This window comes from Sinorhizobium medicae, from assembly GCF_007827695.1.
GTDB classification, from domain to species: domain Bacteria; phylum Pseudomonadota; class Alphaproteobacteria; order Rhizobiales; family Rhizobiaceae; genus Sinorhizobium; species Sinorhizobium medicae.
Genome location: NZ_VITA01000010.1, coordinates 167,639 through 215,533, shown reverse-complemented (window position 1 = coordinate 215,533; position 47,895 = coordinate 167,639). Strand labels below are relative to the sequence as shown.

Genomic DNA, 47,895 nt, shown 5'->3' with positions numbered 1-47,895 from the left:
ACCAGAGCCAGCACACGGTCTTTAAAGACCAGGATTCCGACGGCCTTCCGCCCGCACCCATATAAGCACAGTTTCGACACACAGGATTCCTGTGCACAGGATTGAAGGCGTTCGGACTGCGGGAATTTGAAATGTCATCCCGACGCGTCGCGTTTTTCAAGGAGGTCCCATGCCCGACTATCAGCGGCTCCCGGTAAGACCAGTGCCAGGGGCGATGGTCGTCAAACTCTATCGCTCCGGCGACGCAGTCCGGGGCTATGTGCGAAAGGTCAGCGATCCCTCCGAGGATGACGTCATCTTCCCGGGAGAGGAGATGGAGCCGGATTCCGCCTTCCGCCTGGCAGCAAGCCATAGGGAAGGATCGCTGCCAATCTATGTAGAGCTTGTCGAGGACGTCCAATGGGACCCGTCCTGGGGAACATTGGACGGTTGAAATCCACGGAGTACCCGCGGTTCAACCCGTCGTTCCGGCATGCAGCTCGCGGAACGTGACCGAATAGCGCAGGCCGTCCAGCGGCGGAATGGAATGCTCCCACTCGGACCGCGCGGCACCGGAGAGGAGATATGCGGAGCCGGGCTCCAGAGCGACCGATGCCCGCTCCCATTTGCCGGCGCGCCTTCGGCGAAGCCTGAAGGTGCAGGGAGCGAGGAGCGAAACACCGACGACCCTGCCGAACACCGCCTTGTCCCTGTGCCACCCGATCGGTGCTCCTACGTCGTATTCGGTAATCAGAGCCTGCTCGAGTTTCTCCGCCGGCAGCCCGGCGAAATCGGCCGCCAATTGCCGTAGCGGCAAAAGAAAAGAGGGAATGTCGTCGATCTTGCGGACCGATTCGGTATCGAAGTCGTACTTCCAGCCAAACGAGACCACCCGTCGCTTACCCTCGTAGCCGTGAAAGTCGAAAGGCCTGAAGGAAAGTCCTGGCAATACCCCCAGGAGCGCTTCCTGAAGCTTCTGCGGAACGACCTCCGCTTGGTAACGAAAGCCTTCCGGCATTGTGGGGGTGTACCCGAAAAGATCTTCCTGCATCAAAATACCTCACAGCGGACGCACGCCCGAGGCGCCCTCGTCGGAGAACATCGTATAAACAAAAAAGGGGCTCGCACGTTCCCGTGCCAGTGCAATCCTCGGCTTCAACGCGAGGCTTGCGGGAGAATCTCAGCCAGGCAGACCGGCCGCAGGTTTCGGGCGTCCACGCCCACATCGAACTGACGCGGGACCGGCTTCAATCTGCCATGGGAGTGCCCGTGCAGGTTGACCGACCTCTTGCCCATCTGGTTCCAGGTCCGGAATGGATAGTGGCAGAGGACGAGCAGCCGGCCATCGACCGTCAGCTCCGCATAATGCTGGACGCTGTGCCAGCCGCTCGCTGCGGTCGTATCGATCGGATCGTTGTTGCCGATGATCAGATGTTTGCGGCCGTTCAGCCGTGACAGCATATCCTGTGCAAGACCGGCTCTCTTTGCTGCGAAGTCGCCGAGGTGCCAGACCTCATCCTGCGGAGATACGGTTTCGTTCCAATTGACGGTGAGGGCAGCATCATGCTCGGCCATGCTGGAAAATGGGCGGCGGTCGATGCGAAGTACGCGCGGGTCGCCGAAATGGGTATCACCCGTGAAATAAATCATCTCGCCGGCCGCAAACGAATAATCGAAGACGCCGCGGAACATTCATCCAATTGCCGAGACTTGGCAACCCCGCTGCCCGATCTCTGTCGAACCGGACAATGCGGCGGCGGACGTCAAGCGCCCTTTCCGTCGGCGAATTTCTCGATCGATTGCGCCAGTTCGGGGTGCTCCTTAGCATAATCCGAGAGCGGTATCCCGGCGACTGCCGCCTCCCATGCCTGACGCACGGCTCGCACGCCGGCACCGGCTCCGCCCGGGTGGCTTACGACTCCGCCACCGCAGAGATAGAGCAGATCGGTCGTACGTCCGGTGCGTACAAAGGTCTCGGGCGCCTGTCCTCCCCATTGGCCGGAGCACACGACCGGCAGCGGGCAATCCTCCCTGGAAAACAGCGGCGTGCTTACCGCCTTGAAGGACTTCACGAAACTGTCGTCCGGCTCCCAGTATTTGACGCGGATGCCGTTGATCTGGAACTGATCCACTCCGAGGAGGCGCCAGAACTGCTGCCACACCGAAAACTCCATCCCCAGGCCGCCATGGCGCGTGAGAATGTCCCAGCCGTTACGGTGGGCGTGGAGCACGAGGTTCGAGCGCTTGCGCAGGAAGGCGACACCGCCCATGCCGATCGAATTGATATTGACGACCGCCGCATTGCCACCAGCGGCGACCACGAGATCGTGGTTCCGCATCATCTCATCGGGATCGGTATGGGATATGCCGAAGGCATACATGACTTTCTTGCCGGTCTTCTGCTCATGGTCGCGTATCTTCGGCATGATGGCGGCGATGCGCGCACTCAGCGGCGAATAGGCCGGGCTCATCAGCTTCTCGTCGTCCTTGATGAAGTCGACGCCGGAAGAAAGCAGGTCGCCTACGAGCGCTGCCGTTTCGTCCGGCAGCAGGCCGAGCGCCGGCTTGACGATCGTGCCGATAATGGGGCGGCCTTCGACACCGGTCAGGCGGCGACTGCCGGCGACCCCGAATTGCGGACCCGGATGCGCCGCCGCGAACTCCGGCGGGAGTTTCATGTCGACAACACGGATTCCGGTCATGCCTTTGATGGCATAGACGCCGCCGATTGCAATGGTCATCAGGGCGGACAGGTCCGTTCCCACCGCTTCAAGAGGATATGCGATCTCCGCATCGGCCCGGTTGAAACGCGTTGCGTCTCCAGCCTCGTCCGGCAACGACGCCCGGTCGGCCGGTGGGAGGTGGCGAATGGCCACGACGCGTGCAGCTGCCCGCCGCTTCAGCTCCTCCGTTTCCCCCGGCACAGCAACGAACGTCCCCGTTGATTGGTCGCTTGCGATTTTTCTCGCCAGCGCCTCGACGTCTCCTGGTGTCTCTATCCGGTAGGTTATGTGGATCACTGCCGACGCTCTTCCTATTGATCAGGTAGCTTCTTCGCCTTAACTGGTATAATGAGTACCTAAGTTGAAGCAAGAGAAATCTCGCCTGCCGTAAAAAACCTGCCTATAGAGAATGAGCCGCAATCCGGGAGTTCACATGGCTATCCAATCCGACCCTATTGTCCGCAGGAAACTGTCCGACGAGGTTTTTGCGCGCCTGAAGGGATCGATCGAGAGCGGCGAACTGCAACCCGGAGACGAAATGCCTTCCGAGCGCATGCTGATGGAGCGCTTCCAGGTCGGTCGGCCGGCCATTCGCGAGGCGATGCAGGCACTTGCCAATATGGGTCTGATCGAGATTTCACATGGCGAGAGGGCAAAGGTGCTGCAGCCGACGGCGCGGTCTCTCCTCCGGCAGGTGGATGCCGCCGCAAAGATCATGCTTGCGGCCTCCTCGGATTCGCTCGAACATCTGAAGAGTGCGCGCATCTTTTTCGAGCGCGGCATGGCGAGGGAGGCAGCAAGCCGGGCCGACGCCCAGGACATCGCGGCACTTGAGGAGACCTTGAAGCGCCAGCGGTCGGCACTCGAAGATTCCGATGCCTTCATCGCGGCCGACATGGCGTTTCACACCCGCATTGCCCAGATTTCCGGCAATCCGATATACACCGCCGTCAGCGAGGCGATGCTCGGCTGGCTCAAGGAGTATCATACGGAGATGCTGATCTGGACCGGACGAGAGAACGTCACGCTCGGCGAACATGAGGAGATTATCGACTGTATCCGGCGCGGTGATCCAGACGAGGCCGAACAGGCGATGATACGACACCTGGAGCGCTCCCGCACACTCTATGCCCGGAAGGGCCGCTAGATCGAAATGGTTCAGAGCGGAAAAAGTGCGGTCCGTCTTCCGCATCCGCGCCTCAACTCTTTGCAGTCGATCAAGCGGTTCGCGTCCGACCGAATGCGCGCAGCAGCAAGTTCACGGAGACGGCGATCTTGTCGATATCGGGAACATCGCGGGAATAGCGGCCGGTGTAGAGCTTTACGATCATCTTGTCGCGCTCAGCTCCACGCAGGTCGTAGTGAAGATGAAGGTAGTAGCGCTGTTTGTCACCGGTGCGCGTGATATCTCCGCGCCGCTGGGTAACCTGCTTCAGATCCGCCTCAAGAGGCGCGAAGCCTTCTATATTCAGGCCGACCTTGGTCGATTTGAACCGCGTTTCCGTCGAAACGGCCACAACTGCCTTGTCCAGGGAAAGACTGACGAGACGCCCTTCGACACCGTCCACTTTCACCGCTTCGTCGAGCTTGAACGCCTGGAGCAGGCGCCGCGGTTTCTCGAAGCAGATGAGGGACGCGATGATCAGCACCACGATGTTGATGCCGGACCAAAGCGCCGCGATCGCCGAGAATGAACCCTCTATCCGCGCCGTCTCCGGAACGATGTTGATCAGAAGGCCAAGCGCGGTGACCACGATGAAGCCAGCGATCCAGGTGAAAGTATAGGCGTCGAAGCTATTTTCCTCGTTGCTGCTGCCCTTGGGTGTCACTTTGAAGGGTTTGCCGAAAGGCCTGACCAAGCTCGAAAGGACGGTCGGCAGCATGCGAAAGGTCGAGAAAGTGCCGACCGCGGTGGAGACCAGCGGAAGGTAGCGCGTCGGCGTGAGCCAGAACATCAGGAGGAAATAGGCCGCAAGCAGGGGCACCTGGTTCGAGACGTAGTCGGCGACATCGGTGAAATAGAGCGGCAGAGCGCCGAACCAAAGATAGACTATCGGAATAAGGAGGACGATGAAGCGAACGAGATACTGCACAAGCCACGACATGGGCAGGAACATGACGCGCTGAAACAGCGAGAGCCCAGGCCCGCGCAGGGGGCCGTTATGGAGGTAAAGCGTCTGGATGCCACCCTGACACCAGCGCTCGCGCTGCACGAAGTAGCCGGTGAGGTTCTCGGCCGCCAAGCCCATTGAAAGCCGCTCGTTGAGATAGCGAGTCTTGAAACCCCTGTTCAGCATCGACAGCGTCGTCAGCAGATCTTCGGTGATCGACTCGGTTGGAAACCCGCCAATGGCGTCGACCGCTTTGCGCCGGGCGATCGAACAGGAGCCGCAGCAGAAGCTGACGTCCCAGCCGTCGCGGCTCGGCGCGATTTCGTCGAAGAACAGGCGCTGCTCGTCAGGCCACAGATTCTCCAAACCGAGATTGGACTGTATCGGATCGACATTGAAGAAGTGCTGAGGCGTCTGCACGATGCCGATCGTCTCGTCGAGGAAGAAGGGCAAAGTCCGTCGTAGGAAGCTGCGATAGGGAACGAAGTCGGCATCGAAGACGGCAATGAAATCGCCTGAACTGGCGCGTAAACCGTTGTTCATGTTGCCCGCTTTGGCATGCGCGTTGTCGCTGCGCGTGACGTGGATCGCGCCTCGTCCCTCGCAGAAGGTCTTGAGCCAGTCGCGCCGGCCGTCGTCGAGCACATAAACCTTGAGCTTGTCTTTGGGATGATCGAGCGCAAGGGCTCCGACGATCGTCCGTTCGAGAACGTCGAGCGGTTCGTTATAGGTCGGTATGAAAACGTCGACCGCAGGAAGTTCCCTTTCATTCCCGGCGAAGAACTTCCGCTCTAGGTCGTCTGCCTCGGAACTGCGATCCACATAGCGGCTCATCAGGATGAGGAAGAGCACCACCTCGGAAAAAGCGAGGAACTCCGCGATGAAGACGAACCATACCCAATAGAAATTGGCGCCATCGGTCGGATAGGGCAAAACGGTTTCGGTAAAGCGCCAGATGAGGTAACGCAGCGCAATGGCAGCCACGAAAACGCATGTCACCGCACGCGCCCAGCTTTTATGGCGCGACCAGTTGAACGGGCCGAGCAGAAAAAAGGCAAGGACGAGCAATGTCGGCGCAAGCGCTAGAAGAGATTGAACCACAAGCTTTGAATCCACTGCGCCACATGAAGGCTGCGTTTTGAGAACCGTACCTGCGCCGTCCGACCGACCTGGCAGAAGTTCGCGAAATCGGCGTTGAGTGCCGAGGGCGCGAGGGTGACGCGGATGCGCGCATTCCGCTCATCCGCCTCCGGCTCGTTGGCCGCCAGAGAGTCTTTCTCGACGACGGCGGACGAGCCCTTGACTGCCTGGACCCGGCCCTTGAAGACATCGCCCCGACCGAAGAGCCGAACCTCGGCGTCGCGGCCGGGATAGATTTCGTCATAGTCGACTTCAGGAACGAGGATATCCACGAACAGATCGCGGCAATCGAGGATGCGCATCACTTCGCTGTTCAGAACGACATTTGAGCCGCTGACCACATTTCTGGTCCACACGACACCGTCCAGGGGTGACGGGATCGTTGCCGATTCGAGATTGAGGACCCGCCTTTCCTCCTCGGCAATCTGTTGGTCTGTCTGTTTTGCCCGAGTCTCGTTCTCCGCGATCCGCGTATTGAGATCGTGGATGCGGACGATGACCTCGTCCTGGCGCTGCCGGGAATAGGGCACGTCGTTCTGGCCGTCGCCGACGATGAATATGCCCTTTCGCACGGCCGAGAGGCGTTCCTGCAACAATTCAACCGTCAGGTTGCTGATCTCGAGCTCGCCGCCCGCGGCCGCACCGGCGGCTTCCGCTGATTCCACCATCTTGCGGGTAAAAATGCCCTTGGACTCGAGGTCCTGCCGCCGGTCCAGATCGACCCTTGCCACCACCTCCTGCGCGCGCGACACCTCGACCCTTTTCTGCAGAATCTGGAGCTCACGCTCCAGACTGGCGATGGTCGCGTTCCGGAAAATGTCCAGCCGCCCCGCAAGATCGTCCCGCAGCCGTACGAGTTCGTCCCGCTCCCGCCGCAACGCCGCAACGCGCTCGAGGGCGGTTCGATGATCCGTGCGCAGCGACGCCAGCACCGCCCTGTTGACCCGCTCGTTGCTGATTGTCGCGAGCGTTTCACCCTCTTTCACCGGAGTCCCGATCCGAGGCGGCGCCTTGTCGATCTCACCGTCGACGGGTGCGTTTATGACGGCAAAACGGGCGTTCACCGTACCGTCAAGGCTGCTGTATCCGGTCAATCCGGGCAGCAGGACGGCGATTGCAAGCGCCAGCAGCAGGATGCCGACGGTAATACGTGTGAGCCGATGATTGAGGATCATGTCCAATTACTCACTCAGGACGGCCGGATCGGCTGATACACTGCCATGGCCATTTGCAAGAGGCTGTCGCCGGGACCGCGCCCCGCTTCGTCTCTTTTCGTCACGATTGAATGGTATCTCGTAGCGAACAACCCTCAAATCTGCTTGCTTTGACCGTGAACCGCGTAAAACTTCAGCGAGCGAAGGGAGAACCCGCTTTACTCTAAGGTTTAAGGATAGCGCGTTGACAATGTTTTGCGATAGGTCGTGAGGCTGCATCCTCTCCCCCTCCTGGGAGGAGCGACTCCCGTCGTAGAAGAAAGACGGGGCGTCTGAGCCGCCCCCTTTCGGTGATTAACGGAGATTTCGATGGGTCAAGCCCTACGCATCCTGACGAACGAGCGCCAAAGGCTGCTCGCAGTCCGCTCGCTGAATTCCGTTGAAAGCGCTCCGACACCCGAACTCGCGACCCTCGCCGAGCTTGCTAAAGGCGTATTCGGCGTCTCCTACGCCGCCATCAACATCATCGACGAGGATTGGCAGAGGATCGCCGGTCAGGCGGGCTTGAGGATCGGCGAATGCTCGCGCGAGATGTCCATATGCACGCGGGTCGTCTTCGAAGACGAATTGCTTGTTATTCCCGATCTGACGGAAGACCAGGACCTGAGATCGAGGCCGTACGTCGTCGGAAGCCCGCATTTCCGCTTCTACGCCGGCGCGCCCGTCTATCTGGACAACCTGCCCGTCGGGAGCTTCTGTATTCTCGATGGCCGGCCCGGAAATCTCTCCGACGGACAGGCCCTGAACCTGCGCCGCTTCGCTGAAGTCGCCAGCGCTCTGTTGAGCCTCCAGAAAGCCAATCTGGTTATGGGGCTTGCCCACAACCAGCTACAGAATGCGGCAATCACCGATCCGCTCACGGGTCTCTTCAATCGCTCCGCCCTGTCCTCGATCGTCGATGGGGCACTCGACAATGCGATGACCGCGGGTCAGACTTTCGGGGCCCTTTATCTCGACATGGATGGTTTCAAGGCGATCAACGACAAGCTGGGCCATCAGGTCGGCGACGCGGTTCTGTACGAGGCCGCCAATCGAATTCGCTCGGTCATCAGAGCGGGCGACATTCCGGTTCGCATGGGCGGCGACGAATTCGCCGTTTTTGTTCCAAATCCGCCCAATGCACCGGCCCTGGCAGCGGTTTCGCAGCGACTGGTCTCGGTTTTTCGCGAGCCCGTAGAGGTCGATGGCGAGGCCATCCAGGCGCGTATCAGCATCGGCGGCGCCCTCGCCCCGGATAACGGGCGCCGGCGGGCGGATCTGCTGAACAGCTGCGACAAGGCTCTCTACGCGGCAAAGCGGGGCGGTCGCGACCGGTTCGTCGTCGTCGGCGCCTGATCTCAATCTTGAAAGGTCGTGAAATGAGAGCTGCATGGTATGAGAAGAATGGCGCCGCCCGCGAGGTTCTTAAGGTCGGCAGCCTTCCCGAGCCTCTCCCCGGCCCCGGAGAGGTCCGCGTTCGCATACATGCGTCCGGCGTTAATCCGTCCGATGTGAAAGCACGGGCGGGAAGGCCGGTCATCGCCCCGCAAATGATCCCGCATAGTGACGGCGCAGGCATTATCGACGCCGTAGGAGCCGAGGTGGCAGGGGAACGCATCGGCGAACGGGTATGGACGTGGAATGCCGCTTGGCGACGTTCGAACGGCACGGCTGCCGAGTATGTCGTTCTCCCGCAGGATCAGGCGGTCCACCTGCCCGATAACGTATCTTTCGAGGAAGGCGCCTGCCTCGGCATTCCAGCGCTGACGGCGCTGCGCGCGGTGACCATGGACGGATCCGTATTTGGAAGAACCGTTCTGGTGGCCGGAGGCGCGGGCTCGGTCGGCGCTTACGCCATTCAGTTTGCCAGGCTCTACGGTGCGGCGCGCATCGTCACGACCGTCAGTTCGGCGCAAAAAGCTGAGATCTGCTTGAGGCTGGGAGCCGACGACACGATCAACTACAAAACGGAAGATGTCGTCGACCGGATAAAGGACATCACCAACGGGCGCGGCGTCGATCGAGTCATCGAGGTGGACGCCGCCACCAATGCCAAGATGCTGCCTGAAATCATCGCGCAGGACGGGCTTTTGGTGATTTACGGCTCCAGCAAGCCTGATATCTCATTCGAGTTCTTGCCGATGATACTCGCCGGCATCGCCGCGCGGTTCTTCATCGTGTATGAGATGTCGCCGGAAGTGCGTGCCGAGACCGTCAGCGCGCTTCATTCTCAGCTCAGGTCCGGACTTCTGAGACACCACATTGCCGAGATCTATGCGCTGGACGACATCGCTGCCGCTCATGAGGCGGTCGAAAGCGGCAAGACGGTCGGCAATGTCGTCGTTTCACTAAGCCCCACCCCCTCGTAGAGCGTTCCCGTTTTTCTCTGAAACGCGGAACTGCGGTAGATCCGGCGCCCGGCAGCCCCTTCGGCAGCCAGGGCATCCGGGCTCGTCCTGAGCATTGCGGGCATTGCGCGCCTTGGTGCTTCTAACCGCTGAAAGCCTCTCGGTAACCCCGCAATGAACGTGCGCCGGTTCGGTGCGCGGCAAATTTCGACGTCGTCGCCTAGAACGAAGTTGACACGAAACAGATTTTTGTCCAACATACATATACCACGTCTTCTATGAGAAGACAACAGTTTTCGGAACTTCTGTAATGTCGGTTCGCCCTTTATCCTCGGTGCTCAAGACCCTCGCTACGTTCGAGTGCATCGGCGCTGCAGCGGAGCCGTTGCGACTTGCCGATGTTGCGCGCCAGCTCGGCGAAGCCCGGGGCGCCGTCCATCAGCGTCTCGTCACGCTGGTGGAAGCCGGCTGGATCGAGCAGACAACCGATGGCCGTTATCGCTTGACGCTTCGCATCGTCGGGCACGCGGCAATGGCTCTCGAACAATCCAACCTTGGCGCGCGCTTCGCCGGCGTCCTGGAAGAGATGGTCACCCAGAGCGGTGAGACCGCCTCGCTCGCGATTCTCGACGGAAAGTCCGCCGTCATCGTTCGCCGGGTGGAGTCACGCGGCATCCTGCGCGCGGACCTTCGGATAGGAACGCAGCTCCGTCTTGACCGCACTGCCTTCGGCCGGGTTCTCGTGTCGTTTGCGCGTTCGGAAATAGTCGACCGTCTGAGGGCGGAGGGCGTCGAACTGCCGGGTGACGAGATCATCGCCGAAGTGCGCAAGTGCGGCTACGCCATTTCCGAGGTCGAGGGGCCGCGAACCGTATCGGCCGTTGCCGCCCCGATTATCGATGCGCAGGGCGAATGCATCGGCGCACTCGCGCTTTCCGGCCCGTTCACAGGTTTCGATACTGACAAGTGCGCCCGGATCGTCGTCGCAGCCGCGGCGGCAAGCGCCGCGCGCCTGCGAGGAGAGCAATGAAATGAGCGCCCTGACGAAAACGGTGCCTGAGTCGGCGGCCCACCGCATCGCGCGGCTGATGCGTTCGCCGGCCGATATCATGAAGCCCGAAAGGCTCGCCGCCATCCAGCCGTCCCGCGTCAGCGCCTCGCGCGCACTGATGAGCCGCGCGGTCCGGCAGCGCTGGCAGATCCTGTGCAAGCGGTTCGACATCGACGCCAAGGGCAACGGCGTCGCCGAATACCGCATCGACATCGGCGGCTGGCGCTTCAGCTTTCCCGTCTATTCGTTCGAGCCCTCCCCGCACGGCCGTACGGGCCGCATCATCGGTCGGGCCTGGGATATGATGGGAGCCTTGGTCGAAGGCGATATGAGCAGGCGGGATTTCGAAACGACACGAACCGAGCTTCCGAAGCTCTACGAGGGCCGCGCCACACCCGGAACGCTGATCTGGTGCCGCTCCAACCGCAGCGGCCGCTTTTTCGAAGGCGCGAAGGCCGCGCTCCAGGCCGGCGGCCAGCCCAACGTCGCCGAGCTCGCTCACACCTGTTACCTGATGCGCAATACCGGCCTCGACGGCAACGGTACCTTCGGGACGAAATCCTTCCTCGCCTATGAGGGGGATCACCCGCTTCGCTGGTCGCTGGCCGCCCAGATGCTCTGCGCCTATATGATGCGCGTTTTCGCCCAGGATCTCCTTGCCCATCTCGTCCGGCTCGAAGCACCCGCAGCCCCGCGGATGGCAATCGAGCTTCGCCGCTTCCTCGGGGTCGGCAACGGCTCGGCGCTTGGGCTGATGCTCTTCGTCAACAACCACCCGCGCCTGATCGAGCGCTGGCTATTCATCCGCGAAGAGGCGATCGCCCGTGCAAAAGGGCTCACACCGGATGAAAACGGCTCGGAGATCGCCAAGCTGTTGAGCCTTGTCGACAAAGCGATAACCTTCCGGTCCGAGGACCGCGTGCAATACGAGAACGTCACACGCTCCGACGTCGTGGCACGAGAACTCGGCATCATCCGCAGCGCCGTCGCGAAATTGCTGGACCGTTGGCGGAGCGGCAGCCGATTCGAAAGCGAGCCCTTTGCCGAACTTACCGCCTCCCTCGAGTGCCGCGTCCATGCGGAAGCCATGGAAACCCTCCATTCGCTCCTCATAGAGCTCGTTGCCGAAGAGGCCGACCAGCTGGTGGAAGGCCTCGTCATCGATGAGGAGCTCACGGGCCGGCCGGAAATGCCGGTCGCCCGGCTGCGCGAGATTCTGAGAAACGATTACGCCTGGGCGTTCGGGCTCGATCTCGATATCGGGTCGGAAAAGCGATACGTCTGGTACAAATCGGTTTCCGCCGAGGAGCCACGCCGCGGCCCCGTTGCCGAAGTCGGCGAGAACGTCGTCAATCTTGGCCTCGACCTGCCGCGGCTCGTGGTGTCCCTTGACCGCGACCTCGCCGCCGCCGATCCGACCCTCAGCACCGCCCGCTTCCTGCTTGCTCGCCCCGAACACCGGGCAATCGCCACCCGCGTGCAGGCTCTTGCCGGCACCGGCCTCCATTCGCCGCATGCCGATATCATGAGTGAACACTTTACCCCCGCCCATATCACCCGCCTTCTCAATGTCGGCATCCACGGCATCGACAAGACCCGCGATTTCCTCGACCGCAACCTGCGCGGCGTTCTGTTCCACGGCGCGCCTGTTCCGGAAGACATTGCCGCCGGCAGCGCCGACGACCTGTGGTTCTACCCTTCGGAGCCGAGCCTATGAGTTCCTGCCAGTCCAACCTTCCTTCGACCCTCACCGTCAGTCTGCGTGAAATGCGGATGGTCTTTGAGCGACTGGTACAAGTCGCGCGTGTCGACGCGGGCCTGGTGCCCTCCCTCAGGGATTGCGCCCTTTATTCCGCGGCCCTCGGCCTCGGCGGCTTCGCCCGTCTGCTCCACAACCTTGAGGCGGTGCGATCGGCAAATCCGCATGTGCTGAGCCTGACGGCAGATGGCGAGCGTCTCATCGTCGACTGTGGCGGGCAGCACGCGTGGATTGCCGCCGATGCGGTGCTCGATCTCGCAACGGAGCGTCTGCGGACGCAGGGCGCAGGTACAATCACGGTTCGCACCGCGACCGAGGTGGACGAACTGAGAGTCGTCGAGGCTCTTGCGCAGCGTTTTGGCTTGAATGCCGAGGTCGCTATCGACGGGACCACCGGCTGTGCCGAGATCGTCGTTTCGCCCGCCGCGAAGGAAATGCATCCGACGGTTCTCGAAAGAATCCGGCGCGACGGGCTGACCGTCGATGCGGCTCTCTGGTGGCAGCTCTTTCACCAGTCCGCCGAAGCGCTGGCGCCCGATTCCTACGTATCGCGCCGCCACGCCGGTCCAATCATTGTCGAGGCGGACGGTAAGGTCATCGGCCGGCAGGACGAGGATGAGACGGACCTCTCTCTGCTCATCGCCGGCGCCGAAAAGCACGGCACGACGGCAATCAATAACTGAGATGGAACGACCATGATTATCGATGCACTTCAATGTGGTCATTTCGACCGCGGGTCCTTCGAGGCGCTAAGGCGGGGCGGCTACAGTGCGGTGACGCCGACGCTCGGCTTCTGGGAAGGGACGATGGAGTCTCTCGACTCGCTTGCCCGCTGGCGAGACATGGAGCGCGAGAACGCCGACCTGATCCTTATTGCCAGGACCGCTGCCGACATCGAGCGCGCCGAAACGGAAGGCAAGCTGGCGGTCGTGCTCGGCTACCAGAACTCGAACCTGTTCGAGGACCGCATCGCCTTCGTTGAATTCTTCGCCGAGCTCGGCGTCCGCGTGGTCCAGCTGACCTACAACAACCAGAACGAACTCGGCGGCTCCTGTTACGAGGAGAATGACAGTGGCCTTGCTCGGTTCGGCCGCGATGTCGTACGGGAAATGAACCGCGTCGGCATGCTGGTCGATCTCTCCCATGTCGGCGACCGGACGACTCTCGACGCCATCGAATGGTCGGAAAGGCCGGTTGCGATCACGCATGCCAATGCCGCTTCGCTTTTTGCCCACAAGCGCAACAAGTCGGACAAGGTGATCAAGGCTCTTGCCGAACGCGGCGGTGTCATTGGGTGCGTCGCCTACCGGAACATCACGCCCGACGCCGCCTGCGCCACCGTCGACGGCTGGTGCGAGATGGTCGCCCGCACCGTCGACATAGCCGGCATCGACCATGTCGGCATCGGCACCGACATTTCGCACAACCACACCCCGCGCGACTACGACTGGATGCGCAAGGGCCGCTGGACCCGCTCGGTTCAGTATGGTGCAGGCTCGCCGGAGCGGCCTGGCGCGGTGGCGAAGCCGGAATGGCTGCTCAAGCCGGAAAACCTGCAGGATGTCGCCGCGGCACTGCTGCGCGCCGGCTTCAATCAGGAGGAAGCGAACAAGATCCTTCGCGGCAACTGGCTCCGTCTTTACGCGGAGGTTTTCCGTCCGAACTGACCGGAACCAAAAACCGGATTCAAAGAACAAGAAGAGCCGCCGCTATAGGCGAGCGGCCGCGGGAATAGCAGTCAAACGACCATTCGACATCAAGGAGAACCACGAATGGAAATGTTCAAGAATGCATCAGCCACGCCGCTATCGCGACGTGCCGTTCTCGGCGCCGGACTTTTCGGGGCCGCAATGCTGGCTTCCCCCTCTATCCGACGCGCCAGCGCGGAGGAGAACGCCCTTTATGTCAACACCTGGGGCGGCGACTGGGAGGCATCGGTCAAGAAGTTCCTGTTCGAGCCGTTTACGGCGGATACGGGAATAGAGATCCGCACAGTCTCGCCGATTTCCTTCGCCAAGCTCGCGGCGCAGAAGACCACGGGCGTCTACGAGTTCGACGTCACCACGCTCGGCGTCGCAGACGTCGCGCGCGCCAATGGGGCGGGCCTACTCGAGACGCTGGAAGGTCACGTCGACACCTCCAAGCTTTGGGAAGGCGCCATCTACGAAAACGGGCTGGCAACGCATGGCTTTGCCACGCAGATGGCCTACAATGCCGCTAAATTCCCTGAAGGGCTGAAGAACTGGTCCGATTTCTTTAACGTCGAGAAGTTCCCAGGCAACCGCAGCCTGCAGCGTCACGCCGCCCGCGTCCTGGCGATCGCGCTGCTTGCCGACGGCGTTCCGGCCGACCAGCTCTTCCCCTACGACCTCGACCGCGCCTTCGCCTCGCTCGACCGGATCAAAGACCATGTCCGCGTCTGGTGGACCGCCGGGCCGCAGGCGCGGCAGATCCTGACCGACGGTGAAGTGGACATGGCGGGGCTCTGGGATAGCGACGCCTTCGGCGCCAAGGAGGCTTCCAAGGAGCCGATCGAAATTGTCTGGGACCAGGCCGTCGTCGACAAGGCCTGCTGGATCGTCGCCAAGGACAGCCCGCGTGCAGAAAACGGCTTCAAGCTGATCAGCCATATCGGCCAGAACGCCGAGGGGCTCGCAAAGTTCTGCATCGCGGACCAGAACGGTCCGATGAACCCGAAGTCGTTCGATTTCATTCCAGCCGAGGTCGCGGCCAGAATGCCGACCCATCCGGAGCACCTCGCCCGGGCCGTCATGCTGGACGGGGCGAAGCTGCTGCCCCAGCTGGACGAGCTGTCCACCCGTTTCGAAAGCTGGGTCGGTATCTGAGCCCACTGCCGGTTCCGGTAAGAACGGCTGGAAAGTGCAATGCATCGGATAGGGTGCCGGCAGTGGCTGCGCCGGTACCCCGCTTTCGCGGCAAAAACCCTGTCCGAGGGTAAAGGAGCAATGTCATGAAACTCCGGACGTCCCCGGTCTTCGTGGAAGGGCCTATGCCGCTGATAGCTCCGGCGGTGATGTTCCTTTCACTCTTCTTTCTCGTTCCGCTTGGCTACGTCGTGTGGATGAGCCTGTCGCAGCCGGTCATCGGACTGCAGAATTTCGGCCGGCTGCTGAATTCCAGTCTGTTCGCGTCGGTCCTTTACAGCACGTTCAAGACGGCGCTCCTGGTAACGCTGCTGAGCCTTCTCTTCGCCTATCCGCTCGCCTATGCCGCGGCGAACGGCTCGAAGCGCTTTGCAACCTTCCTGCTGACGGTCGTCGCGCTCTCTTTCTGGACCAGCTATCTGGTGCGCACCTATGCCTGGATGGTCATCCTCGGCAATCAGGGGCCGGTTACCGCGCTCCTCTCGTGGCTCGGCTGGGATCCCGCGCCGAAGATCCTGTTCACCACATTCAGCGCCACCCTCGCAATGACCCACGCGCTTATTCCTTTCATGACCATGTCGCTCTTCGCCGTGATGAAACGGATCGACCCGCTCTATGTCCGCGCTGCCGAAAATCTTGGCGCGCATCCCCTTCGAGCCTTTGTTTCCGTCTATCTGCCACTGAGCGCGCCCGGCATCGTCAACGGCTGCACGCTCGTCTTCATCACCTGTCTCGGCTTCTATGTCATGCCCGTCCTGCTCGGGAGCCCACGCGACCAGATGATCGCCGGCATCATTGGCGACCAGATTGAACAGACCCTCGACTTCGGCCTCGGCTCGGCGATATCGATCGTGCTTCTGGCGCTGACGCTCGCGGTATATGCGGTCTACAACCGCTTTTTCGGTCTCGACCGCCTTTGGGCAGGAGGTGACCGATGAACGTCTGGATTCGTTCGTTGGCGATTTTGATCGCCGCCTTTGTCGCGGCGCCGATGTTCATCGTCATTCCGATGTCTTTCAGCTCGGCCGCGTCGCTAGCCTTCCCGCCACCCGGCTATACGCTGCAGAACTACGTCAACTTCTTCTCCGACCCGAACTGGACGCAGCCGCTGACGAACAGCCTCCTGATCGGCCTCGGTACGGTCTGCATGACTATGCTCGTCGCCGTTCCGGCTTCCTTCGCGTTGGTGAGGCACGTGTTCATCGGACGCACGGTCTTCAATCTTCTGATCATGCTGCCGATGATCGTGCCTACAATCGTCATGGCGATCGGCTATTACATCTATTTCGGGCAGCTCCGTCTGGTTCAGAGCTATCTCGGCGTGATCCTCGCCCATAGCTGTATCGCCCTGCCGATGTCGACGCTGATATTGACGGCAGCGCTCAAGGGCTTCGACCGCTCGGTGGAGCGCGCCGCAATGAATCTCGGTGCTTCGCCGTTCACGACCTTCCGGCTGATCACCTTTCCGATCCTGCGGCCAGCCTTCACCGTTGCCGGGCTCTTCGCCTTCATCGCATCCTTCGATGAGGCCGTCATCGGCCTCTTTATTTCCGGCCGCGACAAGGCGACCTTGCCGCGCCAGATGTTCAACGCCGTCCGTCAGGAGGCGGATCCGACCATCTCGGCCGCTTCTTCCTTCCTGTTTCTGCTGGTTCTCGCCGGCGTCTGTATCTGGCTCGCGCCGCAACTCGTGCGCCGTCGCACGCGCCTTCTGGGCCAGACTGACGGCAACGGCGCAGCACAGCCGGCCGCTGCGACATCCTGATCTTGGAGCATAGCCATGAATGCCCGTTCCCTCACGCTCAGCAACATCACCAAGACCTATGACGGCAGGCATATGGCTGCCGACGACGTTTCGCTCGACATCAAGGCCGGGGAGTTCGTCTCCTTCCTCGGCCCGTCCGGCTCGGGCAAGACCACGACGCTGATGATGATCGCCGGCTTCCAGCACCCGACGAGCGGCGAGATCCGGCTCGGTGAGCGCGCGATCGACAACCTGCCGCCGCACAAGCGCAATATCGGCATGGTGTTCCAGAACTATGCGCTCTTCCCGCACATGACGGTTGCCGACAATGTGGGATTCCCACTGCGCATGCGCGGCGTCGCCAAGCAAGACAAGGAGCGCCGTTCCCGCGAGGCACTGGCCAAGGTCGGGCTGCAGGGTTTCGAAAAACGGGTGCCCTCCGAGCTCTCCGGCGGTCAGCAGCAGCGCGTGGCGCTTGCCCGCGCGCTCGTCTTCGAACCGGACATCATCCTGCTGGACGAGCCGCTCGGCGCCCTCGACAAGGCTCTGCGCGAGCACATGCAGGTGGAACTGAAGCGCATCCACAAGGACCTCGGCGTCACTATGGTCTATGTCACCCACGACCAGTCGGAGGCCATGACCATGTCAGACCGCATCGCCGTCTTCAATCAGGGGCGGATCGAACAGGTCGGCACCCCGAACGAGATCTATCGCGCGCCGAAAACCCGCTTCGTCGCGTGCTTCATCGGCGACAGCAACCTCATCGAGGGCTCCGCGCTCGGCGGCGGAAGATTCGACACGCCGGTCGGCATCGTCGAGGCGCGGAGCAGCCAAACGGACCGAAACCGCCGGGCCGATCTGCTGCTCAGACCGGAAATGATCCGCATCGCCGAGACCTCACAAGGCGGGCGCCAGCCGTTGAAAATCGACAGCACCATCAATTATGGCGACAACCTGCTCGTCATCGGCAAGCTCGGCTCACAGGCGATCCGCATGCGAGTTCCCGGCGCGGACGCGCGCAGGCTCGAAGGCGTTTCGGAATGCCACGTGACCTGGCGCGCCGAGGATGTCCACGTCATCGCCTGATCCGAACTCCGATTGCCGATGGAGCCGCACATGAACGACCGTCCAAACTCTCTCCATGCTCTCGACAAGCAGAGCCTCGTCCACCCCTACACGAACCTGGCCGTGCATCAGGAAACGGGACCGCACGTGATCACCGGCGGCGATGGGATCTATGTCGTCGACGACGAAGGCAAACGGTATATCGAGGGACTGGCGGGCCTGTTCTGCGCCGGTCTCGGCTTCAGCGAACAGCGCCTTGTCGAAGCTGCCATGCGACAGCTCAAGACGATGCCTTTCTATCATTCCTTCGCACACAAATCGACAGAGCCCGGCATCAGGCTGGCGGAGAAACTGCTGTCGATCGCGCCCGTCCCGATGTCGAAGGTGTTCTTTGCCGGCTCCGGTTCCGAGGCGAACGACACAGCGATCAAGCTCATTTGGTACTACAACAACGCGCTCGGGCGACCCGACAAGAAGAAGATTATTTCGCGCCGTAAGGCATATCACGGCGTCACAGTCGCGACCGCGAGCCTCACCGGCCTCCCGTTCAATCACCGGGATTTCGACCTGCCGATCGCTAACATCCTCCATACCGATTGCCCGCACTATTGGCGCTCCGCCGAGACCGGGGAGACGGAGGAAGACTTCGCCACGCGTATGGCCGACAATCTCGAAGCGACGATCCTCGAAGAGGGTCCTGAAACGATCGCTGCTTTCTTCGCCGAGCCCGTCATGGTCTCAGGCGGCGTCATCACCCCGCCGAAAACCTATTTCGAAAAGGTCCAGGCGGTCCTCCGCAAATACGATATCCTGCTTGTCGCCGACGAGGTGATCTGCGGTTTCGGTCGCACGGGCAACATGTTCGGCTCAGAGACCTACGGACTCAAGCCGGACATGATCAGCTGCGCCAAGCAGCTGTCGGCCGCCTACATGCCGATCTCCGCCCTGATGATCAACCAGAAGATCGCGGACGCACTTGTGGACCAGAGCCGGAAGATAGGCACTTTCTCGCACGGCTTCACCTATGGCGGTCATCCGGTTGCAGCCGCCGTGGCGCTGCAAGCGCTGACGATCTACGAGGAGATCGATATCGTCGGGCATGTGCGTTCCGTCGCCCCCGTCTTTCAGGATCGCGCTCGGAAGCTCGGCGAGCATCCGCTGATCGGCGAAGCCCGCGGCGTCGGTCTCGTTGCTGGCTTCGAATTCGTCAAGGACAAGGCGACCAGAGAGAATTTCCCCCCCGCCTGGCAGGTGGCAAACCAGGCCGGCAAGTTCGCGACCGCCCGCGGCGTCCTGACGCGCGGCCTCGGCGATATGGTGAGCCTCTGCCCTGCAATGATCATTGACGAGGGGCAGATCGACGATCTCATGACGCGCATGGGCCTGGCGCTTGACGATACGCTGGCTTGGGCACGCACACAGGGCCATGTCGCCTGAAGGAGAGAGCATGAACCCGGAAAGCACCGCACCCGCCTATGGGCGTCTCGGCATGCTGATCGATGGCCGCTGGGTCTACGAGGCGGAGGGGAGCAGCGACGTGGTGGATCCCGCAACGGGTCAGACGATCGCACGGCTGCCGCACGCATCCGATAGCGAGATCGCCGAAGCCGTCGCGTCCTCGCAGCGCGCCTTCGAGAGCTGGAAGGATCGCTCTCCGCTCGAGCGCAGCCACATCTTGCGCCGCTTCGCAGACCTCGCCCGCAAGCACGCCGAGGAGATCGCCGCCAATATGACCCTCGATCAGGGCAAACCGCTCGGCGAGGCGATCGGCGAGGTCCGATTTGCCGCCGATCATGCCGACTGGCACGCCGAGGAGGCCCGCCGCACCTACGGGCGGATCATTCCATCGCGCGACCCACGCGTGCAGCAGATGGTCGTTCGCGAACCGGTGGGCGTCTGCGTCGCCTTCACCCCTTGGAATTTCCCCTTCAGCCAAGCGTTGCGCAAGGTGGTGGCGGCGCTCGCGAGCGGCTGCACCATCATCCTCAAGGGACCTGGGGAATCTCCCTCTTCCACTGTGGCAATCGGGCGGCTGATGCAGGAGGCCGGTCTGCCGGACGGCTGTCTCAACATCGTCTGGGGCGACCCGGCTCACCTTTCGGAGTCATTGCTGGGGGCGCCGGAAGTCCGGAAGCTCTCCTTCACCGGCTCGGTCGGGGTCGGGAAGCATCTCGCGAGCCTTGCAGGCAAGTACATGAAACGGTCGACGATGGAGCTTGGGGGTCATGCACCGGTGATCGTCTTTGACGACGCCGACATCGAGGCGGCAGCCGACGCGCTTGCGGGCCAGAAGGTGCGCAATGCCGGCCAGGTCTGCATCTCGCCAACACGCTTCTACGTGCAGGCGAAAGAGCATGACCGTTTCCTGGCTCGCTTTACCGAGAGAATCGCTTCGACAAAGGTCGGAGACGGTTTCCAGGAGGGGGTGCAGATGGGTCCGCTCTGCCACAGTCGCCGCCTGGCTGCCATGGAGGATTTCGTTCAGGACGCTCGCGAGCAAGGTGCTACAATCGTTACCGGCGGCGAGCGCATTGGGAATGCCGGATTTTTCTATGCGCCCACCGTGGTCGCCGGCGGCACCGATGAACTGCGCCTGATGAAGGCGGAACCCTTCGGACCGATTGCCGTCGTCACGCCCTTCGGCAATTTCGACGAGGTGATCCGGCGCGCCAACAGCCTGCCCTTCGGTCTTGCTTCCTATGTGTTCACCGCTTCGAGCAACCGAGCGCAGCACGCTGCCCAAGCTCTTGCCGCCGGGATGGTAAGCATCAATCATTTCGGCCTTGCCCTGCCGGAAACCCCCTTCGGCGGGATCAACGACAGCGGCTTTGGCAGCGAGGGGGGGTCGGAGACACTCGACGGCTATCTGAACACCAAGTTCGTCACCCGATTCGACCAGATCCCGCAGTGAACCTGTCCGACCAGCGAAACGACAAGGAAGATCATGTTTGAAGTCATTGATACCGGCGCCGATCCATCGGACGTTCCCGTCAGTGAAGCGGTTCGGGCCGGCGGTCTCTTCTGGTCAGTGCACGTCTCGGAGGATCCGGTCACCGGCGAGCCGGTCTTCGGCGACATCGAAACGCAGGCACGCAGAACGCTGCAAAACCTGGAAATAGCGATCAGGGCCGCCGGCGGCTCCCTCGCAAATGTCGTGCAGATGCAGGTGTTCCTCACTGAAAGAGCCGACGCTCCCGGCATGAACAGGACCTATACGGAGTTCTTCAGGGAGCCCTATCCGGTGCGCGCGACCGTGGTCGTGAAGGAGCTCATCACCCCGGGCTTGCGCATCGAGGTGCTTGCCCATGCGGTGCTCGACAGTGCCTGATCCGAGCGCAGGTTCCGATTTGAGCAAAGCGGGAGGAGCACGAATGTTCGAGAAGGTCGAAACCGGGATTACCGCATCCCGCGCCCCCTTGAGCGGCACAGTGAAGGCGGGCCAGATCGTGAGATCGGTTCACATAGCAAAGAACCCGGAGACCGGCGAACTCGTCACCGGGGACATCGAATGTCAGGCGCGGCAGGTCTTCTCCAACCTCCGACAGGCGCTGGAAGCGGCCGGAAGCACGCTTGCCGCTGTCGCGCAGATACAGGCCTATCTGATCGATAGGGCCGACGCCGCCGGCATGAACAAGGTATACCGTGAATTCTTCACGCCTCCATATCCCGTCCGGGCAACTGTCGTCACGGAGCTCCTTTCCCCCGGTATACGCCTTGAAATCCTGGCCACGGCGGTTTGCTCCAGGGATTGAGCGTTTCAAGCCGTGGAGCGGGATGAGGAAAAGTGTGTGCGGTTTCCGCCGGCGTCCCGCTCTATCTCTTTGAAATCGATTACGTTCATGTTTTCAGATCGATCCGACCTAAAAACATTGTGATCTGGCGAAGGCTGACTGCGCTCCTTGCTGCTGCAGCGGGGATCCGTCGCCGCATCTGACACCGTTGTGAGCCAGCCACCTACCGGGCGTGGCGGATCCGCCATTTGCAACAAATCCCAAGATTTCAGACCACGCGTCTTGACCGGCAAACTCATGTGGTGCTTACTGGTATTACCAGTTGGAACCATTTGCATGAACCCTGTGCTTTCAGACAGTGCCGACGAACTTGCGGGAACCGAAAAGGTGCTCTCATTCTTCCGGGAACAGCTTCTGTCCGGTGCCCTCAAAGTGGGCGACAGGCTGTTGGGCGAGCGGGAGCTCTGCCTGGCTCTGGGCGTGTCGAGGCCGGTGCTGCGGGAGGCTCTGCGATCGCTCGCCAATCTGGGCTTTCTCGACATCCGTCACGGTAAGGGCGCCTTCGTGCGCAAGGCCGACGTGGGTGTATTCGGCGATTTTCTGACATTTTGCCTGGCTCAGCAGCCCGACATGCTCGACGACATCATGCAGGCTCGTGTCGCGATCGAATGCCAGGCCATTCGCCTTGCCTGCATCCGGGCCACGGACAGCGATCTCTCACGTATCGGCAGTCTGCTGACACGTCTGATGGAGACGCTCCACGACGCGGAAGACGGTGGTGCCGCGGACTTCGCCTTTCACATGGCGATCGTCGAGGCCAGCCGCAGTCCAGCGCTCACCACGGTTTACCGCTCGATATCCGACCTTCTGAAGCGCAGCCATGTCCAGCGGCGCGCCGAGACGAGCGATGCGCCCGGAATCACCGATTATCTCGTGGAAGCCCATCGGGAGGTCTTCCTGTCCATTCTCGCGCGTGATCCGGACAAGGCCGACAGGATGCTGCGCGAACATTTCGCCATCGGCGACGAGCTTCGGCGCAAAAGCTACATAGCTGCCTTCACCAGGAAGGATGCGCCGCAGGAAGAGGAAAAAGAAGCAGACAGCTAATTTTATCCAGGGAGGAGGAGAGCATGCTGAACTTTCTGAAACATGGCCGGATAACCGGCGCCATGCTGGGGGCCGCTTTATTGACAGGCGCCGCCTCGGCAACCGAATTGCGCTATGCGCATGTGGGCGCCGAGGGAGACATCCAGACGGTTTACGCCGCACAGGCGGCGGAGGGAATTGCGGCGGCGACCGGCGGCGAAGTCACCGTCACCGTCTATCCCGCCAGCCAGCTCGGCGGGGTCGCGGAAATGGTGGATGGCGTGCGCATGGGCTCGATCTCCATGGGCCATCATGATTTTGCTTCCCTCGCCCGACTGGTCCCGGAGGTCGCCGTCTTCAACGCGCCTTTCATCTATCGCGACGGCGCACATGCGCTCGCTGCAACGGACCCGCAGACATCGCCGGCACTCCAGGCGATCAACGAGAAGCTGGTCGCACAGGGCGTGCGGATCATCGGGCGCATCTATCGCGGCGATCGCCACATTTCCTCAAATTTTCCGGTGAAGACTCCCGCGGACCTTGCCGGAAAGCCCTTCCGTGCCGTCCCGCTCGAATTGTGGGTTTCCATGGTCAAGGGCTTCGGCGCAATTCCTACCCCGGTCGAGGTTGCCGAACTCCCGACCGCGCTGATGACGGGCGTGGTGGTCGGTCAGGAAAACCCGCTGACCATGATCGCCTCCAACAATCTCAACGAGGTGCAATCGCATCTGTCAATGACCGGCCACATGCGCGCCGTGCTCGCCGTCTTCATCAATGAGGACGTCTGGCAGGGATTGAGTGAAGAGCAGCGCTCGGCCCTCACCAAGGTCCTCGACGAGGAGGCCCGGAAATCGCTGAAGATGGCAACGGAATCAGAGGCCGATCTGGTGAAGGAACTCAAGGGCCGCGGCATGACCGTCATAACGGAGGCCGAAGGGCTCGACGTGGCGGCGTTCCGTGAGAAGGTCAGCGCCCAGATCAGACAGGACTTCCCCGATTTCGCGCCGCTCATCGAGCAGATCGAGGCGGTGAAGTAAGCCAAGAGGCTGCAGGGACAGGCGACGCCGCTCCTGTCCCTGCAAATTCCACTTCAAGAAAGAATGGGAGGGAGAAGATGCGTTTGCCCGAACGTGTCCTGACGATCGTCGTGGTTACCGTAATGTCGGGGCTGATCATCGTTCCCACGGCTCAGGTCATAATGCGTGGCGTCTTCAGGCTGCCTTTCATCGGCGCGGAGGAATTGACGCGCTTCCTGCTGATCTGCCTGGTGTTCCTTTCCTATCCGCTTGTGGTCGGGCATGGCGAGAACATCGTCATGGGCGAGCTCAAGGCGGCCATGCCGAAGAAAGCGCGCGCAATCGTGAATGTCGCGATCTCGGTCGTCGCCATCGCGGTAACCGGCTTCATCGGCTGGGTGACCGCGTCGAACATCACCCGGAACCTGGCCAATGCCACCCCGACGCTCGGCATACCGTTCTGGATATTTCTGGGCGCGACGCTTTTCGGCTTCGCAGCAGCGGCGCTCATCCATCTGCTCCACCTGCGCAAGCCGCCGCAGGCGGACAAAAACGTCGCGGTCTGAGAGGTCATCGACATGGGTTTTCTGGTCGTCCTGGCCTTTCTCGGTCTCTTCATGATCGGCTTCCCGGTGGTTTACGCCATCCTGCTGCCGTCCATTCTCTATGTTCTTGTCGAGGGATTGCCCTTCGGGCTGCTTGCCCAGCGGATCACCTATGCACTGGACTCGTTTCCGCTGGTTGCCGTGCCGCTCTTCATCTTTGTCGGAAACCTCATGAATCTTTCCGGCATCACCGATCGCATCTTCCGCTTCGCCTATACGCTGGTCGGGCGGGTGCCGGGCGGCCTCGCCCAGGTCAATGTCTTCGGAAGCCTGATCTTTTCCGGGATGTCGGGGGCGGCTCTGGCCGACATCGGCGGATTGGGGCGGATCGAAATCGATGCCATGAAGAAGCGCGGGTTCGATCCATCCTTCGCCGGTGCGGTAACTGCTGCCTCGGCAACACTCGGGCCGATCTTCCCGCCCTCCATCCCGCTGATTGTGTACGGATCGGTCACAAGCGTGTCGATCGTTCAGCTTCTCGTTGCCGGCATAATGCCAGCCGTTCTCTGCACGGCCCTGTTGATGCTGACCGTGCTGATCGTCGCCATTCGCCACGGCCATGCGCGCGCAGAACGTTGGCCCACGGCTGGCGAGCTGGTCGCTTCGCTGGTGCCGGCGCTGCCAGCCATTCTCGCTCCGGTCCTCATGGTCGGCGGAATGACGGCAGGCGCCTTCACGCCGACGGAGGCGGCCGCCATTACGGCCGTCTACGTGATCTTCATCAGCGCCGCTCTCTATCGCGAGCTGACGCCGGCGCATCTATGGCATTCGGCGGTGCTGACCGCGCGCAGTTCAAGCGCGATCCTCATCATCGTCGCCTCCGCCGCGCTTTTCGGCTGGATTCTGGCGGTCGAGCAAGTGCCGCAGACCTTTGCTGCCACGCTTCTTGGCTGGTCGAAGGATCCGCTGATGCTGCTGATCATCGCAAATCTGATCTTCTTCATCGCCGGCATGTTCCTCGACTCGACGACCGCAACGCTGCTCCTCGTTCCGATCATCGCCCCGCCGCTCGTCATGGCCGGAGTCGATCCTGTTCAACTCGGCATTGTGACGATCTTCAACCTGATGCTCGGCCTGCTGACGCCGCCGATGGGTCTGTCGCTGTTTCTCGTGTCGGATATCGCCCAGGTTTCGATCCGACAGCTGCTGCGGGCGCTTGTGCCTTTCTACATTCCTCTGGTGTCCACACTCGTCATCCTTACCTTGGCAAAAGACCTGACGCTGTGGCTGCCCCGTCTGATCGCCCAATAATCATTTTCCCAGGAGACACTCATATGCGTATCGTCATCGGCTCCGACCATGCCGGCTTCCCCCTCAAGGCCACCATTATCGACCACATCGTCTCGCTCGGCCACGAGGTTCACGACGCAGGCTCTTACGACCCGAGCCCCGTGGATTTTCCCGACATCGCGAAGACGGTCACCTCTTCGATCATAGACGGCAAGGCGGATCGTGGGCTGATGGTCTGCGGCACTGGCGTCGGCGCCTCGATCGCGGCGAACAAGGTCAAGGGGATTCGCGCAGCGGTCTGCCATGACGTGCATTCCGCTCATCAGTCGGTAGAACACGACGATGTCAACGTCATGTGCATTGGCGCCCAGATCGTCGGCGCATGGCTCGCCAAGGACCTAGTCGCAGCCTATCTGGCTGCCGAATTCTCCACCGACGAAGACTTTCGACGCCGCGTGCGCAAGCTGGCCGAAATGGATGAGCAGCGCTGATCCGCCCCGCGCCGTTCGGCTATGAGTCGTGCAAGCTATTCTTCCTTGCTGACCTCGCCGTCCACAAGGTGGATTCTGCGGTCCATGCGCGCGGCCATGCCGAAATCATGCGTCACGGCGACGACCGTCTTGCCGCGTTCGCGGACCAGACCGTCGAGGATTGCAAACACCTGCTCCGAACTCGTGCTGTCGAGGCTTCCGGTCGGTTCGTCGGCCAGGATCAGCGGCGGATCGTTGGCAAGCGCCCGCGCGACCGCCACACGCTGGCGCTGGCCGCCCGAGAGCTGATCCGGCCGCTTGTCGAGATGATCGACGAGGCCGAGCGAGGACAGAAGCTCCGTCGCCCGCGCCCGCATTTCGTCGCGGCCGAGACGGGCGACCTTACGCATAGGGATCTCGACGTTTTCGCGGGCGGTGAACTCCGGCAGCAGGAAATGGAACTGGAAAACGAACCCCATCGTGGAAAGGCGGGTTTCCGCCCGGCTCGTCTCGCTCATAGGCTCGGTGTCCCGGCCGCGGACGCGGAGCATGCCTCGCGTCGGGCGGTCGAGTAGCCCCAGCAGGTAGAGGAGCGACGACTTTCCCGATCCGGAGAGGCCGGTAACGGCTACGAACTCGCCCTCTCCTATCGTGAGGTCGATGTCCTTCACCAGCGTTACCGGAACCGTCTCTTGCAGGATACGCGTGAGGCCATGTGCCTCGATGAGTGGGCTCATGTCGCTCCCCTTATGATGTCCACCGGATTAACACGGGCGGCGCGGCGGGCGGGCAGATAGCCTGCGACGGCTGCCGACGCAAGGGCGAAGCCTGTCGCTATGCCGTAGTGAAGAACGCTCCATGCAATCGGCAGCCTGGTCATCTCCTGCCCGGTCGCGGCGATTTCGAAACGGACCTGGGAAAGCGCTAGGTTATCGCAAATCCGAGTGTCCAGCCGAGAAGAGAACCGGCAATGCCGATCGCCAGCCCCTCGATGACGAACAGACGGCGCATGTCGGTTTCAGAAAAGCCCAGCGACTTCATGATCGCGATGTCGCGCGCCTTCTCGTGCGTAATGGTAGACACGATGTTGAAAATGCCGAAGCCCGCGACCAGCATGATCGCGGCGACAACGGTGTACATGATCACATTGCGCACGACGAGCGCCTCGAGAATGGACTCGTTTGCCTCCTGCCAGGCGACAGCCTTGTAACCAAGTTCGACCTCCACGCGATGCGCGATCGAAGGCGCGGCATTCGGGTCGTCGAGCTTGATGCGGATCTCGTTGATTGCGTTCGGCCTGTTGGACAGGATTTGAGCGTTCTTCAGCAGGACATAGCCCTCGCCTTCGTCACGTGCGGTAGTACCTGTATGAAAAAGGCCGACTATCTTGAAATTGCGGGCGCGGCCTTCCGACGATATGGCAGTGATCGTATCGCCGAGCGCGGCTCCCAGCCTCGAGGCCATGGTGTCGCCGATCACGACGTTGTTGCCGCCGGCCGCTAGGGCGGAGAAACTGCCCGACTCGAAATCCTCGACGATGGGCGAGACCCTCATTTCTTTCTCCGGCTCGATGCCGATCACCACGGCGCCGACTTCGCGGCCGGAGTAGCGGATGACGCCTTGCACGTTGAGCACCGCGGCAAGCCTGCCCGGCATCCACTCCTCCAGCCAGGAGACCGCTTTTGTCGGATTGATGATGCCGCGTCGGTCGTCCCGCGGCCTCAGCCCTGATATGGCAACGGCTTCGAAGAGGTCTTCCGCCGGCTGCCGCCGCGCCGTACGTTGTTCATCGGTCACGTCGACATGCGGCATCGTGTCGACGAGCTGGCGCACGAAATCGTCTTGCCCGCCTTGCATCAGCGCCGCCATCGCGATCGAGAAACCCACGCCGACGGCCACGCCGATCACCGCAACCAGGGTCTGGCGACCGCGGCCGGCGACATGCGTCAGGGCGATGTCGAAGATCAGCCGCATGGCACTCATTTCGCCTCTGTTCGCACCACATCCACCCGCGTGCCGTCGGCAAGATCAGGGGGCAAGGGCGAGATTATTCGCTCCGATTCCTCAAGGCCGGAGAGGACTTCGACGCCGTTCGTGCCCCGGATGCCTGTCTTGATCTCGCGCAGCATCGCCTTCCTGCTTTTGACCACCGCGACTTTCGTGCCGCTCACCGCCGCCGCAGGAATGATCAGTGCGTTGCGCGACAGCCGGACCACGATGTTCACATCGGTCGACATGCCGATTCTGAGCGGCGTGTCCTCCGGCAGACCCAGACGAACACGGTAGGTCTTCGTCACAGGATCCCCCTTCGGCGTAATGCTGTCGACAACCGCCTCAAGTGCGCGCTCCGGGAAGGCATCGGAGCGAAGATAGGCCTTCTGTCCAACCTCGACGCGGGGAATATCTTCCTCGTTGACCTCGGCTTCGACGATCAGCGGCCGCGGCTCGCCGACCCAGAAGAGAACGGTCCCGAGTTCGGCCACTTCGCCGATCTCTCCATCCTGCCGAAGCACTCGTCCGGCACTGGGCGCGCGCAGTACGTAGGCCGCGAGCCGTGCCTCCTGGCCGGCTATCAAGGCTTCCAATTGAGCAACGTCGGTGCGCGCCCGGTCCACCGTCTGCTCGCTGATCGTATTTCTTTCGGCCAAAGCGAGCTTGCGCCGATATTCTTCTTGCGCAAGAGACAAGCGTGCCTGCAGTTCGCCCAGTATCGCCTGCGCCTCCGTGTCGTCCAACCGCGCGAGCGCGTCGCCCGTCTCCACACGTTCGCCTTCGCAGTTGCACTGCTCGACGATCCGCTCGCGCACGGTCGACGTTACCTTGGCCCAGACGCGGGGCTCTACAACGCCGCTGGCATAGACTATCTCCGCGGCATCACCACGCTTTGGGGCCACGACTGAAAGGGGCACCGGCCGTAGGGCATACCAAAAAGCCGCGGCACCGACAGCGGCGGCTGCAGCAACAGCCACCACATATCGCCTCATCTGCTGCTTCGACCGCACCTGCTACTCCTGAGTTCTCACCACCTCTTCTCATGACAATAGCATTAGACCGACCGTCGGTCTATGATGGCACGGACGGGCTTCGCGCATCGTGCCGATACGTGTAGAACATACTTCTCCGCTCCAGGAAAAACTTATGCCACGTGTCAAGAAATCACCTGATGTCAGAACGAATGAGCTCATCGAGTGCGCGCAGCGGCTCTTCTTTGAGCAGGGATACGAGAACACGACCGTTAACGACGTCATCCGGGAGGCGAATGTCTCAAAGGGGGCGTTCTACCACTACTTCGTGTCGAAGGAGGCACTGCTCGAGGCGGTCGCCTCGCGCATGGCGCACCAGAGCCTGAAGGAACTGCAGGCTCTTTTCGAGGATCCCACCCTCGATGCGGTCGGCCAGTTGAACGCGCTTTTCGCCGGATCGCGGCGCCTGAAAGTGGAAATGGCGCCACAGTTGAAGAATACGTTCAACGCACTTTTCAAACCGGAGAATATCGTTCTCTACCACCGTATCGACGCGGCGGTCAGCGCGGTGACGCTCCCATATTTGACCGGGCTTCTAGAGCGGGGCCACAAAGAAGGGAGCCTCGATGCACCCGATCCGGAAGCCACCGCACTGATGCTGCTTAATTTGCGGCTCGGTGTCGCCAAGACCATGCATCGGGCTCTGCAGCAGACAGAAGCCGGAGACCTGGACGGCGCGGCGCGTATATTGGATGGCTGGATGCGCACATACGGGCTTGCCGTCGAAAGACTGTTGAAAATTCCTGAAGGAGCGATCGAGATAACCGAACCGGGCTTCGCGCGCGCGTTTTTGGAAGCCACCGTCTAGAAAACGATGATCTTCTCCATCGCTCTCTGGATTTTCCCCGATATCCACCGGCGGTAGCCCTGATGGATCAGTAGAGGCGAAGCCTTGCCTGTGCTAGTCCATGAGTAGCCGTCTCAGACGGGGGAGGACGGTTAGGGGTCGGGCGCTTCAGCGACTGGCCTCGCCGGGGCTGAGACCTCTGCCGCCGGCAAAACGGTCTGACGACCCCTTCGCAGCTCGATGCCTCGGCCAAGCCGGGGCTCGTTCAAAAAAAGGCCCTGGCCTGTGCCGGCCAGGGCCCCATTCATTTCCCACCAGCTTTGAAAGTCAGCACGGACACGGCAATACAGTCCCCCGCATAGCCCATTGCAAGCCATAGCGATGCTAGAGGATGTGTCGGTGCAGAACGGATATTACACGAACGTATTATAAGGACCAGTAACAAATTAGGGGTATTCGGCAAAGCGACTCCGTGAATACTTCGTTTACTGGCGATGATGACGCCTTCCGCCTCGACGATCTATCCACGGAAGTTGGACTTACCCTCCCCGAACGGATGAGCGCCAGACCAGATTCGGTTGGAAGCGGACCGAGTCGTCGCCCGCCGCCTGGCCGCTCTCGTTTACAAGCCAAGCCACGGCCTCCCGGGCGATCATCTCGACCGGTTGCGCGAACGTCGTCAGGTCATACGAGGACCAGGCTGCCTGCTCTATGTCGTCGAAGCCCACGACACAGAGCTGGTCCGGAATGGCGACCCGGAACTGGTGGCGAGCGGCATCCATGAAGCCGCAGGCCAGAAGATCCGTGGCACAGAAGACCGCATCGGGACGTTCGCTCAGCGTCAGCAGGCGCTGCGCCAGAACGCGGCCGCTTTCGTAATCCGTCGGTCCGTGGCGCTCGACCCGAACCGGGAGTCCCATCGTTTTCGCCGCCGCCACGAAGCCGTGCTCGCGCGCCATCAGGCTCGGGGTGCCCGCCTGCGAATTCGCAAAAGCGAGCCGCCGGCAGCCGGCACGCACGAAAGCGGTGACGACCCGGCCGGCCGCTTCCGCGTCATCGAGATTGATGCGAAGCGGCCCCTGCTGGTCGTCGTCGCGATTGATGAGCACGAGGCGCTGGCCGTTCTTGAGGCAAAGCTGCGTAATCGACCTGTCGGGCATGCCGGACAGGATGATCGATGCATCGGCGCGGTACCGGATCGCCTGGCGCAGCGCGAGATCGACGCTGCCGTCGGAACGGTCGGTATTGATCAGCATCGCGATCTTACCGGCGTTCTGCAATTGCTGCGTCATTGCGCGGATCAGGTTGGCGCGGTAGGGGGTACTCATCTCCGAAACGATAAGGCAGACGATGCCGCTCTCGTTGCGCATCAGCCCGCGCGCGAGATGATTGACATGATAGCCGAGCGCTTCCGCAGCCTCTACCACCCTCCTTCGGGTTTCCGGCGAGACGCTCGCGCCGGGCGTGAATGTGCGGGAGACGGCTGAGCGTGACACGCCCGCACGCTCTGCGACTTCCTGTGCGCTGACAAACGGCTTCTGCGGCATCGCGACCTCGCTTCCATCCTGCACGCAGGTTTGCACCATTTTGCAATTGCGTGCAACGCGGTCGCGGCGTTCGATACCTTACAAATTTGTTGACACCCTCGTCATCCTCGTGCAGCATTTGCACGCGCTTGCAACAACGGCGCCCGGCAAGGAGGCGCCGGCACAATCTGGGAGGAAACCAATGGGTTTGGTTAAACTGGCCGCGGCAGCGCTCGCCGCGGGCGCGACGTTTTTTGCCTATTCGGCGAAGGCCGATGGAAATCTCAATCTGATCTGTTCGGCCGATGTGGTGATCTGCGAACAGATGAAGGGCGCCTTCGAAAAGAAGTCCGGCGTCTCCGTCAACATGGTGCGCCTCTCTTCGGGCGAAACCTACGCGAAGATCCGGGCCGAGGCGCGCAACCCCAAGACTGACATCTGGTGGGCCGGGACGGGTGATCCCCATCTGCAGGCCGCTTCGGAGGGGCTGACGGTCGAGTACAAGTCGCCGATGCTCGGCGAATTACACGAATGGGCGGTGAAGCAGGCCGAGAGCGCCGGCTATCGCACGGTCGGCGTATATGCCGGCGCACTCGGCTGGGGATACAACACCGAGATCCTCAAGCAGAAGAACCTGAAGGAGCCGAAATGCTGGGCGGATCTGCTCGATCCCTCCTTCAAGGGCGAAGTGCAAATCGCCAATCCCAACTCTTCCGGAACCGCCTATACCGCGCTCGCGACTCTCGTCCAGATCATGGGTGAGGAAGAGGCTTTCGATTACCTGAAGAAGCTGAACGCGAACGTCTCGCAATATACGAAATCCGGCTCCGCACCGGTGAAAGCCGCAGCACGGGGAGAGACCGCAATCGGCATCGTATTCATGCATGATGCTGTGGCGCAGACGGTCGAAGGGTTTCCGGTAAAGTCGGTGGCGCCGTGCGAAGGCACCGGCTACGAAATCGGCTCGATGTCGATCATCAAGGGCGCAAAAAACCTCGACAATGCCAAGAAATGGTATGACTGGGCTCTCTCCGCCGACGTGCAGTCCAGCATGAAGGAGGCGAAATCGTTCCAGCTTCCTTCGAACAAGACGGCCAAGGTGCCCGAGGAGGCCCCGAAGTTCGAAGACATCAAGCTGATTGACTACGACTTCAAGACCTATGGCGATCCGGCCAAGCGCAAGGAGCTCCTGGAGCGGTGGGACCGGGAGATCGGCGCGGCCGCGAACTGATCCGCGCCTTTCAGCCGCGGCACGGTCGAGCTGGCGGAAATCCGCCGGCTCGACGCCCGCAAAATTCAGCGCTGTGCAGGTCCGATCGCATCGCGCCCCCTCCGACGGCAGCAATCATCCGTTCGCCTGCATGCCGGGCGAGCTCATCGTGACACTGCGGCACCGGACGAAGTTTTCATGAAAACGCACAATCGTAGACTGGATATCGTGCTGGCTCTCGGGCTCGCAGCCTTCACCATCTTTCCCTGGTACAGGATCGACGGCGGATTCTTCGGATTCGGTTGGCTATCCGGCTTCCCCGTCGAACCGGCGGTCGCGCCGGGTTTCCTTCAGATTGCCGCCTTTGGCAAATGGTGGCTGGTGCTTCCGGCTCTTGCCGTTCTCGCCGCCCTCTCCGTTCGTTTCATTGGCGATGCGGCGCGACGAGGAAGCCTCCTCGCCTGGGCGGGCGCCGCCGGTATCGTGATCATGGCTCTTCAGGGCCTCGCCATCGGTTTATCCGGCTGGAACTGGACGATCAGCGAGGCGATGTTGGGCACGCTTGCGGACGGTCAGCCCCCGATGGGCGCCGGAGCCGTGCTTGCCGCGCTCGTCTTCGTCTTTATTTTCGCCTTCGGACTCGCCGAGCGGGGCGTGATGAAGGGCGACGCCTTCGCGGTTGCGTCCATCTCGCTGCTTGTCTTTCTCGTCGCCGTCTTCGTCTTCTACCCTGTCGGCAGCATGCTGGTCGGCGCCTTCCAGGATTTTGACGGGTCCTTCAACCCCGAGGGCTTCAGCCGCAATATAGTCGACCCGTCGATCTGGAGCCTTGACTGCGTGATCGGCGGCCGGCGCTGCGGCATTGCCTGGCGGACGTTCTGGCTGGCGGTGATGACCGCCGGCGGCTCGACCATCCTCGGGCTCGCCTTCGCGCTGCTCGCGACCCGCACGGCATTCCCCTACAAGCGGAGCCTCAGGCTTCTCACGGTGCTGCCGATCATCACGCCCCCCTTCGTGGTCGGTCTAGCGCTCACGCTGCTCTTCGGCCGCTCCGGCGTCATCACCGAAGCCATGTCGACGCTGATCGGGGTCGAGCCCGGCCGCTGGCTCTATGGGCTGACCGGCATCTGGATTGCACAGGTTCTGTCCTTCACCCCCATCTCCTTCCTGGTGCTGATCGGCGTCGTCGAGGGCGTCAGCCCCTCGATGGAAGAAGCCTCGCAAACGTTGAGGGCGAACCGCTGGCGGACCTTCTGGCGCATTTCGCTGCCGCTGATGAAACCGGGGCTGGCCAATGCATTCCTCATCGGCTTCATCGAAAGCATGGCCGATTTCGGCAACCCGCTTGTCCTTGGCGGCAGCCACGGCGTGCTTTCGACGGAGATCTTCTTCGCTGTCGTGGGCTCGCAGAACGATCCCTCCCGTGCCGCGGTGCTCGCCATCATCCTCCTGTGTTTCACGCTCACGGCCTTCCTGGCACAGCGCTTCTGGCTTTCGGGAAAGAGCTACGCCACGGTCACCGGCAAGGGCGACAGCGGCGCTCACGCTGCCCTGCCTCGCACGGTTTCGATCGCGGTGCATGTCCTGGTCATCCCGTGGGCGCTCTTCACCCTCGTCGTTTACGGCATGATTCTCGTCGGCGGCTTCGTCAAGACCTGGGGGCTGGACAACTCGCTTACGCTCGCACATTACGCCAAGGCATTCTCCGTCGAGCTTCGCGACGGCGGCATCGCCTGGACGGGGGTTGCCTGGAATTCCTTTTGGACGACCATGGAGATCGCCCTGATTTCGGCCCCGCTGACGGCAGCCGTCGGCCTTCTTACCGCCTATCTGATCGTGCGTCAGAAGTTTGCCGGAAGGGAACTGTTCGAATTCGCCCTGATGATGAGCTTCGCCATTCCCGGGACCGTCATCGGCATCAGTTATATAATGGCTTTCAACCTGCCGCCCCTTGAAATGACCGGCAGCGCGCTGATCCTTGTCGCCTGCTTCGTCTTCCGCAACATGCCGGTCGGCGTCCGCGGCGGGGTGGCTGCGATGAGCCAGCTCGACCGAAGCCTCGACGAGGCGTCGCTGACGCTCAGGGCCGATAGCTTCCGCACCATCCGCAAGGTCATACTGCCGCTGCTGCGGCCGGCGATCACGGCAGCCCTCGTCTACTCGTTCGTGCGCGCGATCACTTCGATAAGCGCGGTGATTTTCCTGGTCAGCGCCGAGTACAACATGGCGACGGCTTACATCGTCGGGCTGGTCGAGAACGGCGAATACGGTGTGGCGATCGCCTATTCCTCCATGCTGATCGTAGTGATGATTGCGGTCATTGCCGGCTTCCAGCTTATCGTCGGCGAACGGAGGCTTCGGCGCGAAAACCGGATCCAGGCCGTTGCCGGCGTACCCGTTCCTCTTCCCCAGGAGAAAACCGCATGACCATCGTGGCTCCCGGTTCCGTCGTCTTCCGGAACGTGCGAAAGCAATTCGGTGTCTTTACCGCCATTCCCGATCTGTCGCTGACCATCGAACCGGGTACGCTCGTGACGCTGCTCGGACCATCCGGCTGCGGCAAGACGACGACGCTCCGTATGCTCGCGGGCCTCGAGCATCCGACATCGGGGCGCATTCTGATCGGCGGCAAGGATGTCACGATGCTGCCCGCAAACGAACGCGACGTGTCGATGGTCTTCCAGTCCTACGCGCTCTTCCCGCATATGAATGCCCTCGACAACGTCGCCTACGGCCTCGAGTCCTCCGGAATTAAGCGCAATGAGGCGCGGCAGAGAGCCGAAGAGGGACTGGCGCTCGTTGGCCTTCCCGGCATGGGTCAGCGCCTGCCGGCGGAGCTCTCCGGCGGACAGCAGCAGCGCGTCGCCGTTGCGCGTGCGCTGGTACTGGAGCCTCAGGTTCTGCTCCTTGACGAGCCGCTATCAAATCTCGATGCGAGGCTGAGGCGCCGCGTCCGAACCGAAATCCGCGAGCTGCAGCAGCGACTGGGTTTCACGGCCGTCTACGTCACGCACGACCAGGACGAAGCGCTTGCCGTCTCAGACCGCATCATCGTCATGAAGGACGGGAACATCGCCCAGGAGGGTGCGCCGCGCGAACTTTACGAGACGCCTGCCTCGGCCTTCATCGCCGATTTTATGGGGGAGGCGAATGTCGTCGCCTGCGACGTCATCCACGTGGACGGCCACGAGGCCACGGTCCGCGTGGAGCAGCTGACGCATCGCGTGCGCGGCCGCGGCATGCGTCCCGGTCCGGCGAAGCTCGCGGTCCGCCCGAACGCGATCGCGCTCGAGGCGGCAACCGGCGGCAGCTTCTCAGGCGAGATCACCCACACGGCCTATCTCGGCGACCATGTCGAGTACGAGGTCAAGACCGCCGCAGGCACGCTTTTCGTCGTCGATACAGCAGTGGAGCGCGCACTTGCGCCGCAAACGAACGTGGCAATCGCCTTCAAGGAGCGCGGCATCGCCGTCATCAGCGGCTGACCCGAGATCATGACAGAGCGATCCCTCAACATTTCGCAACCAAGGAATTCCTGATGACATCTCACGTCGTTCCCGGGCTGGAAGCCCGCCTGGCATTGGCCGAAACCATCGCGCGCGAGGCAGGCGCCGTGGCGCTCGAATATTTCACGCGCCGCGAGACGCTGATCATAGAAACGAAGCGCGATCCCCAGGACCTGGTTTCCATCGCCGACCGGGAGGTCGAAACACTGATCCGCGACCGGATCGCGGAAGCCTACCCGGAAGATGGCGTGCTCGGCGAGGAGTATGGCCTTGTTCCCGGCAGTTCGGGCTTCACATGGGCGGTCGATCCGATCGACGGCACCAGCCCGTTCGTCAACGGCATGCCCAACTGGTGCGTCTCCATCGCCCTTGTCCATGCCGGCGTAGCGGTGGTGGGAGTCATCGCCGCACCGTGCTACGGTGAACTCTATGCGGCGGCACTCGGGCTTGGCGCACGCCTAAACGGCAAGACGCTCGCGATCGATGGCTCCCGGACCATTCGCAACCACGTGACCGGGCTTGGCGCCAACAACTACGTAAAACCCGCCTTCGTCGGAAAGATGGTCGAAAATCTTCTGGAAGCCGGCGGCACCTTCATTCGCAACGGTTCCGGCGCACTCATGCTGGCCTATGTCGCGGCCGGCCGCCTTGTAGGCTACTACGAGCCCTATATGCACGCGTGGGATTGCCTCGCCGGCTATTGCCTGGTCAAGGAAGCGGGAGGCTGGTACCTGCCCTTCCCCACCGATGGCGAAGGGCTGACCAAGGGTGCAGCGGTGCTTGCCGCGGCACCCGGCGCAGTCGAGGACCTGAGAAAGCTTGCAGGCATCTGACACGCGCTTCTGGTTCTGGGGCATCTGCCCGCCGGCGTTCGGGGAGCGCTCGCGCAGAGCAGGACGAGGAAAAGCGTGCGCGGTTTTCCTCATCCCGCTCCAGGTCGAGCCTACCTACAGCAATCGTGCTTCAGCACCCTATTCCCGCGCCCCCGTTGCCCAAGGCGGCCGGCACGAAATCTTGTGCCGATTTCCGCAAAACAAACATGATTGAAGAGACAACTTTATACGTCTGTGCTAGTGACGCCGCATCCGAATGATGTCAATTGGGAGAATAAGATGCGTGAAGGGGCAACACTTTTCTGACGGAGACCGGTGGAAAATACCTCCTTCAGTTGTGCAAGCATTTTGCGCATAAGATCGCCGTAGAGCAGGTCGATGACTGCGCCGAACTGCGTTTTTCCTGCGGAACGGGTTATCTCAAGTCAGCCCCGGACGGCTTGCACATCCGTGTCGTGTCGGCCGACGACGCCGACCTCGCGCAAGTCCAAGCACGTCATCGAAGGCCACCTCCTGCGTTTCGCGAGAACGCGGGACCGCTTCACTGGACCGATTTCTAGGACGACGGGAAGAACACAATAATGGCCGCCGATCGCTTGACGGTGCTGTCGCTCGGCCGCGATGTCAGTATCGGGCTGGGGCCCAATTATCAGCGCACCCTGCAGCTCGGCCTGGTCATCGTATCGGTTATCTCGGCACTGACCGTCGTTGTGGTCGGCATCATTCCGTTCGGGAGACAATCTGCGGGCACATTTCCTGGGTGGCGCTTAGCGGCGGCCTGAGGTGCCGTGTCCCGAGCGGCTACGGTGTCGGCACGGTTGGATGCCGCCGTGCGAGAACTCTGGAACAGAGGGCCGGCGGGACGGTTGGGATGCAAGGCGTCGCTACCAAGCGCGCATCTCAATGGACGCGCAAAAATTGAGTAGCCCTCAATCATGAAAGGACCGTGTCATGGCGCGGCAAGACTTGAGCGGCAAAGTAGTCGTAATCACAGGCGCTTCAAGTGGCTTCGGAAAGGGCGCAGCGCGGCGCTTTGCCCGGGAGGGCTGCTCGCTGGTGCTCGCCGCCCGACGAGGAAATCTCCTGGATGAGCTTGCGCGGGAATGCCGTTCACTCGGCGCTCCGGCGCTGGCGATCGAGGCCGATGTCAGCGACAGAGAGAGGGTCGCCAGGCTTGCCTCCGCCGCACTCGCCGAGTACGGCCGCATAGACATATGGGTGAACAATGCCGGCGTCGGTGCTATCGGCCCATTTGAGGACATCCCGCTCGAAGATCAGGCCAAAGTCGTCGAAACCAACCTGCTCGGCACGCTTTACGGCAGCTTTCATGCCTACCGCCAGTTTCGACAGCAAGGATCAGGCATCCTGATCAACATAGCCTCCGAACTCGGCAGAGAAACCGTGCCATATTACGCCGCCTACACCGCGTCCAAGCACGGGGTGATCGGCCTCTGCGATTCGCTGCGGCAGGAGGTTAAGCAGGCGGGGCAGGAGAACATCCACATATGCGCGATCATGCCGACGGCCCATGACACGCCTTTCTTCGATCACGTGGCAAACTATAGCGGGCACGAGGTCCGGCCGCCGACGCCGTTGCACGATCCCGAGAACGTAGCCGATGCGATCCTGGCCGCGGCACGCGATCCGAGCAACGAGGATATCGTCGGATGGGACGGGGCGATCAAGATTGCGGCGAAGCGGTTCCTACCAGGCGCTGCCGATGCGGTGATGGCACGCATGATGCACAAGACGCAGATGGGCGCCCCACCGGCTACAAACTCTCCCGGTGCAGTGCATAGCCCGGTTCAGGATGGAACCGAGGTCAGTGGAGGACGCCGGGCCAAGGGTTGACGCCTTTAGGCCGAGCGGCTGCGCCCTTGACCGGGGATTCGGCGTCCCCTATCTCAACTCTCATGGACATGACCGACCAGCCGCGCGCGCATTCGAAGTTGAACTCGATAAGGCTGGCGCTGCAAAGGCTGGAACGCGGGCGGGATCCCTGGGCGCTGCGGTGGCAGGCGCTGCTGGCCATCATCGACCTCAGTATCCTCGCGTTTTTCATCCTCGGTCCCTATCTGAGGGCGGGTCCCTCCTATCTCATCATCGACTATATCATCGCTGCATGGATCGGCTGCGAGCTCATCGCAAGAGCGTTTGCTGCTCCTTCGGTCAAGCGTTTCCTGCGTCGGCCGATGACCTGGGTGGACGTGGTCATTCTAGGGACGCTGCTCTTCCCCGATCTCCTCTTCAACTTCGCATTCCTCAGGGTCATGCGCATATGGGCGATAGGCAAGAGTCCGCTGCTGCTCGAGGGTCTCCGCCGCGCGGGCTGGTCGCACCTGCAGGAAGTCGTCCGTGCGTGCCTGAATTTTCTCGCATTCCTCTTCGTCGTAACGGGTTTCGTCTACACGACGTTTTTCTATCACCGGGAAGGCGGAGAGGGCTTCGTCGACGCCCTCTATTTCACGGTGGCCACGATCACGACGACGGGCTTTGGGGACATCACCTTGCCGGGCACGCTCGGCAAGCTCACTTCCGTGGTGACGATGATCGTCGGGATATCGCTTTTCGTAAGGCTGGCCCAGGCCGTGGTCAGACCCTACAAGGTCAACTTTCCCTGCCCTCAATGCGGGTTGCAGAGGCATGACACGGACGCCGTCCATTGCAAGGCGTGCGGCTACATGCTCAACATACCCGATGAAGGCGATTGAGCCATACGTCAGACATGGTCCGCGTTCTGCAGGAGAGATCATTCTTTCTTCTTGGCTGTCTCGACCGGCTCGGTGATCAGATGGAACTCGGCCATCTCCTTGGCGGTCAGATAGTAAAGCCGGTCGGGTGGCGTTTCGAGAGCATTGATCCAGAGCCCGGCGCCGATGCCCATCGTGTCGAGATGGCGAGCAACACGGGCGGTGGTGGATTGTGCAAACGACATGGCTTGCGCCGGCGTCGGCCGGTCGTCGCCGCCGCCGCTGAAGACCTGATGCACGCCGATCAGCGCATCGCTGGCCGCGACACGCGCCACACCCCCGGCGAAAACGATCGGACAGGACGAGGCACAGAGTGCCCTCGAGGCTATTCTTGTATCGAGCTTCTTTTCACGGATCAGTTTGGACATGGCGAGCGCATCGTCGACAGATCCACCGGGCGAGTTGAGGGCCACGGTCTTCACATACTCCCCGCGCGCTTCGATCTCTTGCGCGAAGCGCTCACCGGCTCCGAGATCGATCGTACCCTCGGCAAGCAGGACACCGCCGGACCCTAGTTCGAACCTCATCGGCTGACGCAGGACTTCATCGGAGCTTGCGGGATGAACCGGCGGCCCCTTGGGCGCAGCCTCCGTCACCGCCGGAGGCAGAACCGGACTATCCTCCAGCATCGGATCAAAACCCGGCAACCCTGCATTCATGGCCGCGATCTCGCGCATGTCGATCAGCAGGAAGATCCCGGCAGCCGAGAGCATCACGAAAAAGGCGCCGCGCATCAGCACACCGTCGTCGAGCCGCATCAGCGCCCTGAAAGCGTCATCGATCCTCATGCGACCGGTCCTTTACGCGCACCCTCGGGTCGAGGCTGGTGATGTTGTTCGGCTCATCGCCCTCCATTTCCACCAAATCGCCTGCCTCGCCGTTCTGGCCCCCATTCGCCATCACCGCGCGCTGGACTTCCAGGGCCTGCAGAAGCTCGGCGGCCGTGATGCGCTCGGCAAAGGGCAGTTTCTCCTCCTGCCTGCGGATCGCCCCGTGCACGGTCGCGAGGATGAAGACCAACACGCCCGGCAGCAGGTCGATGGAAATGGCACCGGCCCAGGCGGGAATAAAATCGGCCGCGTAGCGCAGAACCGCCTCGGCGGATGAAAGCGGAACGAAGCGTCGCTCCGCCACCGGCGTCCGACCCAGTATTTCGTCTGCCGCATCCGAGAGAACCTTGGACTGCGCTGCCACCGAAGCCCGCACCGTCTCCATCACCTGGTCCTGGCGGGTGACGAGGTCGGCATCGCCGCCATCGGCCACCGGCGCGATGAAGCCGAGGGACAGGTCGTCTGCGGCGCGGCGGATCGAAGGCGCGATCGAAGTCTGTCCGAGCGATGTTATCACCCCCGTAAGCGCCACCACTTCGGAGGAGAACTGATCGGCACGCGGCGTGACCGCACCAGGCGCAGATACCAGCGTCCGCATGGTCTCGAGCCGCTTCTGTCCCTGATTGAACAGCATCGCGACCTGTTCCCGAGAAGCATTGATGCCGTTTTCCAGATCCTTCATCTGGGCCGACATCTGCGACAGAAGCTGCACCACGCTTCCCGAACCCGTGGTGCCGGTGAGCGCGCCCGATTGCCGCTCCGAGGCGGCAAGCTGGGCAAAGCGTTCTGATGCGCGTTGGATATCGGGCAGCAGGCTCTGGGCTGCAAGTGCGTTCTGATGCGCCTGGTCGAGGTCGGCAGTATAGTCTTCCACCGTCTCCGCGAGGTGCTGTTCGAGTGCGGCCGACCCCGCCAGCGCCGCTGCGTTGAGCCAGCTGGACATGGCGATGATCATGGCAGCACCGAGAGCCATCACGCCCAGCATGGCGACCCGGCCGGCATGGGTGGTCACATGCGGATAGAAGCGCGCCATGTAGGACCAGAAGGCGTAGATGCCGACGGAGACCGAGGCCGAGTAGATGATCGCTGCGAAGAACACTGCCGTCGGCGAACCATCAAGGATACTGCGGACGCCGAGATAGGTGTAGACGCCGGAGGCAAGCGCCAGCACTGCGAGCGCGAAACGCGTCATGGTTTCCACGGCCGCAACGCCGTCATTCAAACGTTGGGATGCGCCGAGGGCCATGAGCTCGTTCTCCGCAGAGGAAAGTATTCCTTAACAGAGAATGAAGAAACGGGCGGAATAAAGGCTGATGGTGCGGCCAAGAGCCGGATGCCGGAAGAACCTCTCCCGCGCTGGGCAGAGCCGTCACCGAACAAGAAAGGTCTCGACTGCGCCGATGCCTCGCAGGTTCTGGGCAGAGCGCCGTTCGAGCGTCCACTGCCCCTGAAGCGCGCGCCGCGTCGCGTCCGATATCTGTATGCCGTCGGGCACACCCTGGGATTCGAGCCGGCTCGCGATGTTCACCGTTTCACCCCAAACGTCGTAAACGAACCGGAGCCGTCCGATCAGCCCGGCAACGACCGGCCCTGAATGGATCCCGATCCGAATCCGGAAGCGCTCCTTCTCGGGCTCCATGTCGCGCAACGATCTCAGCATGGACTTTCCGAGAGCCACGATCCTGTCGGCGTGATCCGTTGCAGGCTCGGGGATCCCGCAGGCGGCCATATAGGAGTCTCCGATGGTCTTGATCTTCTCCACACCGTGCTGCTCGGTCAGCAAATCGAACTGTCTGAACATACGATCCAGGCGCCTGACCAGATCGGACGGAGTCAGCCTCGCCGCAATGGGCGAAAAGCCCACAATATCCGCGAACAGAATGGAAACTTCTTCGAAGCGGTCGGCGATGATCTCTTCCCCGTTCTGCAGCCGCGAAACGATCTGGTCCGGCAGAATCGCGCGAATGAGCGAATCCGCCCGCGACTTTTCCGCTTTTATCTGCTGAAGATAGCGGTGCTCTCGGTCTAGCCAGCGCTTCTTCTCGAGGGTCGAATTGATCCGTGCGCGCAGAAGTATCGGGTTGAAGGGCTTGGTCAGATAATCGTCGGCGCCGGCCTCGATGCATCGGGCTACCGCGGTGACCTCGCTCAGGCCCGATATCATGATCACCGGGATGTGCTGCCATCGCTCCTCTGACTTCAATCGCGAAAGCATCTGGATGCCGTTCATATCGGGCATGAGAATGTCGAGCAGGATGAGATCGAACTCGTCTTCGGCCAGTCTTGCAAGCGCGGATCGTCCGGATTCGGCGGTGACCACCCGATGGCCCTCCCGTCGAAGCCGTCGGGAAAGAAGATCACGATTGCTTGCCACGTCGTCGACGACGAGAATTCTGCCGACCCTGTCCGGCAATGGCGTCTGTTCGGCCGTCGACAGGAGCCGTTCGAGCCCGGCCGCGTCAATGTCGACCCGCTCCTCCGGTTGAAGCACCTCTGCGACCTCCCCACGCGAAAGACTGGCGATCGCGTCGACCTGCTTCAGAAGCTCGGCGGCCGCCGAGAGTATGACCTGGAGATCCTCTGTCAGCGCATGCTGCTGCGAATCCCTTGCTTCTTCGAGAATCATTTCGGAATAGCCGATTATGGCGTTGAGCGGCGTCCGCAGATCGTGACGGAACCTTGCCTCCGCCTCCGCTGCTCCTTCCTCCAGAGCGCAGGCAGTTCCATCGAGAAGGCTATCGATCAGATTGTTCAGTTGCCTTGCTGCGGCGCCGATCCGGTCGATGTCGCTCTTGGTGTGGAGCAAGCCGAGATCCCGCGCCTGCTCGATCAGCAGTTCCTGGAAGCTCAGTATTGCCCGAGCCGGGCCGGCCAGTCGCTGGGCCACGTGAGCGGCGATCGCCTGACGCTGGAAGTCGTTGATGGCGGTCATGTTCGCCCTATGTCGCGAGCAACTGCTCGATCTTGCGGACAAGCTGGGGCAAGTCGACGGGCTTGCTGTCGTAGTCGTCGCAACCGGCCTTGAGCGCCATCTCCCGATCGCTTGCCATGGCATGTGCAGTCAGCGCTATGACCGGTATTGCGGATGTAAGCGGATCGGCCTTGATCCGCCGCGTCGCTTCCCAGCCGTCCATGACAGGGAGGCTCATATCCATGAGGATCAGGTCCGGCTTTTCCGATGCGGCAAGCTCGACGCCGGCTTGTCCGTTCTCTGCGATCAGCACCTGGAAGCCGCGGCGCGACAACCGCCGCGAAAGCATGTCGCGATTCATTTCATTGTCCTCCACCAGAAGGATTCTCGTCATTTGCGGCTCTCCTCCTTCCCTGTCCTTAGCCTTCGGCCAGTTCTTTACCGATCGAAGCGACCGATCCGATCTGGCGTTCGAGTGCCTCCACCAGCTGAGCCCGGCTGTTTGCGCCCTTGTTCACGACGGCGACCGCCCGATCGCGCAACCATTTCAGCTCGTTTGCGGAAAGGTCTTTCGAAGTGACCACGACGACGGGGATGTTCTGCAATTCCGGGATACTCTGCATTTCGCTCAGCGTTTGGAATCCGTCCATTTCCGGCATCAGCAGGTCCAGCAGGACGAGACGCGGCACAAGCCGCTTCATCATCTCCAGCCCGCGGACGCCGTCGCCCGCCTCGTGTACGGTCCATTTCCTCTTGACCAGAATGCGCCGAAGGAACTCGCGTGAGCCCTGGTCGTCGTCGATGACGAGAACGTCGTGTTTGCCGCCCCCGAATGTCTCGATCGTGCGGACAAGTTTGTCAGTATCGATGGGCTTCGTCAGATATTCGACCGCGCCGAGCGAAAGCCCCAGCTCGCGATCCGCCAGGATCGTCGCCAGGATCACCGGGATCGTGCACAATTCGGGATCGTTCTTCAACGCGCGCAGGACCGACCATCCGTCCTGATGCGGCATGATGATGTCGAGAATGATGGCGTCGGGTCGATGCTCTCGGGCGGCGGCCAGACCTTCCTGTCCGTTTGATGCCTCGATCGAGGCAAGGCCTGCTTCTGCCAGCGCCTTTGCGATGAGATTGCGCGCAGCCGGTTCGTCGTCGATGATGAGTGCGGTGCGTCCGGACCGAACCTGCGCTGTCTGCTCGGGTGGTGGGCTATCCACCTCGCTCTCGCACTGCGCGGGCACTTCCATCGTGAATACCGAGCCTTTTCCCGCTTCGCTCTCCACCGTGACAACACCGCCTATCAAGCGACAGAAGCTGCGCGTGATGCTCAGACCCAGCCCGGTGCCGCCATAGTTTCGGGTGGTCGAGGCATCGGCCTGGGTGAAGGCGTTGAAGAGCCTGTCCTGCTGCTCCGGCGTCATGCCTATGCCGGTATCGGAGACTTGGAACACGAGCCAGTCGCGATCGGCTCTTTGTTCCCGCCGTACCCTCAGAGTCACCCGCCCGCCTTTCGTGAACTTGGCCGCATTGCTGAGCAGGTTGAAGAGGTTCTGGCGCAATTTGGTCTGATCGGAATGCATCTCGCCGAGATCGTCCTCAAAATCCTGCGTGAACGCGTTTCCATTCCTGGCCATCAGCGGCGCGACTGTTGCGGCAACATCACGGAGCAACTCGGCAAGGCTGAAGGTCTCGAGGAAAACCTCCATCTTGTTCGCCTCGATCTTCGACAGATCGAGGATGTCGTTGATAAGCGAGAGGAGGTGCCGTCCCGCTGAGGCTATTTTGTCGAGGTCCGGCACGAGCTCCTCTTCCTTGTGATCGCGTGCCTCCTCGATCAGCATTTCGCTGTAGCCGATGATCGCGTTGAGAGGCGTGCGCAACTCGTGGCTCATGGAGGCGAGAAACTGGCTCTTGGCCTCGTTGGCCGATTCCGCATGGCTCTTTGCGCGTTCCAGTTCGACCTGCCGCTGCTTGAGTTCCGTGATGTCGGTGTAGACGGCCACCGTTCCACCATCCGGAATTTTGCGTTTGCTGATACGAACCCATCTTTCGCCAAACCGCTTCTCGTCGACGAGGCCCGCGGGATCCCTATGAAGCCTTACGCGCTCGTCGACCCACTCCTGCGGCGACTTTCCTTCGAGGTCCACCTGCCCCGTCTCCAGGTTCTGCTCCACGATTTCGCGGAAGCTCCTGCCGCGAAGCGCATTGGGCTTGTGGCTCGGGAAAATTTCGCAATATTTGCTGTTGGCGACCAGGATCCTGTCATCGGAATCATAAAGGACGAAGCCATCCGAAATCACCTCGAGCGCGGCCGCGATCGTCCGCCGTTGCCGCTCCGCCTCGTCTTCGAGCTTCTTCTTTTCGATCGCGCTTTCCTGGAAAAGCGATAACGTCCTTGCCATCGCCCCAAATTCGTCACCGCCCTCCTGAGGTATCTCGACGTCGTAGCGCCCTTGCGTCAGATCGCCGATCACGCGATTGAGACGCCGCAGAGGGCCCACGATCGAACGCAGGACGAGGAGCGTTAGCAGCGAGCCGATCAGCACCACGCCGCCCACCAGGATGGCCGCGGTCGTGGCCGTCTTCTCGGTTCGAACGACAACCTCGTTGCGGGCGGCCTCCGCCTCTGCCTTTACCTGTTCGACCAGCCTGTTGAGGTCTGTGTCCACCTTGCCGCTGTGGGTGCGCGCCTTTGCCAGCAGGGCATTGCCGACGATGCGGTTATCCTGCGTGTAGCTGTCGGCTGCCTGCAGCGCCGTTTCCACATAAGCGTCGACCTCGGCGCCGATTTGCCGGACCTCCACGGGCGCATGCTTTGCAAGTCGCTCCAACTGCACCTGTAGTCGCGCGCGTGCCTCGTCGGCGTTGCGCTGGGAATTCATCAGCAAGCTGACGGATAGGTCGGTCAGCCAATATCTGAGATCGCCGAACGCCACATGGGCCGAGGCTGCCGACGCCGCCCTGTCGAAGAGCTCTCTCGTTTCGGCCATGCGCTCGGCACTGCGATAAAGTGCCTGAGTGAGAAAAAGAGATGAAAGAACAAGGCTGACCAGTCCGGCCGCCGTAAGCGCGGCCACGCGGGCAGAGATCGGCAGATCGATGATCCGGCTGTCGAGCCTTTTCGTGGGCCGACCGGCCTCTGTCGATCGCAGCCCGTGTTCTAACGCGCTCACTTGAACAAGACGATGCTGATCGCACCGCCCAGGTCGCCCGCCTTGCCGCCTTCTTTCGGATAGCCGGTGACGTCGATTTCACCTTTTGGCGACCCATGACAGGAGAGGCATGATTCCGTGTAATATTCCGGCAGCAGCATCCGGAAAGCGGGCCGGCCGTTCACCTGCGTCACTTCTGTGTAGAGTTCGCCCTTCGGCCGCTTCGGATCCGAAAATATCTCGTTGATGACCCTCGCTTCCCAGGCATCGGGCAGCGACTTGCGGTTGCGCACGAGGACTTCCGGCGCCGTAACGCGGACCAGCGCCTCATTGCCGGCCTTCACGGCGAATTTCTCGTTCATCAGGCGGGCAAAAATAGCAGGAACGAAACCCTTGAAGCCTATGCCGGGCCGGTTGATGTCGTCCTGCTCTTCATCCACGACCTCGCGCATCGCCTCCACCTGTGCCTGCAGGAGCTTGCGGTCGCGGTCGCCGAGATCATCCGAGATCAGCGGATGGCCGGTACGCTCGCCGTAAAGGGCAATCGCTTCGGTTGTGAACCGCTCGCCGTTAAGCTTCTTGTCTCCGATTGCCGGATCGTTGATGAGCGACTGGTAATTCGAAAGCACGTTCCGGGCAGCACGCAATAGTTCGGCAAGCCGCGTTCCGGTGGCGACATCGGCGGCCTCCTCGGCCGCGATCGAAGGTGCGAAAAGCGCGCAACCCAATAGAGCCGTTACGATGCAGTTTCGCGCCAAGGCTGTGAGAGCTCCCATTTGTCTTTCCCCCCAGGAGGAAGCGCAAGCAAAGAGGATATCACAGGAGGGCGTGCGGAAGGAGTCACCTGGAGAACTGACTTGGGCGCCTTCCAATGACCTCCGCCAATGAAACGGTCCTGCCTTCGGCGGCGCTGAGATACGACGCCTCCACCAAAGCGAAGGTCTCCAGATTATCCAGGCCGGACGTATCCGGCTCGCGCCCGGCACGCAAGGCTTCCACCCAATGCTGCTGGATGCGTGAGACGCTTTCCTGAATGTTGTGCCAAGGAGGCGCCGCCCAGGAAAGAACCGGCGGCTCCACATTCGTGACTTTCGTGCCGTCCTTCGAATGCATGGTGAGGTGATAGCCCTGCGAAAGCCGCAGGGTGCCCTTGCTTCCGTCAACCTCGATCAGGGTTTCCGGAAAGGGCTCGATCGGCAACCTGGTCGCATAGCTGCAGTCCACGATGGAG

General features: G+C 61.7%; 44 protein-coding genes and 2 pseudogenes (1 of these 46 running past the window's edge). 30 read left to right on the top strand and 16 right to left on the bottom strand.

Features of this window, described 5'->3' with window-relative positions; translation table 11 throughout:
• Positions 1 to 169 precede the first annotated feature (169 nt).
• Entirely contained in the window at positions 170 to 433 is a 264-nt protein-coding gene (locus tag FB009_RS18790) for a hypothetical protein (RefSeq protein WP_011969357.1), read from the top strand.
• Between the two features lie 21 nt (positions 434 to 454).
• On the opposite strand, the gene FB009_RS18785 is transcribed toward FB009_RS18790, so the two are convergent.
• From FB009_RS18785 to oiaX, 3 genes are all read right to left on the bottom strand, one after another.
• The gene (locus FB009_RS18785; protein ID WP_018209549.1) at positions 455 to 1,030 is read right to left on the bottom strand and encodes an alpha-ketoglutarate-dependent dioxygenase AlkB; all 576 of its coding nucleotides are present in this window, start codon (positions 1,028 to 1,030) and stop codon (positions 455 to 457) included.
• A gap of 104 nt (positions 1,031 to 1,134) precedes the next feature.
• Positions 1,135 to 1,671, bottom strand: a complete 537-nt coding sequence (locus tag FB009_RS18780; protein ID WP_011969359.1) for a metallophosphoesterase family protein — start codon at positions 1,669 to 1,671, stop codon at positions 1,135 to 1,137.
• Positions 1,672 to 1,742: 71 nt separating this feature from the next.
• The gene (gene oiaX, locus FB009_RS18775; RefSeq protein WP_011969360.1) at positions 1,743 to 2,999 is read right to left on the bottom strand and encodes a 3-oxo-isoapionate-4-phosphate decarboxylase OiaX; all 1,257 of its coding nucleotides are present in this window, start codon (positions 2,997 to 2,999) and stop codon (positions 1,743 to 1,745) included.
• Positions 3,000 to 3,135: 136 nt separating this feature from the next.
• Here oiaX and FB009_RS18770 point away from each other — a divergent pair, with 136 nt between their 5' ends.
• A complete protein-coding gene (locus tag FB009_RS18770; RefSeq protein WP_011969361.1) occupies positions 3,136 to 3,849 on the top strand; it encodes a transcriptional regulator NanR in 714 nt (237 codons plus the stop codon).
• A gap of 70 nt (positions 3,850 to 3,919) precedes the next feature.
• Here FB009_RS18770 and FB009_RS18765 read toward each other — a convergent pair whose 3' ends face one another.
• A complete protein-coding gene (locus FB009_RS18765) occupies positions 3,920 to 5,914 on the bottom strand; it encodes a glycosyltransferase (RefSeq protein WP_011969362.1) in 1,995 nt (664 codons plus the stop codon).
• A complete protein-coding gene (locus tag FB009_RS18760; protein WP_011969363.1) occupies positions 5,896 to 7,128 on the bottom strand; it encodes an HlyD family secretion protein in 1,233 nt (410 codons plus the stop codon). The genes FB009_RS18765 and FB009_RS18760 overlap by 19 nt, the downstream gene beginning before the upstream one ends.
• A 348-nt stretch (positions 7,129 to 7,476) precedes the next feature.
• Here FB009_RS18760 and FB009_RS18755 point away from each other — a divergent pair, with 348 nt between their 5' ends.
• From FB009_RS18755 to rpiB, 19 genes are all read left to right on the top strand, one after another.
• The gene (locus FB009_RS18755; protein ID WP_011969364.1) at positions 7,477 to 8,502 is read left to right on the top strand and encodes a sensor domain-containing diguanylate cyclase; all 1,026 of its coding nucleotides are present in this window, start codon (positions 7,477 to 7,479) and stop codon (positions 8,500 to 8,502) included.
• Positions 8,503 to 8,525: 23 nt separating this feature from the next.
• Positions 8,526 to 9,515, top strand: a complete 990-nt coding sequence (locus tag FB009_RS18750; protein ID WP_011969365.1) for an NADPH:quinone reductase — start codon at positions 8,526 to 8,528, stop codon at positions 9,513 to 9,515.
• Positions 9,516 to 9,804: 289 nt separating this feature from the next.
• Entirely contained in the window at positions 9,805 to 10,524 is a 720-nt protein-coding gene (locus tag FB009_RS18745; RefSeq protein WP_011969366.1) for an IclR family transcriptional regulator, read from the top strand.
• A 1-nt stretch (position 10,525) separates the two neighbouring features.
• Positions 10,526 to 12,262, top strand: a complete 1,737-nt coding sequence (locus tag FB009_RS18740) for a hypothetical protein (protein ID WP_011969367.1) — start codon at positions 10,526 to 10,528, stop codon at positions 12,260 to 12,262.
• Positions 12,259 to 12,987, top strand: a complete 729-nt coding sequence (locus FB009_RS18735) for a hypothetical protein (protein WP_011969368.1) — start codon at positions 12,259 to 12,261, stop codon at positions 12,985 to 12,987. The genes FB009_RS18740 and FB009_RS18735 overlap by 4 nt, the downstream gene beginning before the upstream one ends.
• Before the next feature lie 12 nt (positions 12,988 to 12,999).
• Positions 13,000 to 13,971 carry a membrane dipeptidase gene (locus tag FB009_RS18730; protein ID WP_011969369.1) on the top strand — a complete coding sequence of 324 codons (972 nt, stop codon included), beginning with the start codon at positions 13,000 to 13,002 and terminating at the stop codon, positions 13,969 to 13,971.
• 105 nt (positions 13,972 to 14,076) lie between these two features.
• Entirely contained in the window at positions 14,077 to 15,150 is a 1,074-nt protein-coding gene (locus tag FB009_RS18725; RefSeq protein WP_018209545.1) for an extracellular solute-binding protein, read from the top strand.
• 125 nt (positions 15,151 to 15,275) lie between these two features.
• The gene (locus FB009_RS18720; protein WP_011969371.1) at positions 15,276 to 16,127 is read left to right on the top strand and encodes an ABC transporter permease; all 852 of its coding nucleotides are present in this window, start codon (positions 15,276 to 15,278) and stop codon (positions 16,125 to 16,127) included.
• Positions 16,124 to 16,954, top strand: a complete 831-nt coding sequence (locus FB009_RS18715) for an ABC transporter permease (protein WP_011969372.1) — start codon at positions 16,124 to 16,126, stop codon at positions 16,952 to 16,954. Before FB009_RS18720 ends, FB009_RS18715 begins: the two co-directional genes overlap by 4 nt.
• Positions 16,955 to 16,969: 15 nt before the next feature.
• On the top strand, positions 16,970 to 18,019 hold the full coding sequence (locus FB009_RS18710; RefSeq protein ID WP_018209544.1) for an ABC transporter ATP-binding protein: 1,050 nt from the start codon (positions 16,970 to 16,972) through the stop codon (positions 18,017 to 18,019).
• A gap of 30 nt (positions 18,020 to 18,049) precedes the next feature.
• Positions 18,050 to 19,435 (top strand): aspartate aminotransferase family protein, encoded by a 1,386-nt coding sequence (locus FB009_RS18705; protein WP_011969374.1) that lies wholly within the window; start codon positions 18,050 to 18,052, stop codon positions 19,433 to 19,435.
• 10 nt (positions 19,436 to 19,445) lie between these two features.
• Entirely contained in the window at positions 19,446 to 20,909 is a 1,464-nt protein-coding gene (locus FB009_RS18700) for an NAD-dependent succinate-semialdehyde dehydrogenase (RefSeq protein WP_127580641.1), read from the top strand.
• Positions 20,910 to 20,942: 33 nt separating this feature from the next.
• Positions 20,943 to 21,326 (top strand): RidA family protein, encoded by a 384-nt coding sequence (locus FB009_RS18695; protein ID WP_011969376.1) that lies wholly within the window; start codon positions 20,943 to 20,945, stop codon positions 21,324 to 21,326.
• A 43-nt stretch (positions 21,327 to 21,369) separates the two neighbouring features.
• The gene (locus FB009_RS18690) at positions 21,370 to 21,750 is read left to right on the top strand and encodes a RidA family protein (RefSeq protein ID WP_011969377.1); all 381 of its coding nucleotides are present in this window, start codon (positions 21,370 to 21,372) and stop codon (positions 21,748 to 21,750) included.
• Positions 21,751 to 22,065: 315 nt separating this feature from the next.
• Entirely contained in the window at positions 22,066 to 22,836 is a 771-nt protein-coding gene (locus FB009_RS18685; RefSeq protein ID WP_024312104.1) for a FadR/GntR family transcriptional regulator, read from the top strand.
• A gap of 23 nt (positions 22,837 to 22,859) precedes the next feature.
• On the top strand, positions 22,860 to 23,852 hold the full coding sequence (locus FB009_RS18680) for a TRAP transporter substrate-binding protein (RefSeq protein ID WP_011969379.1): 993 nt from the start codon (positions 22,860 to 22,862) through the stop codon (positions 23,850 to 23,852).
• Positions 23,853 to 23,929: 77 nt separating this feature from the next.
• Entirely contained in the window at positions 23,930 to 24,397 is a 468-nt protein-coding gene (locus FB009_RS18675; RefSeq protein WP_011969380.1) for a TRAP transporter small permease, read from the top strand.
• Between the two features lie 12 nt (positions 24,398 to 24,409).
• Positions 24,410 to 25,687 (top strand): TRAP transporter large permease, encoded by a 1,278-nt coding sequence (locus FB009_RS18670; protein ID WP_011969381.1) that lies wholly within the window; start codon positions 24,410 to 24,412, stop codon positions 25,685 to 25,687.
• Positions 25,688 to 25,710: 23 nt separating this feature from the next.
• Positions 25,711 to 26,157, top strand: a complete 447-nt coding sequence (gene rpiB, locus FB009_RS18665) for a ribose 5-phosphate isomerase B (RefSeq protein WP_011969382.1) — start codon at positions 25,711 to 25,713, stop codon at positions 26,155 to 26,157.
• Between the two features lie 35 nt (positions 26,158 to 26,192).
• On the opposite strand, the gene FB009_RS18660 is transcribed toward rpiB, so the two are convergent.
• From FB009_RS18660 to FB009_RS18650, 3 genes and pseudogenes are all read right to left on the bottom strand, one after another.
• Entirely contained in the window at positions 26,193 to 26,873 is a 681-nt protein-coding gene (locus tag FB009_RS18660; RefSeq protein ID WP_011969383.1) for an ABC transporter ATP-binding protein, read from the bottom strand.
• Positions 26,870 to 28,110, bottom strand: a pseudogene (locus FB009_RS18655) (ABC transporter permease). Before FB009_RS18655 ends, FB009_RS18660 begins: the two are co-directional and overlap by 4 nt.
• Positions 28,111 to 28,115: 5 nt before the next feature.
• Entirely contained in the window at positions 28,116 to 29,138 is a 1,023-nt protein-coding gene (locus FB009_RS18650) for an efflux RND transporter periplasmic adaptor subunit (protein ID WP_018209542.1), read from the bottom strand.
• Between the two features lie 136 nt (positions 29,139 to 29,274).
• On the opposite strand from FB009_RS18650, the gene FB009_RS18645 reads away from it, so the two are divergent.
• The gene (locus FB009_RS18645; RefSeq protein WP_011969386.1) at positions 29,275 to 29,967 is read left to right on the top strand and encodes a TetR/AcrR family transcriptional regulator; all 693 of its coding nucleotides are present in this window, start codon (positions 29,275 to 29,277) and stop codon (positions 29,965 to 29,967) included.
• A gap of 518 nt (positions 29,968 to 30,485) precedes the next feature.
• Here FB009_RS18645 and FB009_RS18640 read toward each other — a convergent pair.
• A complete protein-coding gene (locus tag FB009_RS18640) occupies positions 30,486 to 31,493 on the bottom strand; it encodes a LacI family DNA-binding transcriptional regulator (protein WP_011969387.1) in 1,008 nt (335 codons plus the stop codon).
• 181 nt (positions 31,494 to 31,674) lie between these two features.
• Here FB009_RS18640 and FB009_RS18635 point away from each other — a divergent pair, with 181 nt between their 5' ends.
• From FB009_RS18635 to FB009_RS18600, 8 genes and pseudogenes are all read left to right on the top strand, one after another.
• On the top strand, positions 31,675 to 32,703 hold the full coding sequence (locus FB009_RS18635) for an ABC transporter substrate-binding protein (RefSeq protein ID WP_011969388.1): 1,029 nt from the start codon (positions 31,675 to 31,677) through the stop codon (positions 32,701 to 32,703).
• 177 nt (positions 32,704 to 32,880) lie between these two features.
• A complete protein-coding gene (locus tag FB009_RS18630; protein WP_011969389.1) occupies positions 32,881 to 35,109 on the top strand; it encodes an ABC transporter permease in 2,229 nt (742 codons plus the stop codon).
• On the top strand, positions 35,106 to 36,167 hold the full coding sequence (locus FB009_RS18625; RefSeq protein ID WP_011969390.1) for an ABC transporter ATP-binding protein: 1,062 nt from the start codon (positions 35,106 to 35,108) through the stop codon (positions 36,165 to 36,167). The genes FB009_RS18630 and FB009_RS18625 overlap by 4 nt, the downstream gene beginning before the upstream one ends.
• A gap of 53 nt (positions 36,168 to 36,220) precedes the next feature.
• The gene (locus tag FB009_RS18620) at positions 36,221 to 37,021 is read left to right on the top strand and encodes an inositol monophosphatase family protein (RefSeq protein WP_011969391.1); all 801 of its coding nucleotides are present in this window, start codon (positions 36,221 to 36,223) and stop codon (positions 37,019 to 37,021) included.
• A gap of 335 nt (positions 37,022 to 37,356) precedes the next feature.
• The gene (locus tag FB009_RS18615) at positions 37,357 to 37,581 is read left to right on the top strand and encodes a DUF2218 domain-containing protein (protein WP_011969392.1); all 225 of its coding nucleotides are present in this window, start codon (positions 37,357 to 37,359) and stop codon (positions 37,579 to 37,581) included.
• Positions 37,582 to 37,605: 24 nt separating this feature from the next.
• A pseudogene (locus tag FB009_RS18610) lies at positions 37,606 to 37,752 on the top strand (iron chelate uptake ABC transporter family permease subunit); the annotation flags it as partial.
• A 220-nt stretch (positions 37,753 to 37,972) separates the two neighbouring features.
• Complete coding sequence (locus FB009_RS18605) at positions 37,973 to 38,872, top strand: SDR family oxidoreductase (RefSeq protein ID WP_011969394.1); 900 nt, start codon at positions 37,973 to 37,975, stop codon at positions 38,870 to 38,872.
• 62 nt (positions 38,873 to 38,934) lie between these two features.
• Entirely contained in the window at positions 38,935 to 39,732 is a 798-nt protein-coding gene (locus FB009_RS18600; RefSeq protein WP_018209539.1) for an ion transporter, read from the top strand.
• Between the two features lie 38 nt (positions 39,733 to 39,770).
• Here the strand turns inward: FB009_RS18600 and FB009_RS18595 are convergent, their stop codons facing one another.
• From FB009_RS18595 to FB009_RS18565, 7 genes are all read right to left on the bottom strand, one after another.
• Positions 39,771 to 40,559 (bottom strand): COG3904 family protein, encoded by a 789-nt coding sequence (locus FB009_RS18595; protein WP_018209538.1) that lies wholly within the window; start codon positions 40,557 to 40,559, stop codon positions 39,771 to 39,773.
• Positions 40,546 to 41,847, bottom strand: a complete 1,302-nt coding sequence (locus tag FB009_RS18590; protein WP_018209537.1) for a hypothetical protein — start codon at positions 41,845 to 41,847, stop codon at positions 40,546 to 40,548. Before FB009_RS18590 ends, FB009_RS18595 begins: the two co-directional genes overlap by 14 nt.
• Before the next feature lie 123 nt (positions 41,848 to 41,970).
• On the bottom strand, positions 41,971 to 43,533 hold the full coding sequence (locus tag FB009_RS18585; protein ID WP_018011998.1) for an adenylate/guanylate cyclase domain-containing protein: 1,563 nt from the start codon (positions 43,531 to 43,533) through the stop codon (positions 41,971 to 41,973).
• A gap of 7 nt (positions 43,534 to 43,540) precedes the next feature.
• Complete coding sequence (locus FB009_RS18580) at positions 43,541 to 43,906, bottom strand: response regulator (RefSeq protein ID WP_018209536.1); 366 nt, start codon at positions 43,904 to 43,906, stop codon at positions 43,541 to 43,543.
• 25 nt (positions 43,907 to 43,931) lie between these two features.
• Entirely contained in the window at positions 43,932 to 46,685 is a 2,754-nt protein-coding gene (locus FB009_RS18575) for a response regulator (protein WP_018209535.1), read from the bottom strand.
• Complete coding sequence (locus FB009_RS18570; RefSeq protein WP_018012001.1) at positions 46,682 to 47,440, bottom strand: Tll0287-like domain-containing protein; 759 nt, start codon at positions 47,438 to 47,440, stop codon at positions 46,682 to 46,684. Before FB009_RS18570 ends, FB009_RS18575 begins: the two co-directional genes overlap by 4 nt.
• A gap of 64 nt (positions 47,441 to 47,504) precedes the next feature.
• Positions 47,505 to 47,895 carry the 3' end of a Gfo/Idh/MocA family protein gene (locus tag FB009_RS18565; RefSeq protein ID WP_018209534.1) on the bottom strand. 668 nt of this gene lie beyond the right edge of the window, so only the last 391 of its 1,059 coding nucleotides appear in the window; its start codon lies beyond the right edge, outside the window; it ends in the stop codon at positions 47,505 to 47,507.

Coding starts and splice junctions, on each gene's coding strand:
- FB009_RS18680 (WP_011969379.1), top strand. CDS start 22,860: ATGCTGAACTTTCTGAAACATGGCCGGATAACCGGCGCCATGCTGGGG.
- FB009_RS18770 (WP_011969361.1), top strand. CDS start 3,136: ATGGCTATCCAATCCGACCCTATTGTCCGCAGGAAACTGTCCGACGAG.
- FB009_RS18710 (WP_018209544.1), top strand. CDS start 16,970: ATGAATGCCCGTTCCCTCACGCTCAGCAACATCACCAAGACCTATGAC.
- FB009_RS18585 (WP_018011998.1), bottom strand. CDS start 43,533: ATGACCGCCATCAACGACTTCCAGCGTCAGGCGATCGCCGCTCACGTG.
- FB009_RS18600 (WP_018209539.1), top strand. CDS start 38,935: ATGGACATGACCGACCAGCCGCGCGCGCATTCGAAGTTGAACTCGATA.
- FB009_RS18720 (WP_011969371.1), top strand. CDS start 15,276: ATGAAACTCCGGACGTCCCCGGTCTTCGTGGAAGGGCCTATGCCGCTG.
- FB009_RS18780 (WP_011969359.1), bottom strand. CDS start 1,671: ATGTTCCGCGGCGTCTTCGATTATTCGTTTGCGGCCGGCGAGATGATT.
- FB009_RS18730 (WP_011969369.1), top strand. CDS start 13,000: ATGATTATCGATGCACTTCAATGTGGTCATTTCGACCGCGGGTCCTTC.
- FB009_RS18705 (WP_011969374.1), top strand. CDS start 18,050: ATGAACGACCGTCCAAACTCTCTCCATGCTCTCGACAAGCAGAGCCTC.
- FB009_RS18700 (WP_127580641.1), top strand. CDS start 19,446: ATGAACCCGGAAAGCACCGCACCCGCCTATGGGCGTCTCGGCATGCTG.
- FB009_RS18670 (WP_011969381.1), top strand. CDS start 24,410: ATGGGTTTTCTGGTCGTCCTGGCCTTTCTCGGTCTCTTCATGATCGGC.
- FB009_RS18645 (WP_011969386.1), top strand. CDS start 29,275: ATGCCACGTGTCAAGAAATCACCTGATGTCAGAACGAATGAGCTCATC.
- FB009_RS18790 (WP_011969357.1), top strand. CDS start 170: ATGCCCGACTATCAGCGGCTCCCGGTAAGACCAGTGCCAGGGGCGATG.
- FB009_RS18630 (WP_011969389.1), top strand. CDS start 32,881: ATGAAAACGCACAATCGTAGACTGGATATCGTGCTGGCTCTCGGGCTC.
- FB009_RS18735 (WP_011969368.1), top strand. CDS start 12,259: ATGAGTTCCTGCCAGTCCAACCTTCCTTCGACCCTCACCGTCAGTCTG.
- FB009_RS18605 (WP_011969394.1), top strand. CDS start 37,973: ATGGCGCGGCAAGACTTGAGCGGCAAAGTAGTCGTAATCACAGGCGCT.
- FB009_RS18715 (WP_011969372.1), top strand. CDS start 16,124: ATGAACGTCTGGATTCGTTCGTTGGCGATTTTGATCGCCGCCTTTGTC.
- FB009_RS18690 (WP_011969377.1), top strand. CDS start 21,370: ATGTTCGAGAAGGTCGAAACCGGGATTACCGCATCCCGCGCCCCCTTG.
- FB009_RS18675 (WP_011969380.1), top strand. CDS start 23,930: ATGCGTTTGCCCGAACGTGTCCTGACGATCGTCGTGGTTACCGTAATG.
- FB009_RS18695 (WP_011969376.1), top strand. CDS start 20,943: ATGTTTGAAGTCATTGATACCGGCGCCGATCCATCGGACGTTCCCGTC.
- FB009_RS18635 (WP_011969388.1), top strand. CDS start 31,675: ATGGGTTTGGTTAAACTGGCCGCGGCAGCGCTCGCCGCGGGCGCGACG.
- FB009_RS18750 (WP_011969365.1), top strand. CDS start 8,526: ATGAGAGCTGCATGGTATGAGAAGAATGGCGCCGCCCGCGAGGTTCTT.
- FB009_RS18595 (WP_018209538.1), bottom strand. CDS start 40,559: ATGAGGATCGATGACGCTTTCAGGGCGCTGATGCGGCTCGACGACGGT.
- FB009_RS18725 (WP_018209545.1), top strand. CDS start 14,077: ATGGAAATGTTCAAGAATGCATCAGCCACGCCGCTATCGCGACGTGCC.
- FB009_RS18570 (WP_018012001.1), bottom strand. CDS start 47,440: ATGGGAGCTCTCACAGCCTTGGCGCGAAACTGCATCGTAACGGCTCTA.
- FB009_RS18740 (WP_011969367.1), top strand. CDS start 10,526: ATGAGCGCCCTGACGAAAACGGTGCCTGAGTCGGCGGCCCACCGCATC.
- FB009_RS18760 (WP_011969363.1), bottom strand. CDS start 7,128: ATGATCCTCAATCATCGGCTCACACGTATTACCGTCGGCATCCTGCTG.
- FB009_RS18685 (WP_024312104.1), top strand. CDS start 22,066: ATGAACCCTGTGCTTTCAGACAGTGCCGACGAACTTGCGGGAACCGAA.
- FB009_RS18640 (WP_011969387.1), bottom strand. CDS start 31,493: ATGCCGCAGAAGCCGTTTGTCAGCGCACAGGAAGTCGCAGAGCGTGCG.
- FB009_RS18620 (WP_011969391.1), top strand. CDS start 36,221: ATGACATCTCACGTCGTTCCCGGGCTGGAAGCCCGCCTGGCATTGGCC.
- FB009_RS18745 (WP_011969366.1), top strand. CDS start 9,805: ATGTCGGTTCGCCCTTTATCCTCGGTGCTCAAGACCCTCGCTACGTTC.
- FB009_RS18580 (WP_018209536.1), bottom strand. CDS start 43,906: ATGACGAGAATCCTTCTGGTGGAGGACAATGAAATGAATCGCGACATG.
- FB009_RS18660 (WP_011969383.1), bottom strand. CDS start 26,873: ATGAGCCCACTCATCGAGGCACATGGCCTCACGCGTATCCTGCAAGAG.
- rpiB (WP_011969382.1), top strand. CDS start 25,711: ATGCGTATCGTCATCGGCTCCGACCATGCCGGCTTCCCCCTCAAGGCC.
- FB009_RS18590 (WP_018209537.1), bottom strand. CDS start 41,847: ATGGCCCTCGGCGCATCCCAACGTTTGAATGACGGCGTTGCGGCCGTG.
- FB009_RS18625 (WP_011969390.1), top strand. CDS start 35,106: ATGACCATCGTGGCTCCCGGTTCCGTCGTCTTCCGGAACGTGCGAAAG.
- FB009_RS18785 (WP_018209549.1), bottom strand. CDS start 1,030: ATGCAGGAAGATCTTTTCGGGTACACCCCCACAATGCCGGAAGGCTTT.
- FB009_RS18755 (WP_011969364.1), top strand. CDS start 7,477: ATGGGTCAAGCCCTACGCATCCTGACGAACGAGCGCCAAAGGCTGCTC.